This window comes from Streptomyces viridiviolaceus (assembly GCF_014650995.1).
Classification (GTDB): Bacteria; Actinomycetota; Actinomycetes; order Streptomycetales; family Streptomycetaceae; genus Streptomyces; species Streptomyces viridiviolaceus.
The window spans coordinates 56,172-113,842 of record NZ_BMWA01000011.1 but is presented as its reverse complement, the minus strand read 5'-3'; the positions used below and the strand labels follow the sequence as shown (position 1 = coordinate 113,842).

47 protein-coding genes and 2 tRNA genes (2 of these 49 cut by a window edge) are annotated in these 57,671 nt (G+C 72.0%); 16 read left to right on the top strand and 33 right to left on the bottom strand.

Annotated elements, in window-relative coordinates; all coding sequences use genetic code 11:
• The 3 genes from sigR to IE260_RS17680 form a co-directional block, all read right to left on the bottom strand.
• A protein-coding gene (gene sigR, locus IE260_RS17690) for an RNA polymerase sigma factor SigR (RefSeq protein ID WP_189872928.1) crosses the window boundary here: on the bottom strand, positions 1 to 245 show its 5' portion. 439 nt of this gene lie to the left of the window's left edge; the window shows 245 of its 684 coding nt (coding positions 1–245); it begins with the start codon at positions 243 to 245; its stop codon lies beyond the left edge, outside the window.
• 257 nt (positions 246 to 502) lie between these two features.
• Positions 503 to 1,177 (bottom strand): alpha/beta hydrolase family protein, encoded by a 675-nt coding sequence (locus IE260_RS17685; protein ID WP_189872926.1) that lies wholly within the window; start codon positions 1,175 to 1,177, stop codon positions 503 to 505.
• Positions 1,178 to 1,206: 29 nt separating this feature from the next.
• On the bottom strand, positions 1,207 to 2,022 hold the full coding sequence (locus IE260_RS17680) for an SOS response-associated peptidase (RefSeq protein ID WP_189872924.1): 816 nt from the start codon (positions 2,020 to 2,022) through the stop codon (positions 1,207 to 1,209).
• A gap of 50 nt (positions 2,023 to 2,072) precedes the next feature.
• On the opposite strand from IE260_RS17680, the gene IE260_RS17675 reads away from it, so the two are divergent.
• From IE260_RS17675 to IE260_RS17660, 4 genes are all read left to right on the top strand, one after another.
• Complete coding sequence (locus tag IE260_RS17675) at positions 2,073 to 2,795, top strand: M50 family metallopeptidase (protein WP_189872923.1); 723 nt, start codon at positions 2,073 to 2,075, stop codon at positions 2,793 to 2,795.
• Between the two features lie 122 nt (positions 2,796 to 2,917).
• Positions 2,918 to 4,234, top strand: coding sequence for a 3-phosphoshikimate 1-carboxyvinyltransferase (gene aroA, locus IE260_RS17670; RefSeq protein WP_189872922.1), 1,317 nt, complete (start codon positions 2,918 to 2,920; stop codon positions 4,232 to 4,234).
• A 9-nt stretch (positions 4,235 to 4,243) separates the two neighbouring features.
• Complete coding sequence (rsgA, locus tag IE260_RS17665; RefSeq protein WP_189872918.1) at positions 4,244 to 5,254, top strand: ribosome small subunit-dependent GTPase A; 1,011 nt, start codon at positions 4,244 to 4,246, stop codon at positions 5,252 to 5,254.
• Positions 5,255 to 5,398: 144 nt separating this feature from the next.
• Entirely contained in the window at positions 5,399 to 5,722 is a 324-nt protein-coding gene (locus tag IE260_RS17660) for a DMT family transporter (RefSeq protein WP_030232322.1), read from the top strand.
• Between the two features lie 18 nt (positions 5,723 to 5,740).
• Here IE260_RS17660 and IE260_RS17655 read toward each other — a convergent pair whose 3' ends face one another.
• Positions 5,741 to 6,349 (bottom strand): TetR/AcrR family transcriptional regulator, encoded by a 609-nt coding sequence (locus tag IE260_RS17655; protein ID WP_189873262.1) that lies wholly within the window; start codon positions 6,347 to 6,349, stop codon positions 5,741 to 5,743.
• 334 nt (positions 6,350 to 6,683) lie between these two features.
• Here IE260_RS17655 and hisN point away from each other — a divergent pair, with 334 nt between their 5' ends.
• A complete protein-coding gene (gene hisN, locus IE260_RS17650; protein ID WP_189872915.1) occupies positions 6,684 to 7,484 on the top strand; it encodes a histidinol-phosphatase in 801 nt (266 codons plus the stop codon).
• Positions 7,485 to 7,593: 109 nt separating this feature from the next.
• Positions 7,594 to 7,998, top strand: a complete 405-nt coding sequence (locus tag IE260_RS17645) for a CBS domain-containing protein (protein WP_189872912.1) — start codon at positions 7,594 to 7,596, stop codon at positions 7,996 to 7,998.
• A gap of 75 nt (positions 7,999 to 8,073) precedes the next feature.
• Here IE260_RS17645 and IE260_RS17640 read toward each other — a convergent pair whose 3' ends face one another.
• Positions 8,074 to 9,525 carry a catalase gene (locus IE260_RS17640; protein WP_189872911.1) on the bottom strand — a complete coding sequence of 484 codons (1,452 nt, stop codon included), beginning with the start codon at positions 9,523 to 9,525 and terminating at the stop codon, positions 8,074 to 8,076.
• Positions 9,526 to 9,669: 144 nt separating this feature from the next.
• On the opposite strand from IE260_RS17640, the gene IE260_RS17635 reads away from it, so the two are divergent.
• Complete coding sequence (locus tag IE260_RS17635; protein WP_189872910.1) at positions 9,670 to 10,086, top strand: Fur family transcriptional regulator; 417 nt, start codon at positions 9,670 to 9,672, stop codon at positions 10,084 to 10,086.
• Positions 10,087 to 10,238: 152 nt separating this feature from the next.
• On the opposite strand, the gene IE260_RS17630 is transcribed toward IE260_RS17635, so the two are convergent.
• The 4 genes from IE260_RS17630 to IE260_RS17615 form a co-directional block, all read right to left on the bottom strand.
• Positions 10,239 to 10,312 (bottom strand) — tRNA-Met (locus tag IE260_RS17630).
• An 80-nt stretch (positions 10,313 to 10,392) separates the two neighbouring features.
• Positions 10,393 to 12,216 carry a tetratricopeptide repeat protein gene (locus IE260_RS17625; RefSeq protein WP_189872908.1) on the bottom strand — a complete coding sequence of 608 codons (1,824 nt, stop codon included), beginning with the start codon at positions 12,214 to 12,216 and terminating at the stop codon, positions 10,393 to 10,395.
• Positions 12,217 to 12,445: 229 nt separating this feature from the next.
• Positions 12,446 to 12,519 (bottom strand) — tRNA-Met (locus IE260_RS17620).
• 51 nt (positions 12,520 to 12,570) lie between these two features.
• Positions 12,571 to 15,495, bottom strand: coding sequence for a UPF0182 family membrane protein (locus IE260_RS17615; RefSeq protein ID WP_229880865.1), 2,925 nt, complete (start codon positions 15,493 to 15,495; stop codon positions 12,571 to 12,573).
• A gap of 164 nt (positions 15,496 to 15,659) precedes the next feature.
• Between IE260_RS17615 and IE260_RS17610 the strand changes: the two genes are divergently transcribed.
• Positions 15,660 to 16,202, top strand: coding sequence for a PPA1309 family protein (locus tag IE260_RS17610; RefSeq protein ID WP_189872904.1), 543 nt, complete (start codon positions 15,660 to 15,662; stop codon positions 16,200 to 16,202).
• 21 nt (positions 16,203 to 16,223) lie between these two features.
• Here IE260_RS17610 and IE260_RS17605 read toward each other — a convergent pair whose 3' ends face one another.
• The 4 genes from IE260_RS17605 to IE260_RS17590 all read right to left on the bottom strand — a co-directional run bounded on the left by IE260_RS17605 (position 16,224) and on the right by IE260_RS17590 (position 19,419).
• Positions 16,224 to 17,318, bottom strand: coding sequence for a YlbL family protein (locus IE260_RS17605; protein ID WP_189872902.1), 1,095 nt, complete (start codon positions 17,316 to 17,318; stop codon positions 16,224 to 16,226).
• 52 nt (positions 17,319 to 17,370) lie between these two features.
• The gene (locus IE260_RS17600; protein WP_189872900.1) at positions 17,371 to 17,535 is read right to left on the bottom strand and encodes a hypothetical protein; all 165 of its coding nucleotides are present in this window, start codon (positions 17,533 to 17,535) and stop codon (positions 17,371 to 17,373) included.
• 145 nt (positions 17,536 to 17,680) lie between these two features.
• Positions 17,681 to 18,142: a molybdenum cofactor biosynthesis protein MoaE gene (locus tag IE260_RS17595; RefSeq protein WP_189872898.1), complete on the bottom strand. Its 462-nt coding sequence runs from the start codon at positions 18,140 to 18,142 to the stop codon at positions 17,681 to 17,683.
• Positions 18,143 to 18,297: 155 nt separating this feature from the next.
• Positions 18,298 to 19,419, bottom strand: coding sequence for an SDR family oxidoreductase (locus tag IE260_RS17590; RefSeq protein ID WP_189872896.1), 1,122 nt, complete (start codon positions 19,417 to 19,419; stop codon positions 18,298 to 18,300).
• A gap of 192 nt (positions 19,420 to 19,611) precedes the next feature.
• On the opposite strand from IE260_RS17590, the gene IE260_RS17585 reads away from it, so the two are divergent.
• A complete protein-coding gene (locus IE260_RS17585) occupies positions 19,612 to 21,048 on the top strand; it encodes a zinc-dependent metalloprotease (RefSeq protein WP_189872893.1) in 1,437 nt (478 codons plus the stop codon).
• Positions 21,045 to 21,560 carry an NUDIX hydrolase gene (locus tag IE260_RS17580; RefSeq protein WP_189872891.1) on the top strand — a complete coding sequence of 172 codons (516 nt, stop codon included), beginning with the start codon at positions 21,045 to 21,047 and terminating at the stop codon, positions 21,558 to 21,560. Before IE260_RS17585 ends, IE260_RS17580 begins: the two co-directional genes overlap by 4 nt.
• Positions 21,561 to 21,625: 65 nt before the next feature.
• On the opposite strand, the gene IE260_RS17575 is transcribed toward IE260_RS17580, so the two are convergent.
• From IE260_RS17575 to IE260_RS17560, 4 genes are all read right to left on the bottom strand, one after another.
• Positions 21,626 to 22,381, bottom strand: a complete 756-nt coding sequence (locus IE260_RS17575) for an AIM24 family protein (protein ID WP_189872889.1) — start codon at positions 22,379 to 22,381, stop codon at positions 21,626 to 21,628.
• Between the two features lie 17 nt (positions 22,382 to 22,398).
• Positions 22,399 to 23,079, bottom strand: coding sequence for an AIM24 family protein (locus IE260_RS17570; protein WP_030974882.1), 681 nt, complete (start codon positions 23,077 to 23,079; stop codon positions 22,399 to 22,401).
• A gap of 13 nt (positions 23,080 to 23,092) precedes the next feature.
• Complete coding sequence (locus tag IE260_RS17565) at positions 23,093 to 24,835, bottom strand: TerD family protein (RefSeq protein WP_189872887.1); 1,743 nt, start codon at positions 24,833 to 24,835, stop codon at positions 23,093 to 23,095.
• Between the two features lie 140 nt (positions 24,836 to 24,975).
• Complete coding sequence (locus IE260_RS17560; protein WP_189872885.1) at positions 24,976 to 25,572, bottom strand: M48 metallopeptidase family protein; 597 nt, start codon at positions 25,570 to 25,572, stop codon at positions 24,976 to 24,978.
• 248 nt (positions 25,573 to 25,820) lie between these two features.
• On the opposite strand from IE260_RS17560, the gene IE260_RS17555 reads away from it, so the two are divergent.
• Positions 25,821 to 27,035: a ThiF family adenylyltransferase gene (locus IE260_RS17555; protein WP_189872883.1), complete on the top strand. Its 1,215-nt coding sequence runs from the start codon at positions 25,821 to 25,823 to the stop codon at positions 27,033 to 27,035.
• Positions 27,028 to 28,398: an ABC1 kinase family protein gene (locus tag IE260_RS17550; protein ID WP_189872881.1), complete on the top strand. Its 1,371-nt coding sequence runs from the start codon at positions 27,028 to 27,030 to the stop codon at positions 28,396 to 28,398. Before IE260_RS17555 ends, IE260_RS17550 begins: the two co-directional genes overlap by 8 nt.
• A 129-nt stretch (positions 28,399 to 28,527) precedes the next feature.
• Here the strand turns inward: IE260_RS17550 and IE260_RS17545 are convergent, their stop codons facing one another.
• The 4 genes from IE260_RS17545 to IE260_RS17530 form a co-directional block, all read right to left on the bottom strand.
• Positions 28,528 to 28,851, bottom strand: coding sequence for a putative WhiB-interacting protein (locus tag IE260_RS17545; RefSeq protein WP_189872878.1), 324 nt, complete (start codon positions 28,849 to 28,851; stop codon positions 28,528 to 28,530).
• Positions 28,848 to 29,216, bottom strand: coding sequence for a WhiB family transcriptional regulator (locus tag IE260_RS17540; RefSeq protein ID WP_188183286.1), 369 nt, complete (start codon positions 29,214 to 29,216; stop codon positions 28,848 to 28,850). The genes IE260_RS17545 and IE260_RS17540 overlap by 4 nt, the downstream gene beginning before the upstream one ends.
• Before the next feature lie 174 nt (positions 29,217 to 29,390).
• The gene (locus IE260_RS17535) at positions 29,391 to 29,708 is read right to left on the bottom strand and encodes a hypothetical protein (protein ID WP_189872876.1); all 318 of its coding nucleotides are present in this window, start codon (positions 29,706 to 29,708) and stop codon (positions 29,391 to 29,393) included.
• Between the two features lie 164 nt (positions 29,709 to 29,872).
• Entirely contained in the window at positions 29,873 to 32,074 is a 2,202-nt protein-coding gene (locus tag IE260_RS17530) for an ATP-dependent DNA helicase UvrD2 (RefSeq protein ID WP_189872874.1), read from the bottom strand.
• A gap of 205 nt (positions 32,075 to 32,279) precedes the next feature.
• On the opposite strand from IE260_RS17530, the gene IE260_RS17525 reads away from it, so the two are divergent.
• Complete coding sequence (locus IE260_RS17525) at positions 32,280 to 32,522, top strand: mycoredoxin (protein ID WP_189872872.1); 243 nt, start codon at positions 32,280 to 32,282, stop codon at positions 32,520 to 32,522.
• 71 nt (positions 32,523 to 32,593) lie between these two features.
• Here IE260_RS17525 and nudC read toward each other — a convergent pair whose 3' ends face one another.
• From nudC to IE260_RS17500, 5 genes are all read right to left on the bottom strand, one after another.
• Positions 32,594 to 33,538, bottom strand: coding sequence for an NAD(+) diphosphatase (gene nudC / locus IE260_RS17520; protein WP_189872870.1), 945 nt, complete (start codon positions 33,536 to 33,538; stop codon positions 32,594 to 32,596).
• Positions 33,539 to 33,696: 158 nt separating this feature from the next.
• Complete coding sequence (locus tag IE260_RS17515) at positions 33,697 to 35,100, bottom strand: dipeptidase (RefSeq protein WP_189872868.1); 1,404 nt, start codon at positions 35,098 to 35,100, stop codon at positions 33,697 to 33,699.
• A 10-nt stretch (positions 35,101 to 35,110) separates the two neighbouring features.
• Complete coding sequence (locus tag IE260_RS17510) at positions 35,111 to 38,662, bottom strand: ATP-dependent helicase (protein WP_189872866.1); 3,552 nt, start codon at positions 38,660 to 38,662, stop codon at positions 35,111 to 35,113.
• 129 nt (positions 38,663 to 38,791) lie between these two features.
• Entirely contained in the window at positions 38,792 to 42,145 is a 3,354-nt protein-coding gene (locus tag IE260_RS17505) for an ATP-dependent helicase (RefSeq protein WP_189872864.1), read from the bottom strand.
• Between the two features lie 263 nt (positions 42,146 to 42,408).
• On the bottom strand, positions 42,409 to 42,795 hold the full coding sequence (locus IE260_RS17500; RefSeq protein ID WP_229880846.1) for an MGMT family protein: 387 nt from the start codon (positions 42,793 to 42,795) through the stop codon (positions 42,409 to 42,411).
• Positions 42,796 to 42,980: 185 nt separating this feature from the next.
• On the opposite strand from IE260_RS17500, the gene IE260_RS17495 reads away from it, so the two are divergent.
• The 3 genes from IE260_RS17495 to IE260_RS17485 all read left to right on the top strand — a co-directional run bounded on the left by IE260_RS17495 (position 42,981) and on the right by IE260_RS17485 (position 49,045).
• Entirely contained in the window at positions 42,981 to 45,728 is a 2,748-nt protein-coding gene (locus tag IE260_RS17495) for a lysylphosphatidylglycerol synthase transmembrane domain-containing protein (RefSeq protein WP_189872860.1), read from the top strand.
• A 101-nt stretch (positions 45,729 to 45,829) separates the two neighbouring features.
• Complete coding sequence (locus IE260_RS17490) at positions 45,830 to 47,374, top strand: alpha/beta hydrolase (protein ID WP_189872858.1); 1,545 nt, start codon at positions 45,830 to 45,832, stop codon at positions 47,372 to 47,374.
• Positions 47,375 to 47,503: 129 nt separating this feature from the next.
• Complete coding sequence (locus IE260_RS17485; RefSeq protein WP_189872856.1) at positions 47,504 to 49,045, top strand: alpha/beta hydrolase; 1,542 nt, start codon at positions 47,504 to 47,506, stop codon at positions 49,043 to 49,045.
• Positions 49,046 to 49,128: 83 nt separating this feature from the next.
• Here the strand turns inward: IE260_RS17485 and moeZ are convergent, their stop codons facing one another.
• From moeZ to IE260_RS17450, 7 genes are all read right to left on the bottom strand, one after another.
• Positions 49,129 to 50,307: an adenylyltransferase/sulfurtransferase MoeZ gene (gene moeZ, locus IE260_RS17480; protein ID WP_189872854.1), complete on the bottom strand. Its 1,179-nt coding sequence runs from the start codon at positions 50,305 to 50,307 to the stop codon at positions 49,129 to 49,131.
• A gap of 63 nt (positions 50,308 to 50,370) precedes the next feature.
• On the bottom strand, positions 50,371 to 51,120 hold the full coding sequence (locus IE260_RS17475) for a spherulation-specific family 4 protein (RefSeq protein ID WP_189872852.1): 750 nt from the start codon (positions 51,118 to 51,120) through the stop codon (positions 50,371 to 50,373).
• Positions 51,108 to 52,157 (bottom strand): SDR family oxidoreductase, encoded by a 1,050-nt coding sequence (locus IE260_RS17470; RefSeq protein WP_189872850.1) that lies wholly within the window; start codon positions 52,155 to 52,157, stop codon positions 51,108 to 51,110. Before IE260_RS17470 ends, IE260_RS17475 begins: the two co-directional genes overlap by 13 nt.
• A gap of 141 nt (positions 52,158 to 52,298) precedes the next feature.
• On the bottom strand, positions 52,299 to 53,672 hold the full coding sequence (locus IE260_RS17465; RefSeq protein ID WP_189872848.1) for a hypothetical protein: 1,374 nt from the start codon (positions 53,670 to 53,672) through the stop codon (positions 52,299 to 52,301).
• Positions 53,669 to 55,381 carry a DUF3492 domain-containing protein gene (locus IE260_RS17460; protein WP_189872846.1) on the bottom strand — a complete coding sequence of 571 codons (1,713 nt, stop codon included), beginning with the start codon at positions 55,379 to 55,381 and terminating at the stop codon, positions 53,669 to 53,671. The genes IE260_RS17465 and IE260_RS17460 overlap by 4 nt, the downstream gene beginning before the upstream one ends.
• Before the next feature lie 216 nt (positions 55,382 to 55,597).
• Positions 55,598 to 57,211 carry a DUF3152 domain-containing protein gene (locus tag IE260_RS17455; protein WP_189872844.1) on the bottom strand — a complete coding sequence of 538 codons (1,614 nt, stop codon included), beginning with the start codon at positions 57,209 to 57,211 and terminating at the stop codon, positions 55,598 to 55,600.
• An 8-nt stretch (positions 57,212 to 57,219) separates the two neighbouring features.
• Positions 57,220 to 57,671 carry the end of an alpha/beta fold hydrolase gene (locus tag IE260_RS17450; RefSeq protein WP_229880844.1) on the bottom strand. It continues 619 nt past the right edge of the window, so only the last 452 of its 1,071 coding nucleotides appear in the window; its start codon lies off the right edge, out of view; its stop codon occupies positions 57,220 to 57,222.

The following is a 57,671-nucleotide window of genomic DNA, read 5'->3' as shown; positions in this document are numbered from 1 at the left end:
CCCTCGCGGAACTGGTGGAACGACGCGTACGCCTTGGCGTACGTCTCCTGCACCAGGTCCTCGGCATCGGCCGGGTTGCGCGTCATGCGCAGGGCAGCCGAGTACATCTGGTCGAGGAACTCGAGCGCGTCACGCTCGAAGCGCGCGCTGCGCTCCGCGGTCGACTCCGTGCCCGTGCCCCGGCCCTCGGGCTGCTCCGCCTGGCCGTTGTCGGTCCCTGCGTCGGTCCCAGTGACCGGACCCACCTCCTCCAGTGACGTCGTGGAACCGAAACCGGCCCCACTCGAATCGGAGGATAGACGACGATCCGGTCCGCCCGCCGCCCGAATAGGGGCGGTCTTCGCCGCGTGCAGCACCGTCCAGTCCAGGTCGGCGCGGCTGCTGCGACTCGGGCAGAAGGCTGAACCCATGCGGCGGACTTCCTCTCCTACGGCGTCGGTGCTGATTCTCAGCAACGTATGTCCGCCACAACAGTGGCCGGACGCCCGTCATTCCCGGGGCCTCACCCGAGTGAGCCGACCCACTCCGAAACGCCTTCGGTGATCAGCTCCAGGGCCCGCTCCTGCGTGATCTCCGCCCGCTTGGGCACGGCGAAGCCGTGGTCGCCGTACGGCACCTCGATCAGCCGGTGGTCGCCGTCGGGGAACTCCTCCGGCTTCCCGAACGGGTCGTTGCCGCCCTGCACGACGAGGGTGGGCACGCCGGCGCCGAGCAACTCGTCCGCGCGGGACTTCTCGGGCCTGCCCGGCGGGTGCAGCGGGAAGCTGAGGGCGAGGACCGCGTGGGCGCCCAGTCCGGCGGCGGTACGGCAGGCGACCCGGGCCCCGGCGCTGCGTCCGCCGGAGATCACCGGAAGGCCGGGCGCGGCCAGCGCGGGCCATACGCCCCGCCAGCCGGCGTCCAGGGTCTTCGGCGCGGGCGCCAGCTTCTTCCCGGCCACCCGCCAGGGCTGCTCGACCAGGGCGACGGTCACCCCGTGCGCGGGCAGCGCGGCCGCCAGTGCCTGGAGGTCGCGCGCTCCGATGCCGCCGCCGGCCCCGTGGCTCGCGGCCAGCACGAGGCGGGGCCGCTTCGCCCGGTGCCAGGTGATGCGTGCGGTACCGGCGTCCGTGTCGACGCTCTCGGTGGTCGCGGTGGTCGCGGTCGTCTGAGTGGTCTCAGTGGTCTTGCCGGTCACGTCAGGCTCTCGATGTCTCGCGGGTCACATCAGAAGAGTGTGCCCTCTTCCGGCCCGTCCAGCTCCTTCAGCAGTTCCGGTCCGTTGTTGCGGACGTTGCTGACGGCGGTGGAGACGGGGAACGCCCGCATCAGCCCGGCGGGCGGCGGCGACAGCAGGGACCTCAGGTCGTCGGGGTCCGTGCGCGCCGGGTCGAGCCAGGCGTCCCACCGGTCGGGAGTCAGCATCAGCGGCATCCGCGGGTGGATGTCGGCCAGCGCGCGCGGCCCGTCGGCCGGGGCGACCGCGAGCGGCGTGGTCTCCGCCTCGGTCGTGATCACCGAGCACGTCACCCACCAGGCCTGCGGATGGTCGTCCGGCAGTGTCCTGTCCCGCCAGAACTCGTACAGTCCGGCCATCGCGAACACGGAGCCGTCGGCCGGTGTCACGAAGTACGGCTGCTTGCGTGGCCGCTTCTTCCTGCCCTCGACCTCCAGGTCGCGCTCCTGCTTGCCGGTGACCCACTCGTAGTAGCCGTCGGCGGGCACGATGCAGCGCCGGGCGGCGAAGGCGCGGCGGAACGACGGCTTCTCGTGCACCGTCTCCGCGCGCGCGTTGATCATCCGGGCGCCGCCCTCGGGCGTCTTGGACCAGGACGGCACGAGTCCCCACTTCAGCTTGCGCAGCTGGCGAACCGGCTTCGGGTCCTGCGCGTCCTTCAGAGGACGGTCCAGGACGACGTGGACCTCCTTGGTCGGAGCCACGTTGTAGTCGGGTTCCAGGGTCTCCTGCGGCTCCCACTTCTCGATCTCAAAGATTCCTGCGAGATCCTCGGGGCCACGACTCGCTGCATACCGTCCGCACATACGTGCCACACTGCCAGACCCCGCGCTCTACCGAGGAGCCCTCACCCGACATGGTCCACCTCGCATCGGCCTCGCTCGCCTCCCTCTGGGACGAGGTCTCCGGCACCCAGCCCGACCCCGAGCTGTGGGTGGTGATCGTCACCCTGGCCGTCGCGCTCGCCGCGGTCGTACCGCACGGGTTGTGGCGCCTGGCCCGCAACGCGATCACCATCGCGCACGAGGGCGGCCACGGACTGGTGGCGCTGCTCACCGGGCGCACCCTGACCGGCATCACGCTGCACTCGGACACCAGCGGCCTGACCGTCAGCCGCGGCAAGCCGCACGGGCTGGGCATGATCCTGACGGCGGCCGCCGGCTACACCGCTCCCCCGCTGCTGGGCCTCGGCGGCGCCGCGCTGCTGGCATCGGGACGGATCACGCTGCTGCTGTGGGCGGCGACGGCGCTGCTCGTCGCCCTGCTGGTGATGGTCCGCAACGCGTACGGGGTGCTGACGGTGGTCCTCACCGGCGGCACCTTCGTCCTGGTGTCCTGGCTGACCGGACCGCAGGTGCAGGCGGCGTTCGCCTACGCGGCGGTGTGGTTCCTGCTGCTGGGCGGGGTGCGCCCGGCGTTCGAGCTGCAGGCCAAGCGGGCGCGGGGAGGCGCCGGCGACTCGGACGCGGACCAGTTGGCCCGGCTGACGCACGCGCCGGCGGGGGTGTGGTTCTTCCTGTTCCACGCGGTGTCGCTGTGCTCGCTGATCGGCGGGGGACGCTGGCTGCTGGGGCTGTGACGCACGGCGAAGGGGCAAGGTCACAGGGGACGCGGCCGTAGCGGTGTGCGGCTCGCCCGCGGGGGCGCGACCGGCCCGGCGGCGCCGCACCCGAAGGACGGCCGCCCACTAAAGTGGGGCCCATGGCCCCGAACGATGCACACACCGCCCTCTGGCCCGCCCCGCACGCGAGCGGAGCCGTCGACGCGACGGTCCACGTGCCCGGGTCCAAATCGGTCACCAACCGCGCCCTGGTCCTGGCCGCCCTCGCCTCCGAGCCCGGCTGGCTGCGCCGCCCGCTGCGCTCCCGCGACACCCTGCTGATGGCCGAGGCGCTGCGCGCGATGGGCGTGGGCATCGAGGAGGGCGTCGGCCCGGAGGGCACCGGCGAGTTCTGGCGCGTCATCCCGGCCGGCCTGCACGGCCCGGCCACGGTCGACGTCGGCAACGCCGGCACGGTCATGCGCTTCCTGCCGCCGGTCGCCACGCTCGCCGACGGCACGGTCCGCTTCGACGGCGACCCGCGTTCGTACGAGCGTCCCCTGAACGGTGTGATCGACGCGCTGCGCGTCCTCGGCGCACGCATCGACGACGACGGGCGCGGTGCCCTGCCGATGACCGTGCACGGCGGCGGCGCCCTGGAGGGCGGCCCGGTGGAGATCGACGCGTCGTCGTCCTCCCAGTTCGTCAGCGCCCTGCTGCTGTCCGGCCCGCGTTTCAACCAGGGCGTCGAGGTCCGGCACACCGGTTCGGCGCTGCCGTCCATGCCGCACATCCGCATGACCGTGGACATGCTGCGCTCGGTCGGAGCCCAGGTGGACACCCCGGAGTCCGGCGGCGAGCCGAACGTCTGGCGGGTCACGCCCGGCGCCCTGCTCGGCCGGGACCTGACGATCGAGCCCGACCTGTCCAACGCCCAGCCGTTCCTCGCGGCGGCGCTGGTGACCGGCGGCAAGGTCGTCGTCCCCGACTGGCCGGCCCGCACCACCCAGCCCGGCGACCGGCTGCGGGAGATCTTCACCGAGATGGGCGGCTCCTGCGAACTGACCGACTACGGCCTGGTGTTCACCGGTTCCGGTGCCGTGCACGGCATCGACGTCGACCTCGGTGAGGTCGGCGAACTCACCCCGGGCATCGCGGCCGTCGCCGCCCTCGCGGACTCCCCCTCGACCCTGCGCGGGGTGGCGCACCTGCGCCTGCACGAGACGGACCGCCTGGCCGCGCTCACCAAGGAGATCAACGAACTCGGCGGTGACGTCACCGAGACCGCCGACGGCCTGCACATCCGCCCGCGCCCGCTGCACGGCGGGATCTTCCACACCTACGAGGACCACCGCATGGCCACCGCCGGCGCGATCATCGGCCTCGCGGTGGAAGGAGTGCGGATCGAGAACGTGGCGACGACGGCGAAGACCCTGCCCGACTTCCCCGAACTGTGGACCGGGATGCTCGGGGCGTAGGGACACGTCATGCGCCGCTACGGCAAGCACACCGACGAGGACGACATCCGCACGCGTCCCAACCGCAAGGGCAACCGCCCGCGCACGCACATCCGGCCCAAGCACGAGGACGCCGCCGAGGGCATGGTCCTCACGGTCGACCGGGGCCGGCTGACCTGCCTCGTCGAGGACCGTACGGTCATGGCGATGAAGGCCCGCGAACTGGGCCGCAAGGCCGCGGTCGTCGGCGACCGGGTCGCGCTGGTCGGCGACCTCTCCGGCAAGAAGGACACGCTCGCGAGGATCGTCCGCATCGAGGAGCGCACGTCGGTGCTGCGCCGCACGGCCGACGACGACGACCCCTACGAGCGGGTGGTCGTCGCCAACGCCGACCAACTCGCCATCGTCACCGCCCTCGCCGACCCCGAGCCGCGGCCCCGCCTGATCGACCGCTGCCTGGTCGCGGCGTTCGACGGCGGGCTCACGCCACTGCTGGTGATGACCAAGTCGGACCTCGCCGCACCGGACGAACTCCTGGGCCTCTACGGCGCGTTGGACATCCCGTACGTCGTCACCAGCCGCGAGGAACTGGAGAACGGCGACGCCGCCGATCGCGTACGGGAGCATCTGGACGGCAAGATCACGGCCTTCGTGGGCCACTCGGGCGTCGGCAAGACGACCCTCGTCAACGCGCTCGTGCCTGAGGAGCGCCGGCGCACCACGGGCCACGTGAACGCGGTGACCGGCCGCGGCCGGCACACGACGACCTCCGCGCTCGCCCTGCCGCTGTCGGACGACGACGGCTGGGTCGTCGACACCCCGGGCGTACGGTCGTTCGGGCTGGCGCACATCGACCCGTCCCGTGTGATCCACGCCTTCCCCGACCTGGAGCCCGGCACGGAGGGCTGCCCGCGCGCGTGCAGCCACGACGAACCCGACTGCGCGCTGGACGCGTGGGTGACCGAGGGGCACGCCGACCCGGCGCGGCTGTACTCGCTGCGCCGGCTGCTGGCGACGCGGGAACGGAAGGAAGGCGACTGACGTCCGCCCCGGGAGGGCTGCTGACCTCCGCGTTGTTTGCCCCCGCGTCGACTCGGTAAGTGCATAATCGCACCAAGCCGGATCCAAGCCTGAGCAAAGCCTGACGAAGCGGTCGCGGTTCGTGGGACTACGGGAGGACGACACATGGCGTGGCTGCTCGTCATAGTGGCCGGGTTGCTCGAGACCGGCTTCGCCGTGTGCCTGAAGCTGTCGCACGGCTTCACCCGGCTGTGGCCGACCGTCGCCTTCTGCGTCTTCGCGCTGGGCAGCTTCGGCCTGCTGACCCTCTCCCTGAAGAAGCTCGACGTCGGGCCGGCGTACGCGGTGTGGACCGGCATCGGCGCGGCCGGCACCGCGATCTACGGCATGGTGTTCCTCGGCGACCTGGTGTCGACGCTGAAGATCGTCTCGATCAGTCTGGTCATCATCGGCGTCATCGGACTGCAGCTGTCCGGTTCGGCGCACTGAGCCGGCGCCCGTCGCGCGTCAGGGCGTCAACTGGCCCGGCAGCGAGGTCCGTACGAGCTCGGCCACTCCCCCGTCGCCCGGCGGGGCGGCGACGCAGGACAGCGCGAGACGGACGACGAGTTCGCAGGAGCGGTACAGGTCGGCGGCGTCCGGCCCGGGCAGGCCGCATCCGGACAGGACGGCGACGGCACGGTCGCGGACGAGGGCCACGAGATCGCCGGGCGAGGGCAGCGGACCGTCGGCCCGGCGCTGTGCGGGCACGGCGGAGGAGGACGGCACCGCCTTCAGCGCCGGCGAGGGCAGCCGCTCGCCCCAGCAGCCGGTGAGCATGGCCCGCACCAAGGCGTTCTCGCGGGCGGCCGACGCGGTCCACTCGGCGGTGGCGGTGAGCCGTTCACGGGGATCTCCGGCCCCGGCGAGGGCACGCTCCACCCCCGCGAGGAACCCGTCGGCCTCCCTGCGGACGAGTGCCCGGGCGAGCCCTTCCTTGCTGCCGAACTCGTTGTACAGCGTCTGCCGGGACACCCCGGCCGCCGCGGCCACGTCCACCATCCGCACAGCGGACCACGGCCGACGCGCCAGCGCGGTGTAGGCGGCGTCGAGCAGGGACTCCCGGGCTGCAGGCATCATCGCCTCCGTCGGGCCGAGCGACTCTGCGCCCAGATTTGACGGGCCCAGCACCACTGTCAAGGCCCCTCGCACCACCGCAGCCGCCCCAGCCGCGGGCAGTCGTGCCGCTGGGGCGACGGGGGTCCCCCGCTCGAGCGACGCCGGGAGTGGGGGAGGGTGGGCGCAGCGGCACCCCGCAAGCGCCGGGCCGCGCGACCCACCCCACCCTCGGCCTGCGCCCCGTCCGACGCCGGCCGGACGCACCCCCGTCGTGCCACGTCCCGCCCCGACCGGACACGCCCCGCCAAGCCCCCGGTGGCCCCGCCCCACCCCCGGCGGATACCGTGGCCGCATGCCGGACTACCTCGACGACCTCCGCCTCGCCCACGTCCTCGCGGACGCCGCCGACGCCGCCACGATGGACCGCTTCAAGGCCCTCGACCTGAAGGTCGAGACGAAGCCGGACATGACCCCGGTGAGCGAAGCGGACAAGGCCGCCGAGGAACTGATCCGCGGCCACCTGCAGCGCGCCCGCCCGCGCGACGCGGTCCTCGGCGAGGAGTACGGCGTCGAGGGCACCGGCCCCCGCCGCTGGGTCGTCGACCCGATCGACGGCACCAAGAACTACGTGCGCGGCGTGCCCGTCTGGGCCACCCTCATCGCCCTCATGGAAGCGGGCGCGGGCGGCTACGAGCCCGTCGTCGGCCTCGTCTCCGCCCCGGCGCTCGGCCGCCGCTGGTGGGCCGCGAAGGGCCACGGCGCCTTCACGGGCCGCAGCCTGACCTCGGCCTCCCGGCTGCACGTGTCGCAGGTCTCGACACTCTCGGACGCCTCCTTCGCGTACTCCTCGCTCAGCGGCTGGGAGGAGCAGGGCCGGCTGGACGGCTTCCTGGACCTGACCCGCGAGGTGTGGCGCACGCGCGCGTACGGCGACTTCTGGCCGTACATGATGGTCGCCGAGGGCTCGGTCGACCTCTGCGCCGAACCCGAGCTCTCCCTGTGGGACATGGCCGCCAACGCGATCATCGTCACGGAGGCCGGCGGCAACTTCACCGGCCTCGACGGCCGCCCCGGCCCGCACAGCGGCAATGCGGCGGCGTCGAACGGCCTGCTGCACGACGAACTGCTGGGGTACCTCAACCAGCGCTACTGAGCGCCCTCTTGTTGACCTCCGCTTTGCCTGCCACTCTGAGAGTCCCCCCACTTGTGAATTTGTGAATCCATGAACTAAGTCATGGGTTCGGCAGGAGGTGGCTCCATCCATGCTCGTCCACGAAGCCATGAGCACGGTCGTCCTCACCATCGGCCCCACCCACACCCTGCGTCAGGCCGCCGCCCTGATGTCCGCCCGCCGCGTCGGCGCGGCCGTGGTCCACGACCCGGACGCCGGCGGTATCGGCATCCTCACCGAACGCGACGTCCTCGTCTCCGTCGGCCTGGGCCAGGACCCGGACACCGAGCGCGCCCACGCCCACACCACCACCGACGTCGTGTTCGCGGCGCCGTCCTGGACCGTGGAGGAGGCGGCACGGGCGATGGCACACGGCGGGTTCCGCCACCTGATCGTCCTCGACCGGGGTGAGCCCGCCGGCATCGTCTCGGTCCGCGACATCATCCGCTGCTGGACGCCGGCACGGCAGCAGTCCGAGGCAGCCGTGACCGCCTGACGACGCACGAACGGGCCGGACCCCCGTCCCCGGGGATCCGGCCCGCCGCCACGACAAGCGGTCCAGTGCTGGACGTCAGCCGCGCAGGGCCTGGACCGCGGCCTCCAGCCGCTTGCCGAAGTCGCCGTCCGCCTGGCGGAAGTTGTTGATCGCGCGCTCGGCGATGTCCTCGCGCGAGACCTGCGAGATGGAGCCCGCCAGGTTGTTGATCAGGCGCTCCTTCTCCTCGTCCGTCATCAGGCGGTAGAGGTTGCCCGCCTGCACGAAGTCGTTGTCCTCGGCGTGCGAGGGAGCCTCGTGGTCGCCGGTGACACCGGTGACCGCGACCGGCTGCCACAGCGCCCGGTCCGTCTGGAACGGGCCGCCGAAGCTGTTCGGCTCGTAGTTCTTCGCGCCCTTGTGGCGGCCGTCGTACAGGTAGCCGTCACGGGAGTGGGTGCGCGCCTCGGTGGCGTGCGGGCGGTTCACCGGCAGGTGGTCGGCGTTGATGCCGACGCGGTACCGGTGGGCGTCGCCGTAGGCGAAGAGGCGGCCCTGGAGCATCTTGTCCGGGGACGGGCCGATGCCGGGCACGAAGTGCGCCGGGGAGAAGATCGACTGCTCGACCTCGGCGAAGATGTTCTCCGGGTTGCGGTTGAGCTCCAGCTTGCCGAACTCGATGACCGGGTAGTCCGCGTGCGGCCACACCTTGGTCAGGTCGAACGGGTTGAAGCGGTACTTCGCCGCCTCGGCCACCGGCATGATCTGCACGCCGACGGTCCAGGACGGGTAGTCGCCGCGCTCGATGGCCTCGCGCAGGTCGCGCTGGTGGGAGTCGGGGTCCTCACCGGCCAGCTTGGCGGCCTCCTCGGCGGTCAGGTTCTTGATGCCCTGGTCCGTCTTGAAGTGGTACTTGACCCAGAAGGCCTCGCCGGCCTCGTTGTTCCACTGGTAGGTGTGCGAGCCGAAGCCGTCCATGTGGCGGTAGGACGCCGGGATGCCGCGGTCACCGAACAGCCAGGTCACCTGGTGCGTGGACTCGGGCGAAAGGCTCCAGAAGTCCCAGACGTTGTCCGCCTCCTGCGAACCGGTGTACGGGTCGCGCTTCTGGGTGTGGATGAAGTCCGGGAACTTGATGGCGTCCTTGATGAAGAACACCGGGGTGTTGTTGCCGACGAGGTCGTAGTTGCCCTCTTCGGTGTAGAACTTCAGCGCGAAGCCGCGCGGGTCGCGGACGGCGTCCGCCGCACCCAGGTTGCCGGCCACGGTCGAGAAGCGCAGGAAGGTCTCCGTCTGCTTGCCGATCTCGGAGAGGAACTTCGCCCTCGTGTACTTGGTGACGTCGGCGGTGACCGTGAAGGTGCCGTAGGCGCCCGCGCCACGGGCGTGCACCACACGCTCCGGAATGCGCTCACGGTTGAAGTGGGCCAGCTTCTCCAGGAGGAGCTGGTCCTGGACGAGCACGGGGCCGCCGACGCCCGCGGTCTCGCTGTTCTGGTTGTCGGCTACCGGAGCACCGGCTTCCGTAGTGAGCGGTCCCTGAGTCACGTGGGCCTCCTGCGCCATTCCTGCAATACCTGTCCCTTGGCTAATGCCGATCCCGATCCTACAATGGACAATGTCTAAGTCAAGTAAGACTCCAAAGTCACACCCGTTCGGGACCTGGTCCCCCTTGCTGTTAGGCTGGTCTGTATGAGTGACCTTCTGGAACGGCTGCGTGGACGCGGATGGCGCATGACCGCGCAGCGGCGCGTGGTGGCCGAGGTCCTCGACGGCGAACACGTCCATCTGACGGCCGACGAGGTGCACGCCCGGGCCGTGGCGAAGCTCCCCGAGATCTCCCGGGCGACCGTGTACAACACCCTGGGCGAACTGGTCACGCTCGGTGAGGTGCTCGAGGTCGCGACCGACAAGCGCGCCAAGCGGTACGACCCGAACGCGCACCGGCCGCACCACCACCTGGTGTGCGCCCAGTGCGGCGCGATCCGGGACGTGCACCCGACCGGCAACCCGCTGGCCGATCTCCCCGACTCCGAGCGCTTCGGTTTCACGGTCTCGGACGTCGAGGTGACGTACCGCGGCACCTGCCCCAACTGCGCGTCGGCGTAAGCCCCAGCTTTCGCGGAAAGCCCCGGCACCTCTCGGTGCCGGGGCTTTCCGCGCCGAGTGCGGCGGCCGCGACGACGCCAGGGCGTGCGGGCCGTGACCGCCGAACGCACCGAGGGCCGGAACCCTTTCGGATTCCGACCCTCGGCCTTCAGTAGCGGGGACAGGATTTGAACCTGCGACCTCTGGGTTATGAGCCCAGCGAGCTACCGAGCTGCTCCACCCCGCGTCGGTGAATGCAACATTACGTCAAGGGCACGTCCAGAAGCAAATCTCCTGTTGCGCACGCCGACCCGGCCCCGACCCGCGCTACGCCGACAGCTCTTCCCGCAACGCGTCCCGCAACCGCGCCGCCCGCTCCGCCACCTCCCCGGGCCCCAGCGACACCGCCCGGTCGGCCCACCGCTGCCCCTCGGCCAGGTCCCCCCGGCGGGCACAGACCAGGGCGAGGCGCAGCGCCGCCCGTCCGTGCCCGGCGTCGGCCGCCCGTCTCCACCAGACGACGGCCTCCGGCTCGCTCCCCTCCCGGGCCAGCAGCAGCCCCAGGTTGAACGCGCCGTTGCGGGAGCCGGCCTCGGCCGCCTCCCGGTACCAGCGCGCCGCGTCGATGACGTCCCCCCGGGCCGCGGCCAGCATCCCGACCCGCACCTGGGCCCGGCGGTGCCCCTGGGAGGCCGCCCGCTCGTACCACTCCTCGCACTCGGTCCTCTCGTGCGCGCTCTCGCCCAGCTCGTGCGCGGGCGCCGGCGGCCGGCGTGCGTCGAGCAGGGTCGCCAGCCGGTACGCGGCCTCCGCGCTGCCGCCCCCCGCGGCGCACCGCAGGAAGCGCTCCGCGTCCCGCTCGTCGCCGGCCCGCAGCCGAGCCATTCCGACCTGCAGCGCCGCCTCCGTGTGCCCGGCGGCCGCCGCCTGCTCGTACCACCTGAGCGCCGCCCGGTCCTCGCGCCGCCCTGCGTGCAGGATGCCGAGGTTGAAGGCCGCGTCGACGCTTCCCGCCTCCGCGGCCTTGGAGAACCACGGCTCGGCACCGGTCTCGTCCCCGCTCCTCAGCAGCAGGATCGCGAGCGCGTTCGCGGCCTCGCGGTGTCCGGCGTACGCCGCGCGCCGGTACCACTGCTCGGCCTGCGCGGTCCGTCCCTGCTCGGCGCAGAGCAGACCTAGGTTGTAGGCGCCGTTGTCGTCCCCGGCGTCCATCGCCGCCCGGTACCACCGCTCGGCGGTCTGGGTCTCGCCGCGCTCGGCGTGCAGCGCGCCGAGCGCGTTGGCCGCGTTGCCGTCCCCGTCCTGCGCGGCCCGCAGCCACCACACGGCGGCGCTCTCACCGTCGCCGGCGTCGCGCAGCAGGAAGCCCAGCGCGCATGCGGCGCGCGCCTCGCCGTCCTTGGCGGACGTCAGGTACCAGCGCCCGGCCTCCTTGAGCTCGCCCCGCTTCTCCAGGATCGCCCCGAGGTGCAGTGCCGCCCTGCGGTGACCGCGGGCGGCGGCCTGCCGGTACCACTGCTCGGCCTCGGCCGCCGCGGTGGTTCCGGCGCCCCCGTCGCCGTCGGACTCCCGCGTGGACCGCCGGTCCAGCGTCCGCGCCAGCCGGTACGCGGCCTCCCGGTGCCCCTGCTCGGCCGCGGCCCGCATCCACTTCTCGGCCCCCGGGTCTCCACGGTGCTCCAGCAGGTCGGCGAGCGCGTAGGCGCCCAGCGCGTGTCCCTGCTCGGCGGACTGGCGCAGCCAGTACTCGGCGGCGGGCTCGTCCCCGCGCTCGCGGAAGTGCCGTCCCAGCGCGTGGGCGGCCGCGGCGGATCCGGCGACGGCTGCGATCCGCCACCATCCGGCTGCCTCGTCGGCGTACCCGCGCTGGTGCAGCAGGACACCGAGGTTGTTGGCGGCGGCCCGGTCGCCGGCGGCGGTGGCGGCACGCAGGTGGGACTCGGCTCCGTCGAGATCGCCGCGGCGCAGCAGCATCGCCCCGAGGACGCTCATCGCCTCGACGTCACCGGCCTCGGCGGCAAGCCTCTGGCGTACTTCCTCGGCGGCCTCGTCGGCGGCTTCCTGGGCCTCGTCCCCGGTCTCCTCCCGACCGGAGGGCTGCGCAAAACGCCCTGTTCCGAACAGATTTGCCTTGTCCCCCATAACGTCCATCGTCGCACCACCTGCAACCTGGGTACATCAGGTATACCGCAGCCATTGAGGTCACTTCAGCGTTTTGTCGACATGCCCACAGGGAGACAAGTCAAACACAGATCCCCCAACTCCCGTTGTCGGCGCGGCCGTCACCTGTGCCAGCACATGCGTTCGCACATCACAAAGGCCCGGATCCCTTGAGGGATCCGGGCCTTTGCCGTCACTCGCGAACTGCGAACGACACCAGTAGCGGGGACAGGATTTGAACCTGCGACCTCTGGGTTATGAGCCCAGCGAGCTACCGAGCTGCTCCACCCCGCGCCGTTGTGTTCACAACCGTATCACGGCGCGGGGCGGAGCGGCTCGGCATGATCATCCGCCGTCGGTCGGGGTCGGACCGGGACTGGCCCCGCCGTCCCCGTTCTTACCGCTCTCGTCGGCCTTGGCCTGTGCTTCCTCGGCCCGCCGCAGGGCGTCCTCGAGGTCCTTCTGCGCCTCGCCGTACGCCGTCCAGTCGTTCTCCTTCAGGGCCTCCTGGCCGGCCTCGAAGGCCTTCTGGGCGTCGTTCAGCGCCTCTTGGACCGTCGGGTTGGTGGACGTCGGCGGCGGCTTGGTGGTGTCCCCGTCCTCCTTGGGCGGCTCGGCCGCCGAACCCTCCGCTCCGAAGACCTTGTTGAGGGCCTCGTCGAGCGTGTTCTCGAAGGCGGTGTTGCCTCCGTAGGTCACCAGGACCTTCCGCAGCAACGGGTACTTGAGTCCGCCACCGCGTACGTAGACCGGCTCCACGTACAGCAGCCCTCCGTCGAGCGGCACCGTCAGCAGGTTGCCGTACTCGACCTCCGAGTCGCCGCCTCTCAGCAGCCTGATCGACTCGGCGATGTCCTGTTCGGAGTTGAACTGGCTCTGGACCTGCTTGGGTCCGTCGACGGTCGTGCTCGTCGGCAGTTTCAGGATTCTGATCTTGCCGTAGCCGCTGGTGCCCGCCTCGGCGTCGACCGCCATGAAGGCGCTGAGGTTGTCACGTCCGTTGGGCGTGAACGTCGTCGTGAGCGAGAACGCCTGCTGCTCCTGGTCGGGCATCTTCATGCTCAGGTAGTACGGCGGCACCGCGTTGCCCGACTTGTTGGTCGGGTCGTCCGGCACCTGCCACACCTCGCTGCCGCTGAGGAACGTCTCCGCGTCCTTCACGTGGTAGCGGGTGAGCAGCTCGCGCTGGACCTTGAACAGGTCCTGCGGGTAGCGGAGATGCGCCATCAGCGCGTCGGAGATCTCGCTCTTGGCCTCCACCGTGTCGGGGAACGCCTTCATCCAGGTCTTCAGGACCGGGTCCTTGGTGTCCCACTGGTAGAGCTTGACGTCGCCGGTGTACGCGTCGACGGTCGCCTTCACCGAGTTGCGGATGTAGTTGACCTGGTTCTGCTGGGCCACGACCGCGCGTGAGTCGTTGCTGGCGGTCAGCGAGTCGGCCGTGGTGCTGCCGAGCGTCGTACGGGAGGCGTACGGATAGCCGTTCGTCGTGGTGTACGCGTCGACGATCCACTGGATGCGGCCGTCCACCACCGCCGGATAGGCGTCGCCGTCGATGGTCAGCCATGGGGCGACCGCCTCGACGCGCTCCTTGGGCGTGCGGTTGTACAGGATCTTCGACCCGTCGCCGATCGCACCGGAGTACAGGATCTGCGGCTCGCTGAACGCCACCGCGTACGCGGCCCGGTTGATCGGGTTGGACAGGTCCACCCCGCCGTCGCCCTTGTAGCTGGTGGTCTTCTCACCGCTGTCGTCGGAGTAGTCGATCTCCTTCTGGGGACCGCCGACGATCGAGTACGTGTTGGTCTTCTCGCCGTAGTAGATCCGCTGCTCGTACCTGGGCAGGTCGCCCTTGGACGGCAGGTTGGACTCGGTGAAGACCGGGCGGCCCTCGGAGTCGACCTCGGTGCCCTTGGCCGCCACCACGCCGTAGCCGTGGGTGTAACGGAAGTGGTTGTTGATCCAGTTCTTCTTCGGGATGCCGGCGAGGTTCAGCTCGCGCAGGCCGATGACCGTGTCCTGGTCCTTGCCGTCCTTGGAGTACCGGTCGACGTCCAGGTTGTTCGGGAACGCGTAGTAGTTCCGCATCTGCTGGAGCTGCTGGAACGTCGGCGAGACGATGTTGGGGTCCATGATCCGGATGGACGCCGTGGCGTCGGCGTCGTCGCGGAGCTTGGCCTTGTCGTCGCTGTTGCCCTTGCCGGAGTACTCGGTGACCTGCGTGCCCTCGATGCCGTACGCCTCACGCGTGGCGTTGAGGTTCTTCTCGACGTACGGCGCTTCCTTGGCCTGCTCGTTCGGCTGGACCTGGAACTTCTGCACGAGCGCCGGGTACAGGCCGCCGATGAGGATCGCCGACAGCACCATCAGGCCGAAGCCGATCACAGGCAGCTGCCAGGTCCGCCGCCACAGGGTGGCGAAGAACAGCAGCGCGCAGATGACGGCGATGCAGAAGAGGATCGTCTTGGCCGGCAGGTAGGCGTTGGCGTCGACGTAGCGCAGGCCCGTCCAGTTGTCGGTGGCCTTGAAGTCGCTGGACTTCACCGCCAGCCCGTACCGGTCCAGCCAGTAGGCGACCGCCTTCAGCGCGACGAAGACGCCGAGGAGCACCGACAGGTGCCCGGTGGCGGCGGCCGTGGCGCGGGCGCCCGGGCTGGTGATGCGCAGTCCGCCGTACAGGTAGTGGGTGAGCGCGGCGGCGATCACGGAGAGGATCGCGGCGGCGAAGCCGAAGCCGAGCAGGAACCGGTACCAGGGCAGGTCGAAGGCGTAGAAGGAGACGTCCAGCTTGAACTGGGGGTCCTTCTGTCCGAAGGGCACGCCGTTGACCCACATCAGCCAGGTCCGCCACTGGCTGGACGCCGAGGCGCCGGCGATCAGGCCGACCAGGGCGGTGATGCCGAGCAGCAGCCACTTCTTGTACGGGGCGATGCCCATCCGGTACCGGTCGAGGTTCTGCTGCTCCATCGACATGGCGCTCAGCGGCGGACGCAGCCGGTGGGCGAGCCAGATGTTGAACCCGACGGCGAGCGCCATGAGCAGACCGAAGACGAAGAAGAGCCCGATCTTGGTCCACAGGGTCGTCGTGAACACCGACGAGTAGTGGACCGACCGGTACCACAGCCAGTCCGTCCAGAAGCCCGCGAACATGGTGAACGCCATGCCGAGCACGGCAAGGACACCAAGCGTCATCAGCAGGGTCCGGACACGCCGGGACGGGCGTCCCACTCTCATCCGCGGCCCTGTCGGGCCTCCGCCGCGGTCCGGCATCTGGAAAGCCAAGGTGCGCACCTCGAAGTTCGCTGTTGATCCGTCAGGCCCTCGGGTTCGTGGGCCCCCCGTGCGCCCCCGTCATCGTGGGCCCACACCTATGCAACTTACTCATCGTTTACTCGGTTCCCGATTCGGGCCAGGAACGAGGCAGGATTGTGACCATGTCCAACACCCCCATGGCAGCGAGCCCGCTCACCCGGGCCGTACTCGAGATCGACGAGTACGTCTCCGGCCTCGGCTGGGACCAGCCCGCACGCCTCTTCGCACTTGTAGACACCGCACGGCTGCGGGCCGAGCAGCCCACGCTCGCGGACCGGCTCGGTCTTCCGGACGAGCCGGAGACCTCCGGCCTGACCCCGATCGAGCAGGACGAGATTCCAACGGATCAGCCGCTGGACGAGTTCCTGGGCACGATCGCCTGGCCGGACGCGGTGGCCGGCTGCGCGCTCGCCGTGGAGCGGCTGATGCTGCCGCCGTCCGCCGAGGCGCAGGTGCCCGGCGGCCTGGACGAGGCCAAGCTCGCCCAGTGGGTGGCGGAGCACCCGGACCGCCAGGAGGTCCGCATGACGGTGGCGGTGCTGCGCGACGGCACCCGTGAGTCGGCCCTGCGGCTGCGCGAGAAGGACTCCCCCACGGAGGTCCTCACGGGCTCCGATCTGGTGCCGGGCCTGGCCCAGGCCCTGACGGCGACGTTCGAGGAGTAGCCGCAGGACCGCTCGGTCCGGCTACTTCGTCGTGCACTTCGGCAGGTCGCCGGTCTTCCCCGAGCGGATGTCCTTCAGGGCGCCGAGGGCGTCGTCGATGGTGTCCACCTTGACCAGGGTGAGCCCCTCGGGGATGTCCGCGGCGGCGGCCGCGCAGTTGTCGGCGGGTGTCAGGAAGTACTGGGCGCCCTTGCTGCGCGCGCCCAGGGTCTTCATCCCGATGCCGCCGATCGGGCCCACCTTGCCCGCGTCGTCGATGGTGCCGGTGCCGGCGACGAACTTGCCGCCGGTGAGGCTGCCCGGGGTGAGCTTGTCGTAGATGCCGAGCGCGAACATCAGGCCGGCGCTGGGACCGCCGACGTCGGCGAGCTTGATGTCGATGGAGAACGGGAACGTGTGGTCGGTCCCGGCGGAGATGCCGACGACGGCGCGTTTCTCACCGGCGTCGTCCGAGGTCGTCGTGGTGATCGTCACTTCCTCGGTCTTCGTCGGCGTCCGGTTCTCCTTCTCCGCGGCGGCCTGCTCCTTGGCGGGCACGACCGTGAAGACGACGTCCTGTCCGGGCTTGTGCTCGGTCACCAGATCGGCGACGTCGCCGGGCTCCCCGACCGTCCTGCCGTCCACGGCCTTGATCACGTCGCCGGCGTGCAGCCGGCCCTCGGCCGGGGAGTCCTTGACGACCGTGGAGACGACCACCCAGGACTTCACCGGGATGTCGAGCTCCTTCAGGGCGGCGACCTTGGCGCTCTCCTGGGACTGGCTGAACTCCTCGGCGTTCTCCTGGGTGGCCTCTTCCTCGGTCTTGCCGTCGGGGTAGAGGGTGTCGTGCGGGACCACCCGGTTGTCGTGCGCCAGCCAGCCGTAGACGGCCTCCACGAGGTTCATCCGGTAGTCGGCGCTGGTGACCCGGACGGTGGTCATGTTCAGATGCCCGCTCGTCTCATAGGTCTTGTGCCCCGAGATCTGCAGCACCGGCTCACCGTCGTGGTCCCCGAGCGTGTTCACCGTCGGCCCCGGGGACATCTCCGCGTACGGCACGGGGATGAAGACTCCCGCGCACAGGAGCGCGATCAGCATCAGGGTGGAGGCGAGCATCGTCGCGGTGCGGCGTGGCATGGCACGACAGTACGGGACGCGGCTGTCGGAACACCGTCAGGGCGGCCTCCCGTCAGGCGCCCGTGCGGGACCTCTCCATGGCTTCGCGGAACCGGGCGTACCCGTCGAGCTCGGGACCGTCACTGCGTACCTTGCGCGTCCGGTTGGCCCAACTGCCCCACAGACCCGCGACGACAGCAGCCACAAGCGGAATCAGCAACCAGGCGAGCGCCGCCATGCCGACCTCCCAACCCCATGAGCGTCCGCGACTGACTGATCAGCAGATTAACCATCTGCAGTGACAACGCTCACGCCGGGGGGGCGGTTACGCAACCGGAGGGACAGCGGGCGACAGGGGGACGCCACGGGTGACGGTGTGACGCTCAGCAGGCGCCGACCCACTCCTCGGTCCCGTCGGAGAAGGTCTGGTGCTTCCAGATGGGCACTTCGTGCTTCAGGTCGTCGATCAGCTTCCGGCACGCGTCGAACGCCTCGCCCCGGTGCGGACAGGACACGGCGACGACGACGGCGAGATCCCCGACCTCCAGGTCCCCCACACGGTGCACGGCGGCCAGCGCCCGCACCGGGTACTCCGCGACCACCTTCTCGGCGATGCGCCGCATCTCGGCCTCGGCACTGGGGTGGCAGGAATACCCGAGCCGGTCGACGTCGGCGCCCCCGTCGTGGTTCCGCACGGTTCCCACGAACAGTGCGGTCCCCCCGGACGCGTCGTCGCCGACGGCCCGGAAGACCTCGTCCACGGAGAGGGGCGTCTCCCGGATGCCGATCAGCTTGACGGGGTCCGGCGCCGCCTGCTCGCCGGGGTGGTCGTTCGTGGATGCCATGGGTCCATCGTGCCCCACGGCCCGGACGAGGCGGAATAGCGCTATCACCCGGCACGCGCGCGTACCGCTTTGGAGCCTCCTACAGGCGGCCGTCCGCGCGGCTCGGACGGAGAAGGCTCGGACGGAGAAGGTGACCCGTTCGGCGGAAGCCCGCCTCAGATCCGTCGCCGGGCCTTGCGTGCCCGCCGGACCACCGCGGCGGCACCGAGCAGCGCCACCGTCGCTCCCGCGGCACCCGCCGCCGTCGCGTCCTTCCGCCCGAGGCGGCGACCGGCGACCGTGTGCCGACCGGAGACCTCCTCCAGCAGCTCCGCGAGCACCTCCTCGTTGGTGTACTTCGGCCGCCACCCGGCGTCGTGCAGCCGGCTGCCGCTCACCACCCAGGGGTACATCGTGTACGCCAGGTCCCCGGCCGGCGAGGGCGTCAGCCCGATCCGGTGCAGCCGGGCCGCCGCGCCCAGCGCGACCGCCGACGGCAGCTCCATCCGCCGGATCCCGCTGAGCTCCTCGACCTCCTCCTGCTCCAGCCATCCGTCACAGCCGACGGCCAGCTCGCCCTCGGCCTTCTCCAGTACGGCGTACTCCAGGGCGCTGCACAGGTCCTCGACGTGGCAGAACTGCCAGGCGGGCCGCGAGCCGGCCACGACGAGCAGGCGAGGCGACTCGAAATACCTGGTGAGCGCGGTGTCGGTGCCTCCCACCAGCACCGCCGGACGCACCACGGTGACGTTCAGCCCCGGATGCGCCCGCGGAGCCCGCCGCGCCAGCCGCTCGATCTCCAGCAGGTCCCCGACCCCGGTCGCCTCGGCCGTGGCCCGCAGCTCGGCGTCCTCCGACAGCGGCAGCTCGTTGTCCGGCAACGCCCCGTAGACCATCGAGGACGTGCACAGCACGACCCGGTGGACGCCGGCGGCCGCGGCCGCGGTCAGAACGGTCTGCGTCCCCCGGACGTTGTAAGCGGTCCTGGCGGCACCGTCGGTCTCCAGGTCGAGGTCGAGCGCCAGGTGCACCACCACGTCCGCCCCGCGCAGCTTGTCGGCGATGGCCGGATCCCGTACGTCCAGGATGTGCCACTGCGCCGCTGCGCACTCGCCGCGCCGCTCGTCGATGGCGAGGACCTGCTTGATCTCGTCCGACGCGGCCAGCCGCTCGGTGAGCAGCGCGCCGACGCCGGTCGCGGCACCGGTGACCGCGACTACGGGTCCGCGGGCGTTGGGGCCGACGGAACTGGTTGACTGGTTTCGCGCTGCGCGAACCTGCGGATCTGGGGAACTCACCGGGCGTCTCCAGCGGTTGTCTTCTGTACGGGCGCGAGCGACGCGTACGTACCAGGTGGCATCCATCCTGCCGCAGGCCGTCAGTCGGCGAAGCACCGAGGCCCGAACCGCCCGGGGTGTCTACGCTGGGTGGTGATGTCGGGCAGCCGTGCCGCCGGAAAGAACCGGCGGCCCTACCAGCCGAGGAACCCCGTGAGTGACACCCCATTCGGATTCGGCCTTCCGCCGGAGGAGCCGGACGACGGCGACGAGGGCAAGAAGAAGGACCAGCAGAGCGGCGGTGGTCAGGGACCTGCCAACCCGTTCGGTTTCGGGCTGCCCGGAGCCGGAGGCCCGGGCGGCCCCGGTGCGGACAATCCGTTCGCTGCCATGTTCGGTTCGCTGAACCCCACCGACCTGGGCGCCGCGTTCCAGCAGCTGGGCCAGATGCTCTCCTACGAGGGCGGTCCGGTGAACTGGGACATGGCCAAGCAGATCGCCCGCCAGACCGTCGCCCAGGGCGCCCCGAACGGCACCAAGGACGCCAGCGTCGGCCCCGCCGAGCGCAGCGCCGTCCAGGAGGCCGTCCGCCTGGCGGACCTGTGGCTGGACGACGCGACCGCCCTGCCCTCCGGCGCGGGCTCCGCGGTGGCCTGGAGCCGCGCGGAGTGGGTCGAGGCGACCCTTCCCGCCTGGCAGGAGCTCGTGGACCCGGTCGCCGAGCGCGTCGGCAACGCCATGGGCGATGTGCTGCCCGAGGAGATGCAGGCCATGGCCGGCCCGCTGATCGGCATGATGCGCTCCATGGGGGGCGCCATGTTCGGCACGCAGATCGGGCAGGCCGTCGGCGTGCTCGCCGGCGAGGTCGTCGGCTCGTCCGACATCGGTCTGCCGCTCGGTCCGGCAGGCCGGGCCGCGCTGCTGCCGGCGAACATCGAGGCGTTCGGCAAGGACCTCGGCGTGCCGCAGGAGGAGGTGCGGCTGTACCTCGCCCTGCGCGAGGCCGCCCACCAGCGCCTCTTCGCGCACGTGCCGTGGCTGCGCTCGCACCTGTTCGGCGCGGTCGACGGCTACGCGCGCGGGATCAAGGTCGACACGGCCAAGCTGGAGGACGTGGTCGGCCAGTTCGACCCGCAGAACCCCGAGCAGCTGCAGGAAGCCCTCCAGCAGGGCATGTTCCAGCCGGAGGACACCCCCGAGCAGAAGGCGGCCCTGGCCCGTCTGGAGACGGCCCTGGCGCTCGTCGAGGGCTGGGTGGACGCGGTGGTCCACGCCGCCGCCAAGCCGCGTCTGTCGTCCGCGGACGCACTGCGCGAGACGCTGCGCCGCCGCCGCGCCTCGGGCGGCCCGGCCGAGCAGACCTTCGCCACGCTGATCGGCCTGGAGCTGCGCCCGCGCCGCCTGCGTGACGCCTCCCGCCTGTGGGCGTCGCTGACGGACGCGCGCGGTGTCGACGGCCGGGACGGCCTGTGGGCCCACCCGGACATGCTGCCGACGGCCACCGACCTGGACGACCCGGACGGTTTCGTGCACCGCGAGCAGCTGGACTTCTCCGAGCTGGACAAGATGCTCGGCGAGGCCGCGGGCAAGCCCGACCTGAGGAAGAAGGACGAGGGCGAGGACAAGAACACGGGCGACGACGCCGAGTGAGCCTCCATGACGACGCCGTCCTGGTCCTGAAGGACTACGAGGGCCAGGACGAGCTGCGGCAGGTCTATCTGGACCACCTGGCGGCCCACCCCGACGGCCTGTGGAAGGCCTGCCGGGACGGTCACATCACGGCGAGCGCCCTGGTGGTCGACCCGACGCGCGAGCGTGTCCTGCTGACCCTGCACGGAAAGCTGCGCATGTGGCTGCAGATGGGCGGCCACTGCGAGCCCGGCGACGCGACACTGGCGGCGGCCGCGCTGCGCGAGGGGACCGAGGAGTCCGGCATCCCGGACCTGGCTCTGGTGCCCGGCGGTCCGGTGCGACTGGACCGCCATCACACGCCCTGTGCGTGGCACCTGGACGTCCAGTACGCCGCGGTGGCCCCGACGGGTGCCGTGGAGGCGATCAGCGACGAGTCCCTGGATCTGCGCTGGTTCGCCTACCACGAGGTCGCGGACGTGGCCGACGGGTCGGTCGTACGCCTGCTGGAGGCCACGCGCGCCAGGCTGTGAGCCTCGGCAACCGGTGAGGGGCGGCCGCACTGGTGGCCGCCCCTGACGTCTGCTCCCGGCGACGGTCAGCTCCAGACGTTGCCCTGGTTCTGCCCCCGGGCCCCCTGCTGGCCCATGCCGTACTGCGCGGCGAGGCCCGACCCGATCTGGGCGTTCTGCGGCGGCAGCAGCTCGCTGGGCTGGACGAGGGCGAAGCCGCTGCCCATGAAGCTGAGCTCCCAGCCCTCACCGGTGTTGCCGCGGCGCCGCCAGACCCCGGAGGAGTGCGTCTGGGCCTGCATCTGCACCCGCAGCCCCGTGGACCAGGCGACGATCGCGTCGGCGTCGCAGTTGACGTACTTGTCCGGCGTCACCTGCATCAGCAGCGGGGCGCCCGAGGTCATCAGGGCGACCCTGCCGCGGCCGGTGATGTTGAGCTGGTACTTCCCCGAGCCGGAGATGCCGTACAGGCTGTCGACGGCGACGACCTCGTGGTGCAGGGAGGAGTCCATGGCCAGCACATAGCTGCTGTCGACGGTGAGCCCCTCCTGGTCGACCTCCATCACGTGGATGTACTGGGCGAGGTTGGCGAAGAAGACCGTGCCCTGTCCGTGGCAGCGCATCAGGTCCAGGCCCTCACCGGTGTGCGCACGCGAGCGTGACTGGCTGTTGCTCTGGTACTCGGCGTCGAACTCGACGAGCCCCTGGTAGGCGACCATCGTGCCCTTGCGGGCGAGCACGTCGTCGTGGCCCTCCAGGGCGACGCGGAGCATGTGCTTGTTCTGCAGGCTCCAGCGTTCCTGGGTCTGCTGGTCGTTGTAGGCGAAAAGCGGGCTCTGCATGGTGTTCTGTCTCCCCCTCAGCCCCGGACCCGGAGGCGGTCGGTGCTGTCCTCGCTGGGCTGGACGACGACGATGCCCTGACCGGAGAAGGCCATCTGGTAGGCCTCGCCGCTGCCGCGGCCGATCAGCGACTGCGCCTTGAAGCTGCGCTTGCCCTTCACCTTGAGGTTCGGGGACCAGGCGACGAGCGCGTCCGGGTCGACGTACGTCTCGTCCTCGCCGCCGCCGCAGTCGACGACGATCGGCTTGCCCCGGGAGGTGAGCGCGACCCAGCCCTGTCCGGAGATCTTGGTGTTCCACAGGCCCTGTCCGGCGAACTTCGCCAGCCCCTTGACCCGCTCCACCCCCCAGGTGAGGTGGGCGTCGAAGGCGAGCAGGTTGGTGGCGTTGACAGAGATCCCGTCGCCATTGAGGTTGATGACGACGACGTTCGCACCGTAGTCGGCGAGGTAGAGCAGGCCGTCGCCGGAGCACTTCATCAGGGGCGCGCCCTCGCCGGTCATCCAGTCCTTCGCGATCTGGCGGACGGCCGGCGGGTTGGGCTCGTACTGCACGAACCCCTCGTAGGCGACCATCGAGCCCACGCGCGCGAGGAGGTCGTTGCCGGTCTGCATGGCGACCTTCAGCATGTGGTTGCCGTGGTTCTCCATGCGGGCGGTGACGGGTGCGGGGGCGTAGCCCGCGAGCGGCTGGTTCATGTCGGGCTCTCCCTCAGATCTCGTACGGCTGGACGACGACGAAGTTGCCGGGCGCCGCCCGGAACTGGAGGTTGACGCTCTCGCCCGTGTCGCCTGGGTAGGAGTTGCGACGCATCCGCACCTGGCTGGAGACGACCACCTGGGCGGCGGCCGACCAGGCGACCACGGCGTTGCAGTCGGCGAAGGTGGTGGGCGTCACCGGCAGCACCACGGGCATGCCGTGCGTCTTGACGACGATCGTGCCCGTTCCCTGGAACTGCATCGTGAACAGCGCGCCCCCGGGGATGCCGTGCCCCTCGATGCGGCGGACCTCGTACTGGAGGCTCTCGTCGAAGGCGAGGACGTTCTCCGCGGAGACGCACACGGCGTCGCCCTGGAGCTCGATGGGGTGCAGCATCGTGGAGTTGTCGGCGAGGAACACCTGTCCCTTGCCCGTACAGCGCATCAGCTGCATCTCCTGGCCGGTCGCGTTGCCCACGACCCGGCCGGCGAACCCGGCGCCCTTGTAGCTGAAGTCGACCTTGCCCTGGTAGAGCACCATGCTGCCCTGCCGGGCCAGTACGGGCTGACCGCCCACCCCGAGGTCGACGCGGACCAGCTTCTTGTTCTGCTGCGTCCAGCGCTGCCCGGTGCCGGTCTCCCGGAACTGCTGGAGCGCGGCTGCCACGCCGGCCCCCTGCGGCGCCCCCTGGGGCACGCCCTGCGGCGCGCCGTAAGGGGCCTGCTGGCCGGGGATCTGCCCGTGCTGGACGGGTGGCTGACCGTGGGGGACCTGCTGGCCGTAGCCCGGGGGCGGGGTCGGCTGACCGTAACCGGGCGGCGGGGCAGGGGCCTGGGGCGCCGGCGGCTGGGCGTAACCGGGAGGCGGCGGGGCGGTCTGGCCGGGTCCCTGGCCGTACGGCGGCTGCTGGCCCGGTTGGCCGTAGGGCGGCTGCTGGCCGTACGGCGCGGGCGCCGGGGCCGGGGGCGGCACCGGGGAGCCGGCGGGCGGTGTGTGCATGGGCGCGACGATGGTCGGCTGGGCGTGCACGTCGGGCGCCGGGGCGGGGGGCGGGGTGGCGCCGGGCGGCGGCGCGAAGCCCTGCGGAGCGGGGGCCGGAGCGGGCTGCGGGACGGGGGCCGGTTCCGGGGTTCCGGGGGCGGCGAACGCGGGCGGCGGCGAGGCCTGCGCGGGCGGGGCGAAGCCCGGAGCGGCGGCCTGCGGCTGCTGCGGGGCGGGCGGCTCCTCCTCGGCCACCTCGCCGCCGAAGTTCTTCAGCAGCGCGTCGAGACCACCGTCGAAGCCCTGTCCGACGGCGGCGAACCGCCACACGTCCTTCAGGTAGAAGTCGCCCAGCATCACGGCTCGCTCGGTGGAGAACTCCGAGCCGTTGAAGGGGTACCGGGCCACCTCCTCGCCGCCCGCGACGATCCGGATGTACCCGGGTCCCACCTGCGACATCTGCCCGGCGCCGTCGATCGTCGCCGTGAAGGAGAGCTTCTTGATCTGCGGCGGGATCCTGTCCAACGTGACCCGGAAGGACTCCGTGTCGCCCGCCTGGGCGCCCAGGAGCTGGATGGACTCCTCGGGGGACTTCGGCTGGTTGTAGAAGACGAAGTACCGGTCGTCCGTGAGCCGTTCGTCGGCGTCGAGGCCGAAGCAGCTGATGTCGAAGCTCAGCCCGGGTCCGGTGATCTGCACGCCTACGTACAGATCCGTGCCCGAGGTGAGGTCACTGATCCTGGCCTTGTGGCCGCGTTGGAATTCCCTGGCCATGCGTAACGACCGTCCCCCATCCGAGTGTGAGTGCGTCGCGCCAGGCTAACGGCAAAGTCGGACACCGGACGATGTCGGTACAGACCCGGTACAGAACCCGCGCGGGGCCGTATCGGACGCATCGAGGCAGCGGACGCGGCCTACTCGCTCCGGGCGCCCGGCACGTGCGGCAGCCGGTCTGCGGCGACGACGCCCTCGAGGTACCCGCGGGCCCGCTCGGTGCGCGGATACGCCTCCAGCAGCCGCCAGAAACGGGGTCCGTGCCCGGGAACGAGCAGATGCGCCAGCTCGTGCAGGAGGACGTAGTCGATGACGTACTCGGGCATGCCCTGCAGGCGGTGCGACAGACGGATGCTTCCCTCGGCAGGGGTGCACGAACCCCAGCGTGTGTTCTGGTTGGTCACCCAGCGGACCGAGGCGGGCCGGGCTCGCCCGTCGAAGTACTGGGCCGACAGGCGCTCCGCGCGCTCGGTCAGCTCGGCGTCACCGAGGACCCGCTTGCTCTCCTGGGCGGCGAGCTTGTCGAGCATGACGCTCACCCAGCGCTGTTCCTCCGCCTTGGACATGCGGGCGGGGATGAGGACGACCGTGCGGTCGCCCTCACGGTACGCGGACACCGTTCTGCGCCGGCGGGTGCTCCTGCGGACCTCGATCGCGCTCGCCCCCGAGCCGCTGGGCGGCGGATTCGTCGGCGTGCGCTGTGGCGCTCCGGCACGGTGCAGTGGGTCGGCGGACACGCCCCGACGTTACCCGCTGCACCCGGGGAAGTCCCGACTCCGGGGAGGTTCGGTGCCGATCCGCCACCGCCCTTTCCGGTGTGCGACTGATTTGTACGACGAATACCCACCGCTTGTGGACAACTTTCGACGCCCGGCGCCGCGGCCGGGCATGCTGGCAGTCGCCGGCGGATCCACGACCGACCATGCGACCGACCACCGCCGGGCACACGGGGACGTTCCGGGACCGGACATACGGGGGGCCTGTCATGCATCCGATGGTGAAGCCGGCGCTCAGGCGCGGCTGGCGCGATCTCAACACCGTCCAGTTCGGGATGACGCCGGCGCACGCGCTGACGCTCGGCCCGGTGGACACGGCCACGGGCAGTTTCCTGGAACTGCTCAACGGCACGCGCGGCACGGCGCTCCTGCGAGAGGAAGGGCGCCGCATGGATCTGCCGGACGGTCATGTCGACCGGCTGGTGGAGCGCCTGGCACGAGCCGGGCTCCTCGACGACTCCCGGGGCGGTGGGCCGGACGCCGACGCCTTGCGGGAGAAGAAGCAGGTCCTCGACCGGCTCCGCCCCGACCTGGCCTCGCTGTCCCTGACGACCTGCGAACCGGGCGAGGCGCTCAGGTCCCTGGCCGCCCGGCGTGCCCTGCGGGTTCAGGTCAGGGGTGCGGGCCGGGTGGGCGCGGTCCTGGCCTCGCTGCTGTCGGGCGCGGGCGTCGGGCAGGTCGACGTGCGCGACGGCGGCCGGGTCGAGCCGTGGGACGTCGCGCCGGGCGGGCAGCCCGCCGAGGCCGTCGGCGACCGCCGGGACGAGTCGGCCCGCCGGGCCGTACGCCGGGCGGCCCCGGACCGTCCGCCGCGCCGTGTCCCCACGACGGCGCCGGAGGACGGCGGCCCGGGCTTCTCCCTGGTGGTCCTCGCCCCGCGCGACGACGTCGCCGTGCACGCTCCCGATCCCTTTGCCGCGGAACCCTTCATGGCGACGGGCACGGTCCATCTGTATGCCGGTGTGGTGGAGGGAACCGGTGTCGTCGGCCCCCTGGTCCTGCCCGGTGAGACGGGCTGCGCCGGCTGCCTGCACGCCGACCGCACCGACCGGGACCCGGCCTGGCCTCGCCTGGTCGCGCAGTGGCGCTCCGGCAGACAGCGCCGAGTGCGTCCCTGCGACCTCACGCTGGCCACGGCCGTCGCAGGGCTGGCGGCCGCCCACGCGCTCGCTTTCCTGGACGGCCGCACGCCCTCCAGCTGTGGTGCGCGCTGGGAGGCCGCGCTGCCCGGCCTGCACTGGTGCGCGCGGCCCGTCCGGGCGCACCCCGAGTGTCCGTGCGGAGCCGCGGCGAAAGGTAAGCAGGAACACACCTCAGAAGAAGAGGATCGGCGCGAGACAATGGCGGAGCAATGGCCGTCGGCAGAAGTACGCCACAGGGCAGGGGCCGCACGGCCGGCTGGGACTTGGAGGGCGCATGTCTGATCTTCCCCGGAAGGCGGTCACCCGGACCGCCAAGCTCGCCGCGCTCCCGCTCGGCTTCGCCGGACGGGCGACCTGGGGACTCGGCAAGCGGATCGTCGGCGAGTCCGCGGAGATCGTCGGCCAGCAGCTGCAGCAGCGCACCGCCGAGCAGCTGTTCAAGGTGCTCGGCGAGCTCAAGGGCGGCGCGATGAAGTTCGGCCAGGCGCTGTCCGTCTTCGAGTCGGCGCTGCCCGAGGAGATCGCCGGCCCCTACCGGGCGGCACTGACCAAGCTGCAGGAGGCGGCGCCGCCCATGCCGACGCGCACGGTGCACTCCGTGCTCGAGGAGCGGCTCGGCGAGGACTGGCACGACCTGTTCGAGGAGTTCGAGGACAAGCCGGCCGCCGCGGCCTCGATCGGCCAGGTGCACCGGGCGGTGTGGCACGACGGCCGTGAGGTGGCGGTCAAGGTGCAGTACCCGGGTGCCGGCGAGGCCCTGCTCTCCGACCTGAACCAACTCAGCCGGTTCGCCCGCCTCTTGGGCCCGCTGATCCCCGGCATGGACATCAAGCCGCTGATCACGGAGCTGAAGGACCGGGTCTCCGAGGAACTGGACTACGACCTGGAGGCGCAGGCCCAGCGGGCCCACGCCGAGGAGTTCAGGGACGACCCGGACATCGTCGTGCCCGACGTCGTCCACCAGTGCGAGCAGGTCCTCATCACCGAGTGGATCGACGGCCTACCGCTGTCGGAGATCATCGCGGACGGCACCCCGGAACAGCGGGACCGGGCCGGTCAGCTGCTGGCCCACTTCCTCTTCTCCGGTCCGGCCCGCACCGGCCTCCTGCACGCGGACCCGCACCCGGGCAACTTCCGTCTGCTGCCCGGCGGGCCCGACGGTGACGAGGACTGGCGTCTGGGCGTCCTCGACTTCGGCACGGTCGACCGCCTCCCGGGCGGGCTGCCGACACCCATCGGCGAGGCCCTGCGCATGACACTCGACGGCGAGGCTGAGGCCGTCTACGAGATGCTGTGCGCGGAGGGCTTCGTCAAGGAGTCGATAGAGCTGGACCCCGACGCCGTCCTCGACTATCTCCTGCCGATCATCGAGCCGGCCCGGGTCGACGAATTCACCTTCACGCGCGGCTGGATGCGCAGCCAGGCGGCCCGGATCGCCGATCCCCGCTCTCCGGCTTACCAACTGGCCAAGCAGCTCAACCTGCCCCCGGCCTATCTCCTGATCCACCGGGTGACACTGAGCACGATCGGGGTGCTGTGCCAGCTGGGAGCCGCGGTGCGGCTGCGGGCCGAGCTGGAGGAATGGCTGCCGGGGTTCGTTCCCGAGGAGGAGACGGCGGACCAGGAGAAGGCAGCGGAAGCCTGAGTGCTGCGTTCCGCCGGGCACGGCCGGGCGGAACGCGCCGCGGGGGCCGGCCCGTTCGGACGTACCGGCCCCCGCGGGGAGAGCTCCGCCTCCCTGGCCGGGAGGCCACCGCTTCTGGTGTGTGGTCGGTTACTGCATGACCGCCATGGCGAGCGCACGCCGGGCGCGCAGCGAGGCGCGCTCCGCCCTGCGCTGCATCCGGCGGGCGGTCACCAGGCGCAGAGCCCGGCGCTCCCGCTCGGCCTCATGCAGGCGCTCGTGCATATGCGCACGTGCCAGGGCTTCTGGGATGAGTTGCATCTCTCGGGTCCTGTTCTGGCGCGAATCCTTCGCGCCGGTGGTGGTGAAGTCTTCAGGCGCGGAGCCTGTGATCTCGTCGGTGGACGGCTTCATCGGGGCCTGCTTCTTGGGGTCGTGCGTGAGGGGGCGGTCGATCGTTCCTGCGGTGTTCATGCCGTGACCGGGTTCTTGCGCGGGCGGCCACGCGGCCGCTTCCGGGCGACGACGACACCCTGGACGAACAGCTCGCCACCCCAGACGCCCCAGGGCTCACGCCGCTCCTTGGCGCCGGCGAGGCAGGCCTCGATCAGCGGGCAGGTGCGGCAGAGGGACTTGGCGTACTCCACGTCCGCCGGCGACTCCGCGAAGAAGACCTCCGGGTCGTAGGAACGGCACGGGACGGGCACGCCGAGGTTCTCGATGGCGTCGTCGAGCGCGGTGAGCGCGGTGAGCGGGGTCAAGGTGGAGTCCTCCGTGAGGCCGGGCTTGGGGATCGTGTCGGAAGGCGGTACGGACGGGGCGTGCGCTTCGAGTTGCACGGTTGGTCTTCCTCGTCTGGTCGTTCCGGCCGGTCGGCCGGGTGGCGGCTTGGTACCGGGTTCTTTTCTTGTCCCGAGGCTCCTTCGCGCTGTCTCCCCCGTTCGGGGAAAACAGAAGGGCCGCGGATCCCGGATGGGGTTCCGCGGCCCTGAAGGCGCCGGCCTGATCGGCGATCAGGCTGGATCACTCCAGGGTTCTGGCCCACGGAAGGCCCACATCAGGTGGTGCTGCGTCGTCTGCTTCCGGAATCCGGCACCGGTCGCCGTAAAGGCATAGGCATGCGCCTGTGCCACTACTGCTGCTTCCAGTGCCTTGGTCGGTCGCTCGCTGCGCTCGCGGACGGGAAGGCCCGCGGCGGCAGCGGAGGACGCCGGACGGACGGCAGGAATGCCGGACAGACCGGTGCCCGGGTTGGAAACGCCGAGCATGCACAGGGAGACGGCCGAGCGATCGGTCATTTTGACGATGGAGCTGCTGTTGATGCTGATCACTGGACTCGCCTCCTCTCGGCGTCTCGGGGGACCGGGGTGAACCGGTCCGCGGATATGCAAGTACAACACGGATTCAGGGCCTCCGGGAAGGCCGCTGCTCCCGTGTCCAAGAACCTATGGGGATTCCTGGGGCATGCGCAAACTATTTTTTCGACGAGTTTGCTTCAGCCCTCCTCGTCAACCCCGGCGATGTCCTGGCCTGCGCAGATGGCCAGCACGTCGGCTCCGTAGCGGTTGAGCTTGCGCGCTCCGACCCCTGGGATCCGCGCCAGCTCGCGCTCGTCCTCCGGGACGGACTCGGCGATCGCCATCAGCGTCTTGTCGGTGAAGACGCAGAAGGCGGGCTGTCCGCTGCGCCCCGCCTGGACCGCGCGCCACTCACGCAACCGCTCGTAGACACCCTCGTCCATGTCCGAGGGACAGTCCTCGCAGCGCATCAGCTTCATCTCGCCGGCGTCCGTGAGGGTGCGGCCGCAGACCCGGCAGCGGGCCGGGGTCCGTGGGACACGCCGGGGGGCCGCGTCCACTACGGCGCCGCTTCTGAAGCCGCGCTCCACGCCGCCGGCGCCACCTGCGGCCGGGCGGCCACCGGAAGCGGCGGAACCCGGGCGCAGTCCCTGGAGGAAGCGACTGGGCCGGCGGTTCGGGCGCCCGCCGGGCGAGCGGGCCAGTGCCCAGGAAAGGTGCAGGCGTTCGCGCGCGCGGGTGACGCCCACGTAGAGGAGGCGTCGCTCCTCCTCGATCTGCTCGTCGGTCTTTGCGTAGGTGATCGGCATCATGCCCTCGGCGACGCCCACCAGGAAGACGGCGTCCCACTCCAGGCCCTTGGCCGAGTGCAGGGAGGCGAGCGTGACGCCCTGCACGGTCGGGGCGTGTTGCGCATTCGCCCGCTCGTCGAGCTCCGCGACGAGGTCGCCCAGGGTGGCGCCCGCTCTGGCGGCGGCGAAGTCCTGGGCGAGGTTCACCAGGGCGGCCAGCGACTCCCAGCGTTCCCGGACGGCGCCGGACCCGGCCGGGGGCTGCGGTGTCCAGCCCTCCCCCGACAGCACGGCCCGAACCTGGGAGGGCAGGTCGACGGCGTCGTCGAGGAGGGAGTCGTTGCCGCCGAAGCGGGCCGCGGCCCGCAGGGCGCTGCCGGCCTTGCGGACCTCGGGGCGGTCGAAGAAGCGCTCGGCACCGCGCAGCTGGTAGGGCACGCCGGCGTCGGCCAGGGCCTGTTCGTAGGTCTCGGACTGCGAGTTCGTGCGGAACAGGATCGCGATCTCGGCGGCCGGGACACCCGCGTCCATGAGCTCGCGGATGCGGCGGGCGGCGCCTTCGGCCTCGGCGGGCTCGTCGGTGTACTCGGTGTAGACGGGCTCGGGGCCCGGGGGGCGCTGGGAGACCAGTTCGAGGCGGTGGTCGGCGGCCCGGCCCCGGGCCTGGGCGAGCAGGCCGTTGGCGAGGTGGACGACCTGCGGGGTGGAGCGGTAGTCACGGACCAGCTTGACGACCGTGGCGCCGGGGTGACGGACACGGAAGTCGAGCAGATGGTCGGGGGTTGCTCCCGTGAACGAGTAGATCGTCTGACTGGCGTCGCCGACCACGCACAGGTCGTCGCGGTCACCGAGCCACAGTTCCAGCAGCCGCTGCTGGAGCGGGCTGACGTCCTGGTACTCGTCCACCACGAAGTGCTGGTACTGGGCGCGGACCTGCTCGGCGACGTCCTGGCGGTCCTGCAGGACCGCCACCGTCAGCAGCAGCACGTCCTCGAAGTCGATGACGCCGCGTCCGCGCTTGAGGTCCTCGTAGGCGGAGTACAGCTGGGCGATCTCCGCCGGGTCGCGGGGGGCCTCACGGCCGGCCTTGGCCACCGCGAGGGCATAGTCGGCGGGGACGGTCTGGGTGACCTTGGACCACTCGATCTCGGCGGTGACGTCGCGCAGCTCGCCGCGGTCGAGGCGGACACGGCAGGCCGCGGCGGCATCGGCGACGAGCTGGATCTTGCGGTCGACGAGCCGGGGCAGTGAGCCACCGATCGCTTTCGGCCAGAAATACTGGAGCTGGCGCAGTGCCGCCGAGTGGAACGTGCGAGCCTGCACGCCGGCGGCGCCGAGCTGGCGCAGCCGGCCGCGCATCTCCCCGGCGGCGCGGTTGGTGAAGGTGACGGCGAGCACGCTGGAGGGCTGGAGGATCCCGGCGCGCACCCCGTAGGCGATGCGGTGGGTGATCGCCCGGGTCTTGCCCGTACCGGCACCCGCCAGCACGCACACCGGACCGCGCAGGGCGGTGGCCACCTCGCGCTGCTCGGGGTCGAGCCCTTCGAGCACCGCGTCGGCAGAGTCCGGTACCTGCGGGAAGAGGGTGGAGTGCGTTGCTGCTGTCACACAGCCATGCTGCCAGGTCGGCCGAGACGGGTGAGCCGGTTGTCCACAGGCACGCACCGATAGTCGTATCAATGCGACAGGCATCACGGTTGCGGGCGTCCGGCGGCCGGGGCTTCGGCACCGCCCGCGGGAATGGTGGCGCTTTCAAGTACGTTCACCCCCTGCGAGCACACTTCCCCCGAGCCGCCGAAGGAGCGCGAGAGACATGCCGGGCACTGTGACGATGTACAGCACCACGTGGTGCGGCTACTGCCGTCGGCTGAAGAGCCAGATGGACCGCGAGGGCATCGCGTACACCGAGATCAACATCGAGCAGGACCCGGAGTCCGCCGCGTTCGTGGAGAAGGCGAATGGCGGAAACCAGACGGTCCCGACCGTGCTCTTCCAGGACGGCTCGACGCTGACGAACCCGTCGCTGGCCCAGGTCAAGCAGAAGATCGGCGCCTAGGCGGAACGGTTCGTCATGCAGTAGAGGGGTGGTTCCTTCCGGATCGGGAGGAACCACCCCTCTGTCGTGCCTCAGACGAAGCTGCGCGTCGGCAGCGGCTTGCCGTACCAGAGCTCGATCAGGCGGGCCGCGATCGAGATGCCGTAGGGCGGGAGCACCTCGCCGGACTCGAAGGCGGCGTCCAGTTCGTCGCGGGAGAACCAGCGGGCCTCGTGGATCTCGTCACCGTCGACGGTGATGTCGGTCGAGGTGGCGCGGGCCGTGAAGCCCAGCATGAGACTCGACGGGAAGGGCCAGGGCTGGCTCGCGATGTACTCGACCGGACCGACGGTGATGCCGACCTCCTCGTAGACCTCGCGGCGCACCGACTGTTCGATGGACTCGCCGGGCTCCACGAAGCCGGCGAGCGTCGAGAAGCGGCCCTCGGGCCAGTGGACCTGGCGGCCGAGCAGGATGCGGTCGTCCTCGTCGGTGACGGACATGATCACCGCGGGGTCGGTCCGCGGGTAGTGCTCGGCACCGCAGGCGGGGCAGCGGCGGATGTGGCCGGCCGCCGCGATGACGGTGCGCTCCCCGCAGCGGGAGCAGAAGCGGTGCAGGCGCTGCCAGTTCTCCAGGGCGACCGCGTGCGCCATCAGTCCCGCGTCCCTGGGCGACAGGAGCAGACCGGCCTCGCGCAGGCCCGCCGGGCGCGCCGACTGGTCCATGCGACCGGGCAGGGAGTCCTTCTGGAGGGCGAAGTAGCTGACGCCGTCCCCGTCGGTGCCCAGGAAGTACCGGTGCGCTTCGGTCAGTGGGGCCTCGAACGAGGGCGTCATGACGAGTTCGGTGTCTCCGTCCGGTGTCTCGTCGATGAGGACCTGACCGCCGGAGACCACGAAGCAGCGCGTCGAGGGGTGGCTCCACGCCGCGGCGAGCCAGGCCTCGTCGAGCCGGTGGTGCGCGGCACGGTCGATGCCGCTCGGGGCGGTGAGCGAGATGGGTCGGTCGGCGATGTGGTCGGTCCAGGTGGTCACGGGTGCTTCCAACTCCCCCGGTGCAGCGGTTTGTGGTTCGTCGGGCGGTTCAGCGGGTCGTACGGCGGGTGGCGACCGGGTCCGGGAGGGCTCGGCGGTGCGGGGCGGCCCTATCAGTGTGCCGTGCCCGGATCGCCGGTCCGTACGGTGCGGAGCGCTCAGGGCGCATGGCGCCAGTGCTCCGCCAGATCGCCCCACAGGTAGGCGGAGGTTTCGACACCCTTGAGGAGCAGGTCGAGCTCGACCTTCTCGTCGGGGGCGTGCCAGCCGTCGGAGGGGACGGAGATGCCCAGGAAGAGCACAGGTGCGCCGAGGACCTCCTGAAGGTCGGCGGCGGGTCCGGAGCCGCCCTCGCGGGTGAAGCGGACCGGCTTCTCGAAGGCGCGCCCCATGGCGCGCACCACGGACTGCAGCGCCGGATGGTCCAAGGGGGTCAGGCAGGGGCGCGTGGCCGCGCCGAAGGCGATCTCGCAGCGGATCCCGGCGGGCACCTGCTCGGCGGCCCAGGCGCGGACGGCCTTCTCGATGTGGTCGGGGTCCTGGCCCGCGACCAGGCGGAAGGAGAGCTTCACCATGGCGGAGGACGGGATGATCGTCTTGCTGCCCGGGCCCTGGTAGCCGCCGCCGATGCCGTTGACCTCGGCGGTGGGGCGGGCCCAGATGCGTTCCAGGGTGGTGTGGCCGGCTTCGCCGTGAGCGGCGTACGACTTGGCCGTGCGCAGCCACTGCTGCTCGTCGAAGGGCAGCTCGGCGAAGAGGTCGCGTTCGCGTTCGGTGAGTTCGATCACGCCGTCGTAGAAACCGGGGACCGCCACGCGTGAGTGCTCGTCGTGCAGGGCGGCGACGAGGCGGGCGGCGGCCGTGGCCGGGTTGGGCACCGCGCCGCCGAAGGATCCGGAGTGGATGTCCTGGTCCGGGCCGTACAGCCGGATCTCGCATTCGGCGAGGCCGCGCATGCCGGTGCACACGGTAGGGGTGTCCTCGGACCACATGCCGGTGTCGGAGACGATCACGGCGTCGGCGCTGAGGCGCTCGGCGCGCTCCTCGACCAGGGCGCGGAAGTGCGGGGAGCCGGATTCCTCCTCGCCCTCGATCAGCAGCTTGAGGTTGACGGCCGGGGCGGTGCGGCCGGTGGCGGCGAGGTGGGCGCGGACGCCGAGTGTGTGGAAGAACACCTGGCCCTTGTCGTCGGCGGCCCCGCGCGCGTAGAGCCGGTTCTCCCGGACGACGGGCTCGAAGGGATCGCTGTTCCAGCCGTCCTCACGGGCGGCGGGCTGCACGTCGTGGTGGCCGTAGACGAGGACGGTCGGCGCCTCGGGATCCCCGGAGGGCCACTCGGCGAAGACCGCCGGGGCGCCCGGCGTCTGCCAGACCTCGGCGGTCGTGAAGCCCGTCTCCGTCAGCTTGGCGGCGAGCCAGTCGGCGCTGCGGCGTACGTCGGTCGCGTGGTCGGGCTGGGCCGACACGGACGGGATGCGCAGCCACTCGGCGAGGTCGTCGAGGAAGGCTGTGCGGTGGTGCTCGATGTACGTACGGACGGCGCTGTCCGGGGTCTGGCTCATGCTCACGAGCCTATCGGCCCGTACGGACCCCCTGATCGTGCGGTTCGTCACCGTAGGTCCCGTCCAGCAGCAGGCGCTCCAGCGCGGCGCGGTCGGGGAGGCCGACGGGCCGTACGACCTCGCCGCTGCGTACGTACAGGAAGGAGGCCGTCACCGACTCCAGCGGTACGTGCTGCTGCTCGGCCCAGGCGAGGCGGTACACCGCGAGCTGGAGCGGGTCGGCCGTGCCGGAGCGGTGGGTCTTCCAGTCGACGATCTCGTATGTCGCGGTGCTCCCGTCGCCCTCCTTGTAGACGGCGTCGATGCGGCCTCGTACGACGCGGCCGGCGAGCGTGAGCTGGAAGGGCGCCTCGACGCGGTACGGGGTGCGGTGCGCGTACTCGGTGCGTTCGAAGGCGTCCTTGAGGAACTGCAGGTCGCGTTCGTCGGCGATCTCGGCCTCGCTGCCGGGCAGGTCCTCCGGTCCCAGCATGGGCAGCGTCAGCTCTTCGAAGCGTGCCTCGATCCAGGCGTGGAAACGGGTGCCGCGTCGGGCGGCGGGCTGGGGCGGGCGGGGCATGGGGCGGGCCAGCTCCTGGGCGAAGCCGTCCGGATCGGCGGCCAGACGCAGCAGCTGCGAGGCGGTCAGCGACGCCGGGAGGTGCACCTCGGTGACGCTCTGGCGGGCACGCAGCAGCTCGCCGGTGAGGGCGTCGAGGTCGCGGTCCCAGGAGGCGACGGTGCGGGCCTCTTCCGGAGTGAGGCGGCTCGGGGCCGGTTCCCGGAGGTTCGGGTGGTCCTGGTCCGGCTCGGGGTCCTCGGGGTGGGGACGTGGGAGGTCGGGGCCGTCGAACCGCCCCGGAGCCGTCGCCTGGCGGGGGACGGTCGGGCGGTCCGGGCCGGCGGAGACCGGGGCGGTCGCCGGACGGTCCGTGGTCCAGGAGTCCCAGTCGGCCGGGTCCGCTTCCTCCGCCTCGGGTGCTGCGGGGAACGCCTCGTCGTCCTCCGGTGGCGGCGGCCAGTCCGGGTCGTCGTAGGTGTCCGGTTCGGGTGCGGCGCCGGGGCGGCCCTCCTCCGGGGAGGCGAGGTTCTCCAGGTGGGCGAGGACCGTCTCGGCGGCTGCCCTGCGCCGGGCGAGGGCGTCGTCGTCCAGGGGCAGCGGCCATGCCCGGTCGGCGGTGGCCCGCAGCAGGGCCGGGTTCTCCTCGTCCTCGGCGGGTTCGTCCGCCCATGCCTCGATCTCGCCGTGTCCGGCGGCGCAGTGCTCGTACAGGGCCGTGAGGAAGTCGGACGGCCCGCGGGGCTTCTTCTGGCTTGGCCCCCACCAGTGGCCAGAGCCCAGCAGCAGGGAGCGGGGGCGGGTGAAGGTGACGTAGCCGAGGCGGAGTTCCTCGGTGTGCTGGTGGTCCTTCATCGCCTCGTGGAAGGCCTTCAGGCCCCGGGAGTCCCAGGAGTGGACGTCGGGCAGGGTGTCGGCGTCTCCGCGCAGTCCGTGCGGCAGCACCTTGCCCTGGGCGGTCCACTTCTCGCGGCCCTGGGCACTGGGGAAGGTGCCGTTGACCAGCCCGGGGACGGCCACGACGTCCCACTCCAGGCCCTTGGACTTGTGCGCGGTGAGCACCTTGACGGTGTTCTCGCCGCCCGGGAGGGCGTTGTCGAGGCCCTTCTCGTACTGCGCGGCGGTGCGCAGGAAACCGAGGAAGGCGAGCAGGGTGGCCTCGCCGTCGCTCGCGGCGAAGGAGGCCGCGATGTCGAGGAAGTTCGACAGGGTCTCGCGGCGGCGAGCGGCCAGGGCGTGCGGGGACGCCGACAGCTCGACCTCCAGGCCGGTGACGGCGAGGACGCGGTGCAGGACGTCCATGAGCGGGTCGGACAGCGAGCGGCGCAGTTCGCGCAGTTCGGTGGCCAGGCGCGCGAACCGCACGCGCGCGTCCGGGGAGAACGGCAGCCCGTCGTCGTCCCCGGTGCCGTCGAGCGGGGTCTCCAGGAAGGTGTCCAGTGCGTCCGCGAGCGATATCACCTCGGACGGGTCGACTCCCTCGACGGCCTCCGCGAGCCGTCGGTCCGGATCGTCGTTGCCGTCCACGCGCGCGTGCGTCACGAGGAGCCGGGCACGCCTGCCCAGGAGGGCGAGGTCGCGCGGGCCGATCCGCCAGCGCGGGCCGGTGAGCAGGCGGACCAGGGAGGCGTTGGCTCCGGGGTCCTGGAGGACCTCGCAGACGGCGACCAGGTCGGCCACCTCGGGCAGGTGCAGCAGCCCCGAGAGGCCCACCACCTCCACGGGGACGTCCCGGGCCACCAGCGCGCCCTGGATCTCGGCGAAGTCGGTGGCCGTGCGGCACAGGACGGCGATCTCACCGGGAGCCTTGCCGGTACGGACCAGGTGGGCGACGGAGTCGGCGACCCACTCGATCTCCTCGGCGTGGGTGCGCAGCAGGGCGCAGCGGACCGTGCCGTCGCGTTCGGCGCCGGGGGCGGGTCGGAGGGCCTCCACGCCCGCGTGCATGGCGCGCAGGGGCTCGGCGAGGCCGTTGGCGAGGTCCAGGAGGCGCCCGCCGCTGCGCCGGTTCTCGCTGAGCGCCTGGCGGGTGGCGGGGCGGCCGTCGGCGTGGGCGAAGTGTTCGGGGAAGTCGTCGAGGTTGGCGACGGAGGCGCCGCGCCAGCCGTAGATCGCCTGGCAGGGGTCGCCGACCGCGGTCACGGGGTGGCCGGTGCCGTCGCCGAACAGGCCCGCCAGGAGGATGCGCTGGGCCACCGAGGTGTCCTGGTACTCGTCGAGCAGGACGACGCGGAACTCGTCGCGCAGGACGCGGCCGACCTCGGGGAGTCCGGCGAGCTGTGCGGACAGGGCGATCTGGTCGCCGAAGTCGAGCAGATCGCGTTCGCGCTTGGCGGCCCGGTAGCGGATCACCAGGTCGGCAAGTTCCCGGCGGGCGGCGGCGGCCTCCGGGACCTTGCGCAGTTCGGCGTTGGTGAGCTTGACGCTCTGCAGGGACAGCAGGAGGCCGGCGTCCCAGGTGCGCAGTTCCTCGGGCCGTACGAGGTGCTCGGCGAGCTCGGCGTCGAGGGCGAGGAGGTCGCTGACCAGGTCGGCGAAGGAGCGGGTGAGCGCAGGGTAGGGGCCCGGGGCCTCGCGCAGGACCCGCGCGGCGAGCTGGTAGCGGGTCGCGTCGGCGAGCAGCCGGGAGGTCGGTTCCAGCCCGAGGCGCAGGCCGTGGTCGGTCAGCAGGCGGCCCGCGAAGGCGTGGTACGTGGAGATCACCGGCTCGCCCGGCGGGTTGTCCGGGTCGATCACGTCCGGGTCGGTGACGCCGGCCTTGATCAGTGCTTTGCGGACCCGTTCGGCCAGTTCCCCGGCGGCCTTGTTGGTGAAGGTGAGGCCGAGCACCTGCTCGGGGGCGACCTGGCCGGTGCCGACCAGCCACACGACGCGGGCCGCCATCACCGTCGTCTTGCCCGACCCCGCTCCGGCCACGATCACCTGCGGGGCGGGCGGCGCGATGATGCAGGCCGTCTGCTCCGGGGTGAACGGGATCCCGAGGAGCTCCTTGAGCTGATCGGGATCGGTGATACGGGCGGGCACGTCAGAGAGGCTAGCGGCGGCCACTGACAGCCGATGCCGGGTTGCCCTTCAGGCCCCACATAAGCGCAGGTCAGCACGTGTGGTGCGGCTCATCACACCAGACTTCCTCGGACCACGACGTGCCGTAGCTCACTCCACGACGTGCCGCCCCTCGGGCCGCGCGCTGCACGACGCGCGGAACGCGCAGTGCGTGCAGTGCTGGCCCGCGGTCGGGGTGAACCGTTCGTCGAGGACCTTGCCGGCGGCCGTGGCCAGCAGTTCGCCGACCCACTCCCCCGCCGCCCCCTCGATGGCGTCCTGTGCCTGGACCTTCGGCAGTGTCTCGCCGCCGTCCCGCTTGGCCGCGCCCTGACGGAGCTGGACGAGCTCCGCACCGCCCGGTTCGGGGCGCTGTCCGCCGAACGCGTCGTCGACGGCACCCTCGCGGACGGCGAGCTGGTAGACGGCGAGCTGGGGATGGCGGGCCACCTCGGCCGCACTGGGCGCCTGCTTGCCGGTCTTGAAGTCGACGACGTAGGCGCGGCCGTCACCGTCGGCCTCGACGCGGTCCATCTGGCCGCGGATGCGCACCTCGTAGTCGCCCGCCTCCAAGGTCACGTCGAAGTCGTGCTCGCTCGCCACCGGCGTGCGCCCGGCACGGTCCATGACGTGCCACTTCAGGAACCGTTCGAGCGCGACGCGCGCGTTGGCCTTCTCCTGCGCCGACTTCCACGGCGCGTCGAAGGCGAGCGCGTTCCACACCGAGTCCAGGCGTTCCATGAGGACGTCGAGATCGGCCGGGGTGTGCCCGGAGGCGACCTCGTCGGCGAGGACGTGCACGACGTTGCCGAAGCCCTGGGCGACGGTGGCGGGCGCGTCGGCCTTCACCTCCCGGCCCAGGAACCACTGCAGGGCGCACGTGTTGGCGAGCTGGTCGAGGGCGCTGCCGGAGAGGGTGACGGGGTGGTCGCGGTCGCGCAGCGGCACCTTGCTCTCGGTCGGGTCCCACATGCCCCACCAGCGGTACGGGTGGGCCGAGGGCACCAGCGGGCGGCCGTCCTCGTCGACGAGGGCGGCGAGACGGGCCAGCCGCTGGGCGGCGGCCTCCCTCAGGGTGTCGGAGACACGCGGGTCGACCGTCGTGGCGCGCAGCTCGGCGACCAGGGCCGCGACGGACAGCGGGCGGCGCGGGCGGCCCGTGACGTCGCCGGGTTCGACACCGAGTTCCGACAGGAACCGCGAGGGCTGGTCGCCGTCGTCGGCCGGTGCCTTCACCGCGGTCACGACGAGCCGTTCACGCGCGCGCGTGGCGGCCACGTAGAAGAGGCGGCGTTCCTCGGCGAGCAGCGCTCCGGGCGTGAGGGGCTCGGCGAGTCCGTCACGGCCGATCCGGTCGGCCTCCAGCAGGGAGCCTCGGCGGCGCAGGTCCGGCCACAGGCCCTCCTGGACGCCCGCGACGACGACCAGGCGCCACTCCAGTCCCTTGGCTCGGTGCGCGGTCATCAGACGCACCGCCTCGGGGCGTACGGCACGCCGCGTGAGGGTGTCGGCGGCGATGTCCTCGGCCTCGATCTCCTCGAGGAAGTTCAGGGTGCCGCTGCCGCCGGTGCGCTCCTCGGCACGGGCGGCGGTCGTGAAGAGCGCGCACACGGCGTCGAGATCACGGTCGGCGTTGCGTCCGGCCGCACCGCCGCGCCGGGCGGACCGCTCCAGGCGCGCGGGCCACGGCGTGCCGTCCCACAGGTCCCACAGGGCCTCCTCGGCGCTGCCGCCGCGCGCGAGACGTTCCCGGGCCTTGCGGAGCAGGGCGCCGAGCCGCTGGGCACCGCGCGCGTACGCGGGGTCGTGCACCGCCAGCCGCTCCGGCTCGGCCAGGGCACGTGCGAGCAGTTCGTCCGAGGGCGGCGGCAACGGGTTGCCGGCGGCGCGCTCCTCCTCGCGCAGGGCGCGGCCGAGGCGGCGCAGGTCGGCGGCGTCCATGCCGCCGAGCGGTGAGGTGAGGAGGGTCAGCGCGGTCTCGGTGTCCAGCCAGCAGGCGTCCGGCGGTGCGCCCGGGGCCTCGGCGGAATCCGGCTGGTCCGCGGACCCCGCTCCCCCGGTGCGGCTGGACGCCTCCGCCCTCGCCACCGCACGCAGCGCCGTCAGCAGCGGTGCCACCGCCGGTTCGTGGCGCAGGGGCAGGTCGTCGCCGTCGATGTCGAGCGGGACGCCGGCGGCGGTGAGGGCGCGGCGGACCGTCGGGATGGTGCGGGAGCCCGCGCGCACCAGGACGGCCATCTCGCTCCACGGAACACCGTCCTCCAGGTGCGCCCGGCGCAGGATGTCGGCGATGTTGTCCAGCTCGGTGCCGGGCGTCGGGTAGGTGTACACCTCGACGCGGCCCCCGCCGCGTACGGGGACGAGATCACGGTGGGCGCGCACCTTGTCGGCGGGGAGCCGGGTCAGCGGCATGCGCTGGGTCAGCAGCCGGGTGGCCGCCAGCAGGGCGGTCCCGGAACGGCGGGAGGTGCGCAGGACCTCGACGGGCGCCGGGCGGCCGTCCGCGCGCGGGAAGGCGTACGGGAACTCCAGGATGCCGTTGACGTCCGCGCCCCGGAAGGCGTAGATCGACTGGTCGGGGTCCCCGAAGGCGACGAGGGTGCGGCCACCGCCTGCCAGGGCGTGCAGCAGCCGTACCTGGGCCGGATCGGTGTCCTGGTACTCGTCGACGTACACGGCGTCGTACTGCGCGGCCAGGTGCGCGGCGACCTCCGGGCGGCGGGCGAGGAGCACGGCGCGGTGGACGAGTTCCGCGTAGTCGAGCACGCCCTGCAGGTCGAGTACGTCCAGGTACTCGGCGAGGAAGACGGCGGCGGCCCGCCAGTCGGGGCGGCCGATGCGCCGGGCGAACGCCTCCAGTGCGTCCGGGCCGAGGCCCAGCTCCCGGCTGCGGGCGAGGACCGCGCGGACCTCGTCGGCGAACCCGCGGGTGGTCAGGCAGGCGCGCAGTTCGTCGGGCCAGCGCACGTGCGCCAGGCCGAGCCGCTCCAGCTCCGCCTGACCGGCGAGCAGCTCGCGCACGGTCACGTCCTGTTCCGGGCCGGAGAGCAGGCGCAGCGGCTCCACGAACAGGTCGCTGTCCTGGTGGGCGCGGACGAGGGCGTAACCGAACGAGTGGAAGGTGGTCGCCCGGGGAGCGCGCGCGGCCCCGATGCGCCGTGCCATCCGGTCGCGCAGTTCGACGCCAGCCTTGCGGCTGAAGGTGAGCACCAGGATCCGTTCCGGGTCGCCGCCCCTGGCGATCCGGTCCGCCACGGACTCCACGAGCGTGGTGGTCTTTCCGGTGCCGGGCCCCGCGAGGACGAGCAGGGGGCCGGTGCCGTGGTCAACCACGGCACGCTGGGCTGCGTCCAGACGAGGGGGATCGACGGGTGCCGGCGGGGTACGGACCAGTCGGTAAGCGCCACGGTCCCCCCGTCGCACCTGCGGGTGCGACGGACGCCTGGTGGAGGAAGAGGAGCTCACGTGGTTCGCCGGTCCTGGTGGGTGTGCTGGTGGGTCGCCCGCCCCGCGGGGACGGTGGTCGTGGGATGAGGGGGACGCGCGCAGCCGACGCTACGCCGAGGGATGAGGCGGAAGCAGGCCTTCCCCTTCTTCCCTCGGATCGCTGGCGGCACAGACGTCTCCCGACCCTCGAACGTACGTCATGCCACGGGTGTGCCCGATGTGCCCGATTTCCCTCATCAGGATCAAACGTCACACCTCGGTACGTCCGATGGCGGAAGCTGTCAGGTGTGACCCTGCGCGCGTTCACCGCCGTCCCACCGCGCCCGCTTCAGGTCGAGGCGCGGCAGATGGCCCTCCGCGGCCCTGCTCGCCTCCTTCAGAGGCGTGCCCTCCGCCCGGTAGTGGCCGAGCGCCTCCAGTTCGTGGCCGGCGAGCAGGACGCCGTCCGCGCGCACGACGCGCCACCACGGAACGCCGCCCCCGTAGAGGGACATCACCCGGCCGACCTGCCGGGGACCGCCCTCGTCCAGCCACTCCGCGACGTCGCCGTACGTCATGACGCGCCCCGGCGGGATGAGCTCGGTGACCTCCAGGACCCGCTCGGCGTACTCCGGAAGTGCGTCCGCCTGCTCCGGGCGGGCGTCGTCGGGAAGGCTGTGCTCGCTCATCCGCCCCATCCTGCCCCACCCCACCGACAGTGCGACGCGCTAACGGCGGTGCGCGGCCCTCGCCCACGGGCGCCGCTTCCGGCAGACTGTGCGGCCCGCACGGGCACCCTGATGCCCCCGAGTGTCGGTACGGCATGCCACCATCGTGCGGGCGGTGACCAGTGATACGAGAGCAAGAAGAGGCGATGAAGCAGCAGGGTGTGCACCCCGACGACGCCGAGGGCACCCCTGACGCTTCGTCACGCCCGGGCACCGCTGACGAGGGCGCCGAGAAGGGCTCCGAGCGGGCTGCAGGAGGCAGGCCGGCGACGGCCGCGGACCACGCCGACGTGGCGCACATCGACGAGGTGGAGGGCGACGAACCGCTGCTCCCCGCGCGCGTGCACCGGCCGTCCGACCTCATGCGGCTCGCCGTGGGCGTGCTCGCCGTCGGCGTACTGCTCGCCATCGCGGCCTTCGCGCACGGCACCACCTCGGGGCTCGAACAGGACATCACCAAGGGCACCGGACAGGCACCCGATCTGCTGATCAAGATCGCGGGTCTGGCGTCCAGCATCGCGATCCTCCTGGTGCCGGTCGCCTTCGCGATCGAGCGCCTGATCAAACGGGACGGGCTGCGGATCGCCGACGGCGTGCTCGCCGCGGTCCTCGCGCACGGGGTGACCCTCGCCACCGACCTGTGGGTCGCCAAGGCGGCCCCGGGCTCCATCCAGGAGGCGCTCACCCAGCCCTCGCCGGGCGACATCCACGCCCTCACCGACCCGGTGCACGGCTACCTGGCGCCGGTCATCGCGTACATGACGGCCGTCGGCATGTCCCGCAGGCCCCGCTGGCGCGCGGTGCTGTGGATCGTGCTGCTCCTCGACGCCTTCTCGATGCTCGTCACCGGCTACACGACGCCGTTCTCGATCATCCTGACGGTCCTGATCGGCTGGTCCGTGGCGTACGGCACCCTGTACGCGGTCGGCTCGCCCAACGTCCGCCCCACCGGACGGACACTGATGGCGGGCCTCAGGACCGTCGGCTTCCGCCCGGTGACGGCCTCGCGCGAGGACGCCTCCTCGGACACCTCCGAGACCGGTGACCGGGGGCGGCGCTACTTCGTCACGCTGGAGGACGGCCCGCCGCTGGACGTGACGGTGGTGGACCGGGAACAGCAGGCGCAGGGCTTCTTCTACCGGGCGTACCGCAATCTGACACTGCGCGGCTTCGCCACCCGCAGCAGCCTGCAGTCGCTGCGCCAGGCACTGGAGCAGGAGGCACTGCTCGCCTACGCGGCGATCGCGGCCGGAGCCAACGCGCCCAAGCTGATCGCGACGTCCGAACTGGGTCCCGACGCCGTGATGCTCGTCTACGAGCACACCGGCGGGCGCACCCTCGACTCGCTGCCGGACGAGGAGATCACCGACGACCTGCTGCGCGGCACCTGGGAACAGGTCCGGGCCCTGCAGTCCCGGCGCATCGCGCACCGCAGGCTGGTGGGCGACGCGATCCTGGTGGATCGCTCCGGCACGGTGATCCTCACCGAACTGCGCATCGGCGAGATCGCCGCCGGCGACCTGCTGCTGCGCATGGACATCTCGCAGCTCCTGGTCACGCTCGGCCTGAGGGTGGGCGCCGAACGCGCGGTGGCCTCGGCGGTGAACGTGCTGGGCCCCGACGCCGTGGCCGACTGCCTGCCGATGCTCCAGCCCATCGCGCTCAGCCGCTCCACGCGCGCGACCCTGCGCAAGCTGGCCCGGGAACGGGCCCAGCGCGAGCGCGACGCGGTCCTGGAGGCGTCCCGGCAGGCCAAGCAGAGCCGCCTGGAGGCCGCCGGGGAGGAACCGGGGGTCGTACTCGACAAGCCCGACAAGAAGGCCGTGCGGGCGGAGCAGCGGGCCGAGAAGCGGGCCCTGGACGAGGCGCTGGACGAGGCCCGCGAAGAAGACCTGCTCACACAGATCCGGCACCAGGTGCTGCTGATCAGGCCGCAGGCCCCGGTCGAGCCGGCCCGCCTGGAGCGGGTCCGTCCGCGCACGCTGATCAGCTTCATCGCGGGCGCGATCGGCGCGTACTTCCTGCTGACCCAGCTCACCCACATCGAGTTCGGACCACTGATCGCCAACGCCGAGTGGGGCTGGGTCGCCGCGGCGGTGCTGTTCTCGGCGGCGAGCTACGTGGCGGCGGCGATGGCCCTGCTGGGGTTCGTGCCCGAGCGGGTGCCGTTCCTGCGGACCGTGGCCGCGCAGGTCGCCGGGTCGTTCGTGAAGATCATCGCTCCCGCGGCGGTCGGCGGCGTCGCCCTGAACACACGCTTCCTGCAGCGCGCGGGCGTACGGCCGGGGCTCGCGGTGGCGAGTGTCGGCGCGTCGCAGCTGTTCGGGCTCGGCTGCCACATCCTGATGCTGCTGTCCTTCGGCTATCTGACCGGTACCGAGAAGACGCCGTCGCTGTCCCCGTCCCGGACGGTCATCGCGGGTCTGCTGACCGTGGCGGTGCTCGTGCTCGTGGTGACGTCGGTGCCGTTCCTCCGGAAATTCGTCGTCACGCGCGTGCGGTCGCTTTTCGCGGGCGTCGTGCCGCGCATGCTGGACGTGCTGCAGCGGCCGCAGAAGCTGGTCACCGGCATCGGCGGCATGCTGCTGCTCACGGCCTGCTTCGTGATGTGCCTGGACGCCTCGATCCGCGCGTTCGGCGACGAGTCGACGTCGATCAGCCTCGCCAGCGTCGCCGTCGTCTTCCTCGCGGGCAACGCGCTGGGGTCGGCGGCGCCGACGCCGGGCGGCGTGGGCGCGGTGGAGGCCACCCTGACGCTCGGTCTGATCGCCGTCGGCCTCCCCAAGGAGGTCGCCGCACCGGCGGTGCTGCTGTTCCGGCTGCTCACCCTGTGGCTGCCCGTGCTGCCGGGCTGGCTGGCCTTCAACCACCTGTCGAGGAAAGAGGCGCTCTAGCCCGGCTCCGGCCAGGGCCCCGGACGCGGTCCCGGCAAGCTGCGTACCTCGTACGGCTCCCGCCCCGAGCGCACGGCCGCGCGCGACCGCACGATGGGTTCATGCCGAATTCCGCCCGGCTGCGCGCCGCTGCTCTCACCACCACCTTGCTGCTGTCCGCCGTACTGGCGGGCTGCGGCGACGACTCCGGAACCGACGGGGACCTGACGGACCAGAGGCTCAGCTGGAAGGCCTGCCCCGCACCGTCCCAGGCCGAGGGCGGCGGTCCCGCCCCCTCCCCGCTGCCGGACGGCGACGCGTGGCAGTGCGCCACCATGAAGGCCCCGCGCGACTGGGACGACCCCGAGGGCGAGACGATCGGCCTGGCGCTGATCCGGGCGCAGACCAGCGGTGACGCAAGCCGGCGGATCGGCTCCCTCGTCTTCAACTTCGGCGGCCCCGGCGGATCGGGCGTCACCACGCTGCCCGCCTTCGGACAGGACTACGCGAAGCTGCGCACCCGCTACGACCTGGTCAGCTTCGACCCGCGCGGCGTCGGCCGCAGCGCCCCCGTCATCTGCCTGAACAACCAGCAGCTGGACAGGTACTTCCAGCAGGACGCCACTCCCGACGACGCCGCCGAGCGCACGGAGCTGGTGGACAACACCCAGGAGTTCAACGCGGCCTGCGACAAGAACTCCGGGAAGATGCTGCCGCACGTGGCCACCACCGACGCGGCCCGCGACATGGATCTGCTGCGCCAGGTCCTCGGTGACGACAAGCTGCACTACTTCGGCATCTCCTACGGCACCGAACTCGGCGGCGTCTACGCCCACCTGTTCCCCGAGAAGGTCGGCCGCGCCGTCTTCGACGCGGTCGTCGACCCGACGCAGAACGCCGAAGAGAGCTCGCTCGGGCAGGCCAAGGGCTTCCAGCTCGCCCTCGACAACTTCGCCGAGGACTGCGTGACGAAGGTCGAGGACTGCCCCGTCGGGGACAGCGCCCAGGACGTCAAGAACCGCATCGCCCGGCTGCTGAAGGAGCTGGACAGTAAGCCGATCCCCGGCATCTACCCCCGCCAGCTCACCCAGACCGCGGCGACCACCGGCATCGCTCAGGCGCTGTACTCGAAGGACTTCTGGGAGTACCTCACCGACGGACTGGAGCAGGCGTACGACGGCGACGGCAGGGTCCTCATGGCGCTGGCGGACGCGTTGAACGGGCGCAACGAGGACGGCGAGTACAGCAACCTCATCCCGGCCAACGTCGCCATCAACTGCGCCGACGACAAGCCCCGGTACGACACGGCGTACGTGGAGAAGAAGCTGCCCGAGTTCGTGGACGCCTCCCCCCTCTTCGGCGACTGGCTCGCCTGGGGCCTGCTCACCTGCACCGACTGGCCGGTGGCCGGCGCGGCCGAGCATCCCGACGTCAGCGCTCCCGGCGCCCCGCCGATCCTCGTGATCGGCAACACCGGGGACCCGGCCACGCCCTACGAGGGTGCGGGGCGGATGGTGGACGCGCTGGGGAAGGGCGTCGGGGTCGAGTTGACGTACAAGGGGCAGGGGCACGGCGCCTACGACAGCAAGAACAAGTGCGTGCAGGACGCCGTGGACGGCTATCTGCTGGACGGGCGGACACCGGCGGCCGGCACGGTCTGCTCCTGACCCACTTGCCGACGAAACCCCTGGTCGGAGCGTTATCCACAGGCCGCAACGGCTGCCCGGCGATCCGCCTACCATGGCATGACCGCCATCCGCCGTACGGCGCGGACGGCCTGCGAGGGGGGATTGCACATGGCGCGTCTCGTCCGGTGGACGGCTCTCACTGCCGCCGCCGCGCTGATCACGGCGGGCTGCAGCAGCGGATCGTCCGGCGACGACCAGGACGACCGGGGGACGGACAGTCGGCGGCCGTCGGCCCCCGCTCCGCCCGGGGTGCCCGCTTCACTGGCCTCCCAGCAGCTCGACTGGGGCCGTTGCAAGGGCACCGCGGACTCCTCCGCGCCCGGCGGCGACTGGCAGTGCGCCACGCTCAAGGTGCCGCTGGACTGGGCGAAACCGGACGGCGAGACGATCGGCCTCGCGCTGATCCGCGACAAGGCCGACGGGGACCGGCGCATCGGCTCCCTGCTGTTCAATTTCGGCGGGCCCGGCGGCTCGGGCGTGTCGATGATGCCGTCGTACGCAGACAGCGTCTCGCGGCTGCACGAGCGGTACGACCTGGTGAGCTGGGATCCGCGCGGGGTGGCCGCCAGTGAGGGCGTGCGCTGCCGGGGCGACGAGGAGATCGAGGCCGCCGAGTCGGTGGACACCACGCCGGACACCCCGGCCGAGGAAGAGGCCTACCTCAAGGACGCCGCCGACTTCGGCAAGGGCTGCGAGAAGTCCGCCGGGAAGCTGATGGCCCACGTCTCCACCACGGACACCGCCCGCGACATGGACCTGATGCGGCACGTCCTGGGCGACGGCAAGATGCACTACTTCGGCATCTCCTACGGCACGGAACTCGGCGGTGTCTACGCCCACCTGTTCCCGAAGAACGTGGGGCGGATGATCCTCGACGCGGTCGTCGACCCGAGCGCCGACACCATGGGCCACGCCGAGAACCAGACCAGGGGCTTCCAGCGCGCACTGGACGACTACCTCGAATCCACGGGGCAGGACCCCGAGCGGGGAACGCGGAAGATCGCCGCCCTGCTGGACCGGATCGACGCGGAGCCGCTGCCGACGTCGTCGCCGGGGCGGAAGCTGACGCAGACGCTGGCGGTCACGGGGATCGTGCTGCCGCTGTACAGCAAGGACGGCTGGCCGGCGCTGACGAGCGCGCTGGAAGCGGCGGAGGAGGGCGACGGTTCGGAGCTGCTGGCGCTCGCCGACGGCTACAACGAACGCGACTCCTCGGGGCACTACGGCACGACGACCCACTCGCAGCGGGTCATATCGTGCCTGGACGACAAGCAGCGGCCGACCGTCGAGGAGACCAAGGAGCTGCTGCCCAGGTTCGAGAAGATCTCGCCCGTGTTCGGCAGGTTCCTCGGCTGGGACACGGCCGGCTGGTGCCACGACTGGCCGGTGGCCGGCCAGCACGAGACACCGGCGGTGAGCGCTTCCGGTGCGGCTCCGATCCTGGTGGTCGGCAACACCGGCGACCCGGCCACGCCCTACGAGGGCGCCCGCAGGATGGCGGACGAGCTCGGCAAGGACGTCGGAGTGATGCTCACCTGGAAGGGCGAGGGCCACGGGGCGTACGGGAGCGGGAGCGACTGCGTCGACTCCGCGGTCAACGCCTACCTGCTGGACGGGACGGTGCCGAAGGACGGCAAGGTCTGCTCATGACGACGGCGGGGGCCTCGTGCACCTGTGGTGCGCGAGGCCCCCGCCGACCGGAGACCGGGGTGCGGTCGCGAGCCGGTGACGGCTCAGTACACGGGCTTCTCCGGCTCGATCTGGTTGACCCAGCCGATCACGCCGCCGCCGACGTGGACGGCGTCCGAGAAGCCGGCGGACTTCAGGACCGCCAGGACTTCCGCACTGCGGACACCCGTCTTGCAGTTCAAGACGATCTTCTTGTCCTGCGGGAGGCTCTCCAGGGCGGTGCCCATGAGGAACTCGTTCTTCGGGATCAGGCGGGCGCCGGGGATGGAGACGATCTCGAACTCGTTCGGCTCGCGGACGTCGATGAGCTCGATGTTCTCGCCGTCGTCGATCCACTCCTTGAGCTGCTTGGGAGTGATCGTGGAATCGGCCGCCGCCGCCTGGGCCTCCTCGGAGACGACGCCGCAGAAGGCCTCGTAGTCGATGAGCTCGGTGACGGTCGGGTTCTCGCCGCAGACCGCGCAGTTGGGGTCCTTGCGGACCTTGACCTGGCGGTACTGCATCTCCAGGGCGTCGTAGATCATCAGGCGTCCGACCAGGGGCTCGCCGATGCCCGCGAGGAGCTTGATGGCCTCGTTGGTCTGGATGGAGCCGATGGACGCGCACAGCACGCCCAGGACGCCGCCCTCGGCGCAGGAGGGGACCATGCCGGGGGGCGGGGGCTCCGGGTAGAGGCAGCGGTAGCAGGGGCCGTGCTCGGACCAGAAGACGGACGCCTGGCCGTCGAAGCGGTAGATCGAGCCCCAGACGTAGGGCTTGTTCAGCAGTACGCAGGCGTCGTTGACCAGGTAGCGGGTCGCGAAGTTGTCCGTACCGTCGACGATCAGGTCGTACTGGCTGAAGATGTCCATCACGTTGTCGGCCTCGAGCCGCTCCTCGTGAAGGACCACGTTCACGTACGGGTTGATGCCCTTGATGGTGTCACGGGCGGACTCGGCCTTGGAGCGGCCGACGTCGGACTGGCTGTGGATGACCTGGCGCTGCAGGTTCGACTCGTCGACCTCGTCGAACTCCACGATGCCGAGCGTGCCGACACCGGCCGCCGCCAGATACATCAAGGTCGGCGAGCCGAGGCCGCCCGCGCCGACGGCGAGCACCTTGGCGTTCTTCAGCCGCTTCTGCCCGTCCATCCCGACATCGGGGATGATCAGGTGGCGGGAGTACCTGCGGACCTCGTCTACGGTGAGCTCGGGGGCCGGCTCGACCAGGGGTGGCAGCGACACGGGGACTCCGTTGGTCGGTCAATCATTACGGTTGTTCTCCCCGTAACACTGCCACGGCCTTTTTCATTCCGAGACACCTGTTCCGACACGCGAGACGATGTCGTCCCAGTAGCCGGGCATGGTCTCCCAGGGGACGGTGCGGCCGCCGCGCTCCGTGCGGTCGGTGAAGTAGATCGTCGCGGCCCCCTGCCAGCGGGCGATGCGCAGCGCCTCCTCCAGGTGCCCGCGCGGGACGCCGTGGACGAAGTGGCAGAAGCGCTCGGGCGGATGGTCGGCGCTCCACTCGGCGGCCTGCGACCAGCGGTAGTCGCTCCAGGCACCCGAGAAGGTGACCAACTGGTCGGCGGTGTCGGCATACCCGGGGTACGGATGGGTGCCGTGGCCGAGGACGATGTGGGCCTCCTCACGGATCACCCGGAGGGTGGTGACCGCGCGGCGGATCTCGGAGAGCGCGGACCGTTGGGACGGGCAGCGGTCGAGGAGGAAGCCGTCGACCTGGTACCAGTCGATGTACCGGTGCGCGTCGGAGATCAGCTCGCCGAAGGAGCGTGCTCCGTAGGCGGTGTCGAGGTGGCCGAGGACCCGGACGCCCGCGTTGCGCAGACGGCCGGCCGCCTCCAGGCAGCGCGGGTCGGGGTGGGCGCCCGGGCCGTCGGCGACGTTGAGGACGACCCAGTGCAGGGGTGTGCCCGGACAGGCCAGCGTGGCCCACTCGGCGGGGGCGACGAGGGGGTGGGCCAGGCCGGGGACACCGAAGCCGGTGCGGACGCCGGTACTCGCGGTGCCCGCTTTCCTGCTGGTCAGATACGGCATGCCGCCTCCATCCAGATGTCGGCGAGGGACTCTTCGAGGTTGATCCGGGGCCGCCAGCCGAGCCGGTCGCGTGCGGTGCGCACATCGGCCTGCTGCCAGCTGCCGCAGCCGTCCGGGTAGGGAAAGGCCACCGGCGTCGCATGCTCGGCGTCGGCGCGATGTACGAGGGGGTCGGGACGGTGGTGGCCGACGGAGTCGGTGCGGTGGAGACCGAGGGACTCGGCGCGGTGTCCGACGGACTCGGCCCGGGGGTGGCCGATGGTCGGCCGCAGCGCGCCGGGCGGTGTGTCCAGTTCGTGCAGGGCGCCGCCGTAGCCGGCCACGCGAGCGAGGGTGGCGGCGGCGTCGCGAAGCCGGACGGCGCGGCCCGAGCCGATGTTGATGACGCCCTGGGCGGCGGAGAGCGAGGCAGCGTGCACGGCACGGGCCACGTCGCGGACGTCGACGAAGTCCCGCTGGACGCCGAGGCCGCCGAGCCTGAGTTCTCCGTCGCCGGACTGCATGGCTCGGCGCATGGCTTCGGCGAGGCGGCCCAGCGGGGACCCTGCGGGCGTGCCGGGGCCGGCGGGCGAGAAGACGCGCAGGACGACGGCGTCCAGGCCGGAGCCGAGGACCAGTTCCGTCGCGGCGAGTTTGCTGACGCCGTAGGGCCCGCCGGGGCGCGGCACGGCGTCCTCGGCGGTGGAGGAGCCGGGCTGGCTGGGTCCGTACTCCGAGCTGCAGCCGATCTGCACCAGGCGCGCGCCGCAGCCGCTGCGGCGCAGGGCCTCGCAGACGGTGGCGACGGCGACGGTGTTGTGCCGGGTGAGTTCGCGGGCCCCGCCTCGCGTGGCACCCGCGCAGTTGACGACGACTCCGGGGTGGACCGCGTCGAGGAAGCGGGTGAGGGCGCCGGGGCTCCCGGTCGCGAGGTCGAAGCGGACGTCGGCGTCGTCGCCGCGGCCGAGGGCGGTGAGCTGGACGGCCGGGTCGGCGAGCAGGCGGTCGGCGACGAAGCGGCCGAGGTAGCCGTTGGCTCCGATCAGCAGGACTCTCATCGGGCGGCTCCCGGGGCCGAGGAGTCGGGTCGGGAGGTGGTCATCAGGGGTTCTCCTTCAAAGGGTGGTGCAGGGTTCGGGGGCCGGGTGTGGTGCGCGAGGCTGCGCCCTGGTGTTGGGCCGGGTACGGGGAGCGCGCGGTCATCGCGGGTGCTCCGCCGGTGCGTGGGCCGAGGCCGTGGTCAGGCGTCGTGTCGCGTGGAGCAGGAGCGCCAGGGACCCGATGCCGCAGACCGTGGTCGGGACTGCGGCCGGGCCCCAGGCGGTGACGAGGGCTTCCACGGGGACCCCCAGGAAGCTGCAGCCGGGGAGGCGACCGGCGAAGACGGTGGCCACGGCGGTCGCCTCGGCGGTCGCCGCGAACGTGAGGACGAGCGCCGGGGCGTGGGTGAAGCCGTGGACGACGAGGAGGCGGGCCAGCAGGAGGAGGGCTCCCAGGGTGAGGGCCTGGGGATGGGCGGGGGGCTCGTCGAGGACCGCGCCGGTCAGGAACAGCAGCACCGTCAGGGCGCCCAGGAACAGGGCGAAGGTGCCGAGCAGCAGCGGGCGTGCGGAGGCCGAGAAGTCGGTCAGACCACGGCTGGCCGCAAGTTTGCGGCGGGCGCCGGCGGCGAACAGGTGGGCGCTCCAGGCCGCGGGTGCGCAGGCGAGGGCGAGGGCCTGCACCGGGGCGACGGTGAGGGGCCAGGGACGGTCGGCGGCGCCGGTGGGCAGGCCGTCCGGTCCCCCGGCGAGGGCGGCGCGGAGCAGTCCGTCGCCGAGGAGGGCGTAGCCGACGAGCCAGCAGGTCCAGGCGCCGGGGGTGTGCGTGGCGGCTCTCAGCGGACCTCGGCGCACTGCGGCGCGCAGGGCGAGGGTCACCGCCAGGGTGCCGAGGGCTGCCACGGTCAGGCGTGTCCGGCCGTCGGTCAGGCGCAGGCCGGCCACGGCGGCGGCGCACAGCACGCCGGGCAGCAGGGCGAGGACGGTCCAGGCGGCACGGCCCCGGGGCTCCGGCGGCGCCGGGGGGCGTGGCGCCGTGTCGGCGTCGCGCGGGACGCGGGCGTACATCTCCTCCGCGAGGGAGAAGACGTCCCGGTGGCGGAAGCGCGCGGCGGTCCGGTCGGTGACGCCGTGCGCCTCCAGGCCCGCCGCGATCTCCAGGGGGTCCACGGCCCGTTCGCACAGGTCGCGGTGACGGTGCATCAGGGCCTTCACCGGGTCCGCGGCGCCCCTGCGGGCGGTGGGGGGCTGCTTGCCGCCCGTGCTCGTTCGGCCGGAGCGTGCGCCGGCTGTGGCAGCGGCAGGGGCCGAGGGTGAGGCGGAGGCCGTCCGCGCGCCGGGGTCCGTGCGTGTCCGATCGTCGCCCGGTCCGCCGTCCGCGAGGGCCGCGTCGGCGGGCCCGGCGCTCTCCCGTTCGCCGACGGGCGCTCCCGGGCCGGGGCCCGCGGTGTCCAGGTACTCCCGCGAGCGCTCGTCCCAGGCACCCGGGCCGGCCGGGGTGCCGGGGCGGTCCAGTTCGCCGAGGCCGCTCATCGGGCCGCTCCCTCGGTGGCGTGGACGGGAGTCGTACGGTCGGGCGGGTCCATGGCCCAGCCGGGCCCGCCCCGGGCGACGACACGGGACGCGGGGGCGGTCCAGCGACCGGGGACGTGGGCCTCGGCGGGGGCGGCGAACGGGAGGGGCTCCCCGGTGTCGTCGAGGACCACACGGCGGACCGGCGTCCGCGAGAGGATCTCCAGGTAAATGCCGTGAAATGCTGTGATGTTCTGCTCGACGGTGAACAGCTCCAGTGCGCGGGCGCGCGCGGCTGCCCCCAGGCGCTCACGGCGCTCGGGGTCGCGCAGCAAGGTCACGCACGCCTCGGCGAGCGCCCGCGGATTGCGCGGGGGTACGACGAGACCGGTGCCGCCGATGACCTCGACCACGGCGCCGACGTCCGTGGACACCGTCGCGCGACCACAGAACATGGCCTCGACCAGGCCGACCGGGAACCCCTCGACGACGCTGCTGAGGACGACCAGGGCTCCCGAGGCGTAGGCGTCGGCGCGGGACGGGAGTTCGGGGCCGCCGATGTCCTCGAAGGAGACCGGGTTGTCGCCGACGGCGTGCGGCCCGTCGGCCTCGTCGGGGAAGAGCTGCGCGGCCAGTCCCTTGCAGTGGGCGAGATAGGCAGCCCCCTCGGGGCCGGTGGGAGCGCCGACGATCCGCAGGCGCGTGCCGGGCTCCTCCTTGCGGATCTCCGCGAACGCGTGCAGCAGTGAGACGAGATCCTTGGCGGGCTCGACGCGTCCCACCCAGACCAGGGTGTCCGGGTCGGCGCACTCCGGCGTCTCCCCCGCATCCGCGAAGGGGCTGGGATCCATGCCCGGATAGACCGTGCGGAGCTTGCCGCGTTCGGCTCCGCAGCGCTCCTGCCAGCGCCGGGCATGCGCGTTGCCGGGCGTGATCACGGCGGCCCGCCGGTAGATCTCGGCGGCGAGCCGGCCGTGGAAGGCGGCGAGCAGCGCCCGTATGGGGGGCGTGGCGTCGCGAGCGGTCAGGTAGTGGGTCCGCAGGCGCACCCCGTACTCGGTCACCAGCAGGGGTGTGCCGAAGAAGTGCCGGGCGAGCAGGCCGGGCACGGCCGCGGTACCGCCGGAGGCCGCGTGGCACAGGTCGACCGCACCGAGTCCGTCGTCCTCGTACCAGTCGAGCGACAGGGGGCGCAGGGCGCGTTCGAGCCCCTCGGCCACCGCCAGCAGATCGGGGACGCGTGCCTCACGCGCGGCACGCTGGGCGCCGGGCGCGCGACAGGCGCGTTCCAGGGCGCGTACGGCGGTGTCGGAGCGGAGCGCGCCCGCCAGACCACCCTCGTCGCGGGCGAGTTCGGCGAGGCCGTACAGGGCGTTGGCGAAACGGTCCGCCTCGGCGGCGGACGCCTCCTGCGGCACACCGGACGGGTCCACGAGGGCGACACCGCACAGGGCGGCGGCGAGTTCGCCATAGCACTCGGCGAAACGCCGGCGCGCGCGCCGCCCGTACACGACCCCGTCGTCCTCGGAGCACCACAACGGCGCGGTGCGCACCCGGCTGACCTGCGGCGGCAGCGGCACCCACCCCTCGTCCTCCTGGCGCTCGCTGCGACTGAGCGCGTAGACGTCGAACTCGTGCTGCTCGAGCCCGCGCACGAGCCGGTCGCACCAGAGCCTGGCGTCACCGCCCACGTACGGATAGCCACCCTCCGTAAGCAGTCCGATGCGCATGCGCGCACCCCCGATCTCCCGTATGGAGAGCCGCCGTTGGTCCGGCGACTCGCAGCGGGACGAACGTATGCGGACAAGGCGGTGGCGCGACGGACGGTTGTCCATCGCGCCACCAAAAGGGGTGAACGGACGTAACTTTCCCGTGCGGGGTGCGTTCCGTCGCGCTAAGGGATCGCTCGATCACCACGCGTCACATGGCGGCCAGGCCTCACGGGGTCACTCCCCGGGGTACGCCCAGGGGTTGGGACGGCAGTCGATCCCGTCGTGGTCGACGAACTTGGTCTGCTGCTGCATGACCGGGGCGAGTTCGCCGTCCTTGTCGCAGGTGACGTGGTTGAAGCCGAGGCGGTGGCCGACCTCGTGGTTGATCAGCATCTGCCGGTAGGCGTGGATCCGGTCGCCGTACGGCTCCGCGCCCTGGGCCCACCGGTAGGCGTTGATCATCACGCGCTCGGTGGCGGCGGAGTCGCAGGACACGTTGTCCACGGTGGTGTCCAGGCCGGACTTGGCGCACCATTCGGCGGTGGTGCCCGGGCTGGCGAGTGTGATCACGAAGTCGGGCTGCCCGGAATGGATGCGCTCGAACGTGCGGGCACCGTTGTGCGCCCAGCTCCGGTCGTCGTTCAGCGTCTTCTGCACGGCCTGCGCGAAGAGTTCGCCGTCGAGTCCGAGCCCCTGCTCGACGTCCACGCGGTAGGTGTACTTCTGTCCCGTGCCCGGCGCCTTGTCGATGCCGGGAACCGCGTCGAACCTCCCCGAGGCCTTGAGTGCGGCGCCGAGCGGGTACGTCCTGCTCATCTTCTGCTCGTACGTCAGCGGTACCGCGGCGCCGGACGGGGTCGGCGTCGGCCGTCCGTCGGCCCGCGACGCGGGGTCGCGGGCATCGCGCGCCTGGTCGGTGGCGGACTGCGACTGCACGTCCTCGCCGTCCCGCCCGTCAGCGACCTGACCGGCCACGACGACCGCCAGCACGGTGGTCACGGCGGCAGCCGCGATGCCGGTGAAGGCCCGGCCCTTGCCGCCCTTGGCCGACGCGGGCCCGCCGGTGGGCGGCGCGTCGTCGACGTGGGCGGTGTCGCCGGAGTTCCAGTCGGTGACCGAGGCGTACGGGTCGGTGACCTGCGCGGCGACGGTGGTGCGGCGAGGCGCGCGGGGCGCGAAGACGTCGTCGTCGTCCTCGCCGAAGGCGTCCAGGTACTCCTGCCGCGGCCCGTGCGGGGGAGCCTGCCGCTGCCGCGGGAAGAGAGTCCCGGGCCCGGCGGACCGACCGGACTGCGCGGGAGCTCCGGGCGCCCCCGGCGGCGTGCCGTACCCGACACCGGCCGCTCGCGCCCTCAACTCACCCCAGCCGCCCCCGGCTTCACGCTGCTCGGGATGGCCCCCACGAACCTGCGGCACACCATGGGCGGGGGTGCCGTCAGGGAAGCGGGGCACACCACGCGCGGGAGTGCCGTCGGGGAGCCGAGGAACACCACGGGCCGGAGTCCCGTCGGGGAACCGAGGAACACCACGGGCCGGAGTGCCGTCCGGCACCTGGGGAACGCCATGCGCCGGCGTACCGTCAGGAAACCTGGGAACACCACGCGCGGGCGCCCCCTCGAAGGGACCGCCCGACGGCCCCGGACCCCACCCGGCCATTCCGTCCGGCAGGCGTCGGCCCGCGTACCCCGGGGCCCCGCCCGGTCCGCCGCCGCCCGGCAGCAGTTGCTCCCCCGCCGGCGGCGCAGGCGTACGCCGACGGCCCGGCCGCGCGGGGCGGCCCTCCCGTGCTGCGGCGGCGTCCGCGGTGTCGCCCTTGGGGGCGGGTCCGCGGCGGCTGTGGCGTCCCACGTCGCGCCTCAGCCTCCCGTGTTCTCGTCGGCGGGCTCGTGGTCCACGGCCCGGTGGTCCCTGTTCTCGTGACGTACGTCGTTTCCGCGACCCTCGTCGTGCCCGTCGCCCTCGGCGCCGCCCTGCTTCCCGGTGTCCGCGAGGAGTTCACGGAACGCCGTGGCCACGGTCTCCGGATATTCCATCATCGCCACGTGTCCCGCGTCCGGCAGGGTCAGCAGCCGGGAGTCGCGGAAGGCACGGGCGGCGCGCTGGGCCATCCGGTAGCCGACGAGTTGGTCCCGACCACCGTAGACCAGCAGCGTGGGTGCGAGGACCCGTTCGGCCTGACGCCACAGTCCGTGCTGGCCGCCGACGGTGTAGGCGTTGACGATCCCGCGTGCCGAGCGCGCCATCGCGTCCCAGAAGTACGGCAGTTGCAGCCGCCGCTCCATCTCCTCCACGGCGTTGCGGAAACCTT

Coding starts and splice junctions, on each gene's coding strand:
- IE260_RS17625 (WP_189872908.1), bottom strand. CDS start 12,216: ATGGACGTTATGGGGGACAAGGCAAATCTGTTCGGAACAGGGCGTTTT.
- aroA (WP_189872922.1), top strand. CDS start 2,918: ATGGCCCCGAACGATGCACACACCGCCCTCTGGCCCGCCCCGCACGCG.
- IE260_RS17495 (WP_189872860.1), top strand. CDS start 42,981: ATGAAGCAGCAGGGTGTGCACCCCGACGACGCCGAGGGCACCCCTGAC.
- IE260_RS17475 (WP_189872852.1), bottom strand. CDS start 51,120: ATGCCGTATCTGACCAGCAGGAAAGCGGGCACCGCGAGTACCGGCGTC.
- IE260_RS17610 (WP_189872904.1), top strand. CDS start 15,660: ATGTCCAACACCCCCATGGCAGCGAGCCCGCTCACCCGGGCCGTACTC.
- IE260_RS17490 (WP_189872858.1), top strand. CDS start 45,830: ATGCCGAATTCCGCCCGGCTGCGCGCCGCTGCTCTCACCACCACCTTG.
- IE260_RS17680 (WP_189872924.1), bottom strand. CDS start 2,022: ATGTGCGGACGGTATGCAGCGAGTCGTGGCCCCGAGGATCTCGCAGGA.
- IE260_RS17660 (WP_030232322.1), top strand. CDS start 5,399: ATGGCGTGGCTGCTCGTCATAGTGGCCGGGTTGCTCGAGACCGGCTTC.
- IE260_RS17485 (WP_189872856.1), top strand. CDS start 47,504: ATGGCGCGTCTCGTCCGGTGGACGGCTCTCACTGCCGCCGCCGCGCTG.
- IE260_RS17550 (WP_189872881.1), top strand. CDS start 27,028: ATGTCTGATCTTCCCCGGAAGGCGGTCACCCGGACCGCCAAGCTCGCC.
- IE260_RS17675 (WP_189872923.1), top strand. CDS start 2,073: ATGGTCCACCTCGCATCGGCCTCGCTCGCCTCCCTCTGGGACGAGGTC.
- IE260_RS17600 (WP_189872900.1), bottom strand. CDS start 17,535: ATGGCGGCGCTCGCCTGGTTGCTGATTCCGCTTGTGGCTGCTGTCGTC.
- IE260_RS17500 (WP_229880846.1), bottom strand. CDS start 42,795: ATGAGCGAGCACAGCCTTCCCGACGACGCCCGCCCGGAGCAGGCGGAC.
- IE260_RS17595 (WP_189872898.1), bottom strand. CDS start 18,142: ATGGCATCCACGAACGACCACCCCGGCGAGCAGGCGGCGCCGGACCCC.
- rsgA (WP_189872918.1), top strand. CDS start 4,244: ATGCGCCGCTACGGCAAGCACACCGACGAGGACGACATCCGCACGCGT.
- IE260_RS17545 (WP_189872878.1), bottom strand. CDS start 28,851: ATGAACACCGCAGGAACGATCGACCGCCCCCTCACGCACGACCCCAAG.
- IE260_RS17615 (WP_229880865.1), bottom strand. CDS start 15,495: ATGCCGGACCGCGGCGGAGGCCCGACAGGGCCGCGGATGAGAGTGGGA.
- IE260_RS17635 (WP_189872910.1), top strand. CDS start 9,670: ATGAGTGACCTTCTGGAACGGCTGCGTGGACGCGGATGGCGCATGACC.
- IE260_RS17645 (WP_189872912.1), top strand. CDS start 7,594: ATGCTCGTCCACGAAGCCATGAGCACGGTCGTCCTCACCATCGGCCCC.
- IE260_RS17565 (WP_189872887.1), bottom strand. CDS start 24,835: ATGGCCAGGGAATTCCAACGCGGCCACAAGGCCAGGATCAGTGACCTC.
- IE260_RS17605 (WP_189872902.1), bottom strand. CDS start 17,318: ATGCCACGCCGCACCGCGACGATGCTCGCCTCCACCCTGATGCTGATC.
- hisN (WP_189872915.1), top strand. CDS start 6,684: ATGCCGGACTACCTCGACGACCTCCGCCTCGCCCACGTCCTCGCGGAC.
- IE260_RS17460 (WP_189872846.1), bottom strand. CDS start 55,381: ATGCGCATCGGACTGCTTACGGAGGGTGGCTATCCGTACGTGGGCGGT.
- IE260_RS17655 (WP_189873262.1), bottom strand. CDS start 6,349: ATGCCTGCAGCCCGGGAGTCCCTGCTCGACGCCGCCTACACCGCGCTG.
- IE260_RS17575 (WP_189872889.1), bottom strand. CDS start 22,381: ATGCAGAGCCCGCTTTTCGCCTACAACGACCAGCAGACCCAGGAACGC.
- IE260_RS17515 (WP_189872868.1), bottom strand. CDS start 35,100: ATGAGCCAGACCCCGGACAGCGCCGTCCGTACGTACATCGAGCACCAC.
- IE260_RS17570 (WP_030974882.1), bottom strand. CDS start 23,079: ATGAACCAGCCGCTCGCGGGCTACGCCCCCGCACCCGTCACCGCCCGC.
- IE260_RS17555 (WP_189872883.1), top strand. CDS start 25,821: ATGCATCCGATGGTGAAGCCGGCGCTCAGGCGCGGCTGGCGCGATCTC.
- IE260_RS17470 (WP_189872850.1), bottom strand. CDS start 52,157: ATGAGAGTCCTGCTGATCGGAGCCAACGGCTACCTCGGCCGCTTCGTC.
- IE260_RS17525 (WP_189872872.1), top strand. CDS start 32,280: ATGCCGGGCACTGTGACGATGTACAGCACCACGTGGTGCGGCTACTGC.
- IE260_RS17465 (WP_189872848.1), bottom strand. CDS start 53,672: ATGAGCGGCCTCGGCGAACTGGACCGCCCCGGCACCCCGGCCGGCCCG.